At 34.9% G+C, this 57,671-nt stretch carries 49 protein-coding genes, 4 tRNA genes and 1 other RNA gene (1 of these 54 running past the window's edge); 27 read left to right on the forward strand and 27 right to left on the reverse strand.

The window, feature by feature from the left end; genetic code table 11:
* Positions 1-42: 42 nt before the first annotated feature.
* The 13 genes from RU87_RS00005 to RU87_RS00065 form a co-directional block, all read right to left on the reverse strand.
* Positions 43-116, reverse strand: a tRNA-Met gene (locus RU87_RS00005).
* A gap of 36 nt (positions 117-152) precedes the next feature.
* Positions 153-242: transfer RNA gene (locus tag RU87_RS00010), tRNA-Ser, on the reverse strand.
* A gap of 5 nt (positions 243-247) precedes the next feature.
* Positions 248-319, reverse strand: a tRNA-Glu gene (locus RU87_RS00015).
* Positions 320-447: 128 nt separating this feature from the next.
* Positions 448-1,305 (reverse strand): LysM peptidoglycan-binding domain-containing protein, encoded by an 858-nt coding sequence (locus tag RU87_RS00020; protein WP_082782114.1) that lies wholly within the window; start codon positions 1,303-1,305, stop codon positions 448-450.
* A gap of 79 nt (positions 1,306-1,384) precedes the next feature.
* Positions 1,385-3,280: an acyltransferase family protein gene (locus RU87_RS00025; protein WP_068160078.1), complete on the reverse strand. Its 1,896-nt coding sequence runs from the start codon at positions 3,278-3,280 to the stop codon at positions 1,385-1,387.
* Positions 3,270-3,998 carry an MORN repeat-containing protein gene (locus tag RU87_RS00030; RefSeq protein WP_068160076.1) on the reverse strand — a complete coding sequence of 243 codons (729 nt, stop codon included), beginning with the start codon at positions 3,996-3,998 and terminating at the stop codon, positions 3,270-3,272. Before RU87_RS00030 ends, RU87_RS00025 begins: the two co-directional genes overlap by 11 nt.
* Before the next feature lie 117 nt (positions 3,999-4,115).
* Complete coding sequence (ftsH, locus tag RU87_RS00035; RefSeq protein ID WP_068160073.1) at positions 4,116-6,119, reverse strand: ATP-dependent zinc metalloprotease FtsH; 2,004 nt, start codon at positions 6,117-6,119, stop codon at positions 4,116-4,118.
* Between the two features lie 146 nt (positions 6,120-6,265).
* Complete coding sequence (gene hpt / locus RU87_RS00040; protein ID WP_068160070.1) at positions 6,266-6,814, reverse strand: hypoxanthine phosphoribosyltransferase; 549 nt, start codon at positions 6,812-6,814, stop codon at positions 6,266-6,268.
* 7 nt (positions 6,815-6,821) lie between these two features.
* Entirely contained in the window at positions 6,822-8,060 is a 1,239-nt protein-coding gene (gene tilS, locus RU87_RS00045) for a tRNA lysidine(34) synthetase TilS (protein WP_068160069.1), read from the reverse strand.
* On the reverse strand, positions 8,057-9,376 hold the full coding sequence (locus tag RU87_RS00050) for a serine hydrolase (RefSeq protein ID WP_068160066.1): 1,320 nt from the start codon (positions 9,374-9,376) through the stop codon (positions 8,057-8,059). The genes tilS and RU87_RS00050 overlap by 4 nt, the downstream gene beginning before the upstream one ends.
* Positions 9,377-9,400: 24 nt before the next feature.
* Complete coding sequence (locus RU87_RS00055) at positions 9,401-9,742, reverse strand: hypothetical protein (protein ID WP_068160058.1); 342 nt, start codon at positions 9,740-9,742, stop codon at positions 9,401-9,403.
* Positions 9,739-10,146, reverse strand: coding sequence for an FtsB family cell division protein (locus tag RU87_RS00060; RefSeq protein WP_082782113.1), 408 nt, complete (start codon positions 10,144-10,146; stop codon positions 9,739-9,741). Before RU87_RS00060 ends, RU87_RS00055 begins: the two co-directional genes overlap by 4 nt.
* A 31-nt stretch (positions 10,147-10,177) precedes the next feature.
* The gene (locus RU87_RS00065) at positions 10,178-10,438 is read right to left on the reverse strand and encodes an RNA-binding S4 domain-containing protein (RefSeq protein ID WP_068160127.1); all 261 of its coding nucleotides are present in this window, start codon (positions 10,436-10,438) and stop codon (positions 10,178-10,180) included.
* Between the two features lie 321 nt (positions 10,439-10,759).
* On the opposite strand from RU87_RS00065, the gene RU87_RS00070 reads away from it, so the two are divergent.
* The 5 genes from RU87_RS00070 (at position 10,760) to RU87_RS00090 (ending at position 17,728) form a co-directional block, all read left to right on the forward strand.
* The gene (locus RU87_RS00070; protein WP_068160052.1) at positions 10,760-10,954 is read left to right on the forward strand and encodes a DUF951 domain-containing protein; all 195 of its coding nucleotides are present in this window, start codon (positions 10,760-10,762) and stop codon (positions 10,952-10,954) included.
* A 53-nt stretch (positions 10,955-11,007) separates the two neighbouring features.
* Positions 11,008-12,123, forward strand: a complete 1,116-nt coding sequence (gene ychF / locus RU87_RS00075) for a redox-regulated ATPase YchF (RefSeq protein ID WP_068160044.1) — start codon at positions 11,008-11,010, stop codon at positions 12,121-12,123.
* A 91-nt stretch (positions 12,124-12,214) separates the two neighbouring features.
* The gene (gene pth, locus RU87_RS00080; RefSeq protein ID WP_068160034.1) at positions 12,215-12,784 is read left to right on the forward strand and encodes an aminoacyl-tRNA hydrolase; all 570 of its coding nucleotides are present in this window, start codon (positions 12,215-12,217) and stop codon (positions 12,782-12,784) included.
* A complete protein-coding gene (gene mfd / locus RU87_RS00085) occupies positions 12,781-16,281 on the forward strand; it encodes a transcription-repair coupling factor (protein ID WP_068160012.1) in 3,501 nt (1,166 codons plus the stop codon). The genes pth and mfd overlap by 4 nt, the downstream gene beginning before the upstream one ends.
* Positions 16,262-17,728 (forward strand): oligosaccharide flippase family protein, encoded by a 1,467-nt coding sequence (locus RU87_RS00090; protein ID WP_068160002.1) that lies wholly within the window; start codon positions 16,262-16,264, stop codon positions 17,726-17,728. The genes mfd and RU87_RS00090 overlap by 20 nt, the downstream gene beginning before the upstream one ends.
* A gap of 10 nt (positions 17,729-17,738) precedes the next feature.
* On the opposite strand, the gene addA is transcribed toward RU87_RS00090, so the two are convergent.
* From addA to RU87_RS00115, 5 genes are all read right to left on the reverse strand, one after another.
* The gene (gene addA / locus RU87_RS00095) at positions 17,739-21,389 is read right to left on the reverse strand and encodes a helicase-exonuclease AddAB subunit AddA (protein WP_068160001.1); all 3,651 of its coding nucleotides are present in this window, start codon (positions 21,387-21,389) and stop codon (positions 17,739-17,741) included.
* Positions 21,373-24,711 (reverse strand): ATP-dependent nuclease subunit B, encoded by a 3,339-nt coding sequence (gene rexB / locus RU87_RS00100; protein WP_068159999.1) that lies wholly within the window; start codon positions 24,709-24,711, stop codon positions 21,373-21,375. Before rexB ends, addA begins: the two co-directional genes overlap by 17 nt.
* Positions 24,712-24,779: 68 nt before the next feature.
* Positions 24,780-25,922 (reverse strand): DNA polymerase III subunit beta, encoded by a 1,143-nt coding sequence (dnaN, locus tag RU87_RS00105; RefSeq protein WP_068159997.1) that lies wholly within the window; start codon positions 25,920-25,922, stop codon positions 24,780-24,782.
* 170 nt (positions 25,923-26,092) lie between these two features.
* Entirely contained in the window at positions 26,093-27,457 is a 1,365-nt protein-coding gene (gene dnaA, locus RU87_RS00110; protein ID WP_068159994.1) for a chromosomal replication initiator protein DnaA, read from the reverse strand.
* A gap of 382 nt (positions 27,458-27,839) precedes the next feature.
* Entirely contained in the window at positions 27,840-28,598 is a 759-nt protein-coding gene (locus RU87_RS00115; protein ID WP_068159992.1) for a ParB/RepB/Spo0J family partition protein, read from the reverse strand.
* 216 nt (positions 28,599-28,814) lie between these two features.
* Here RU87_RS00115 and RU87_RS00120 point away from each other — a divergent pair, with 216 nt between their 5' ends.
* Complete coding sequence (locus tag RU87_RS00120) at positions 28,815-29,060, forward strand: GlsB/YeaQ/YmgE family stress response membrane protein (RefSeq protein ID WP_068159990.1); 246 nt, start codon at positions 28,815-28,817, stop codon at positions 29,058-29,060.
* A gap of 102 nt (positions 29,061-29,162) precedes the next feature.
* On the opposite strand, the gene trhO is transcribed toward RU87_RS00120, so the two are convergent.
* Entirely contained in the window at positions 29,163-30,122 is a 960-nt protein-coding gene (gene trhO / locus RU87_RS00125) for an oxygen-dependent tRNA uridine(34) hydroxylase TrhO (protein WP_068159987.1), read from the reverse strand.
* A gap of 19 nt (positions 30,123-30,141) precedes the next feature.
* Here trhO and RU87_RS00130 point away from each other — a divergent pair, with 19 nt between their 5' ends.
* Positions 30,142-30,804, forward strand: coding sequence for a DNA-3-methyladenine glycosylase I (locus RU87_RS00130; protein ID WP_425268464.1), 663 nt, complete (start codon positions 30,142-30,144; stop codon positions 30,802-30,804).
* Between the two features lie 56 nt (positions 30,805-30,860).
* Here RU87_RS00130 and RU87_RS00135 read toward each other — a convergent pair whose 3' ends face one another.
* Positions 30,861-31,607 (reverse strand): DUF975 family protein, encoded by a 747-nt coding sequence (locus RU87_RS00135; protein ID WP_068159983.1) that lies wholly within the window; start codon positions 31,605-31,607, stop codon positions 30,861-30,863.
* 185 nt (positions 31,608-31,792) lie between these two features.
* On the opposite strand from RU87_RS00135, the gene yajC reads away from it, so the two are divergent.
* The 9 genes from yajC to RU87_RS00180 all read left to right on the forward strand — a co-directional run bounded on the left by yajC (position 31,793) and on the right by RU87_RS00180 (position 39,270).
* Complete coding sequence (gene yajC, locus RU87_RS00140; RefSeq protein WP_068159981.1) at positions 31,793-32,143, forward strand: preprotein translocase subunit YajC; 351 nt, start codon at positions 31,793-31,795, stop codon at positions 32,141-32,143.
* 129 nt (positions 32,144-32,272) lie between these two features.
* Positions 32,273-33,013 (forward strand): undecaprenyl pyrophosphate synthase, encoded by a 741-nt coding sequence (gene uppS, locus RU87_RS00145; RefSeq protein ID WP_068159976.1) that lies wholly within the window; start codon positions 32,273-32,275, stop codon positions 33,011-33,013.
* Positions 33,010-33,804, forward strand: a complete 795-nt coding sequence (locus RU87_RS00150; protein WP_068159974.1) for a phosphatidate cytidylyltransferase — start codon at positions 33,010-33,012, stop codon at positions 33,802-33,804. Before uppS ends, RU87_RS00150 begins: the two co-directional genes overlap by 4 nt.
* 57 nt (positions 33,805-33,861) lie before the next feature.
* The gene (dxr, locus tag RU87_RS00155) at positions 33,862-35,037 is read left to right on the forward strand and encodes a 1-deoxy-D-xylulose-5-phosphate reductoisomerase (RefSeq protein WP_068159971.1); all 1,176 of its coding nucleotides are present in this window, start codon (positions 33,862-33,864) and stop codon (positions 35,035-35,037) included.
* Position 35,038: 1 nt separating this feature from the next.
* Entirely contained in the window at positions 35,039-36,280 is a 1,242-nt protein-coding gene (gene rseP, locus RU87_RS00160) for an RIP metalloprotease RseP (protein ID WP_068159967.1), read from the forward strand.
* 171 nt (positions 36,281-36,451) lie between these two features.
* Positions 36,452-38,305: a proline--tRNA ligase gene (locus tag RU87_RS00165; protein ID WP_082782110.1), complete on the forward strand. Its 1,854-nt coding sequence runs from the start codon at positions 36,452-36,454 to the stop codon at positions 38,303-38,305.
* A 130-nt stretch (positions 38,306-38,435) separates the two neighbouring features.
* Positions 38,436-38,629: non-coding RNA, 6S RNA (ssrS, locus tag RU87_RS00170), on the forward strand.
* 60 nt (positions 38,630-38,689) lie between these two features.
* Positions 38,690-39,097 (forward strand): hypothetical protein, encoded by a 408-nt coding sequence (locus RU87_RS00175; RefSeq protein WP_231860419.1) that lies wholly within the window; start codon positions 38,690-38,692, stop codon positions 39,095-39,097.
* Between the two features lie 100 nt (positions 39,098-39,197).
* Positions 39,198-39,270 (forward strand) — tRNA-Lys (locus RU87_RS00180).
* A gap of 130 nt (positions 39,271-39,400) precedes the next feature.
* On the opposite strand, the gene RU87_RS00185 is transcribed toward RU87_RS00180, so the two are convergent.
* Positions 39,401-39,778, reverse strand: coding sequence for a MerR family transcriptional regulator (locus RU87_RS00185; protein ID WP_068159957.1), 378 nt, complete (start codon positions 39,776-39,778; stop codon positions 39,401-39,403).
* 95 nt (positions 39,779-39,873) lie between these two features.
* On the opposite strand from RU87_RS00185, the gene RU87_RS00190 reads away from it, so the two are divergent.
* Positions 39,874-40,245 (forward strand): carboxymuconolactone decarboxylase family protein, encoded by a 372-nt coding sequence (locus RU87_RS00190; RefSeq protein WP_068159955.1) that lies wholly within the window; start codon positions 39,874-39,876, stop codon positions 40,243-40,245.
* Positions 40,246-40,373: 128 nt separating this feature from the next.
* Here RU87_RS00190 and RU87_RS00195 read toward each other — a convergent pair whose 3' ends face one another.
* Together RU87_RS00195 and RU87_RS00200 are read right to left on the reverse strand one after the other, a co-directional pair.
* Positions 40,374-41,108, reverse strand: coding sequence for a helix-turn-helix domain-containing protein (locus tag RU87_RS00195; protein ID WP_068159953.1), 735 nt, complete (start codon positions 41,106-41,108; stop codon positions 40,374-40,376).
* A gap of 119 nt (positions 41,109-41,227) precedes the next feature.
* Complete coding sequence (locus RU87_RS00200) at positions 41,228-41,986, reverse strand: MerR family transcriptional regulator (protein ID WP_068159951.1); 759 nt, start codon at positions 41,984-41,986, stop codon at positions 41,228-41,230.
* Positions 41,987-42,078: 92 nt separating this feature from the next.
* On the opposite strand from RU87_RS00200, the gene RU87_RS00205 reads away from it, so the two are divergent.
* The 4 genes from RU87_RS00205 to recO all read left to right on the forward strand — a co-directional run bounded on the left by RU87_RS00205 (position 42,079) and on the right by recO (position 46,152).
* Positions 42,079-42,984 (forward strand): DUF2268 domain-containing putative Zn-dependent protease, encoded by a 906-nt coding sequence (locus RU87_RS00205; protein WP_068159950.1) that lies wholly within the window; start codon positions 42,079-42,081, stop codon positions 42,982-42,984.
* Positions 42,985-43,217: 233 nt separating this feature from the next.
* Positions 43,218-44,396: a pyridoxal phosphate-dependent aminotransferase gene (locus RU87_RS00210; RefSeq protein WP_068159948.1), complete on the forward strand. Its 1,179-nt coding sequence runs from the start codon at positions 43,218-43,220 to the stop codon at positions 44,394-44,396.
* Between the two features lie 337 nt (positions 44,397-44,733).
* Positions 44,734-45,246, forward strand: coding sequence for a GNAT family N-acetyltransferase (locus tag RU87_RS00215; RefSeq protein ID WP_068159946.1), 513 nt, complete (start codon positions 44,734-44,736; stop codon positions 45,244-45,246).
* A 141-nt stretch (positions 45,247-45,387) separates the two neighbouring features.
* Positions 45,388-46,152 carry a DNA repair protein RecO gene (recO, locus tag RU87_RS00220; protein ID WP_068159942.1) on the forward strand — a complete coding sequence of 255 codons (765 nt, stop codon included), beginning with the start codon at positions 45,388-45,390 and terminating at the stop codon, positions 46,150-46,152.
* Positions 46,153-46,206: 54 nt separating this feature from the next.
* On the opposite strand, the gene RU87_RS00225 is transcribed toward recO, so the two are convergent.
* The 3 genes from RU87_RS00225 to trpS are packed head-to-tail and all read right to left on the reverse strand — an operon-like array spanning position 46,207 to position 48,699.
* The gene (locus RU87_RS00225) at positions 46,207-47,055 is read right to left on the reverse strand and encodes a glycerophosphodiester phosphodiesterase (protein ID WP_082782107.1); all 849 of its coding nucleotides are present in this window, start codon (positions 47,053-47,055) and stop codon (positions 46,207-46,209) included.
* Positions 47,039-47,680, reverse strand: a complete 642-nt coding sequence (locus RU87_RS00230) for an HD domain-containing protein (RefSeq protein ID WP_068159939.1) — start codon at positions 47,678-47,680, stop codon at positions 47,039-47,041. The genes RU87_RS00225 and RU87_RS00230 overlap by 17 nt, the downstream gene beginning before the upstream one ends.
* On the reverse strand, positions 47,677-48,699 hold the full coding sequence (trpS, locus tag RU87_RS00235) for a tryptophan--tRNA ligase (protein WP_068159936.1): 1,023 nt from the start codon (positions 48,697-48,699) through the stop codon (positions 47,677-47,679). Before trpS ends, RU87_RS00230 begins: the two co-directional genes overlap by 4 nt.
* A 202-nt stretch (positions 48,700-48,901) precedes the next feature.
* Between trpS and RU87_RS00240 the strand changes: the two genes are divergently transcribed.
* Positions 48,902-50,524: an ABC-F family ATP-binding cassette domain-containing protein gene (locus RU87_RS00240; protein WP_068159934.1), complete on the forward strand. Its 1,623-nt coding sequence runs from the start codon at positions 48,902-48,904 to the stop codon at positions 50,522-50,524.
* A gap of 89 nt (positions 50,525-50,613) precedes the next feature.
* Positions 50,614-51,420 (forward strand): Cof-type HAD-IIB family hydrolase, encoded by an 807-nt coding sequence (locus RU87_RS00245; protein WP_068160105.1) that lies wholly within the window; start codon positions 50,614-50,616, stop codon positions 51,418-51,420.
* Positions 51,421-51,486: 66 nt separating this feature from the next.
* On the opposite strand, the gene RU87_RS00250 is transcribed toward RU87_RS00245, so the two are convergent.
* Positions 51,487-53,058, reverse strand: a complete 1,572-nt coding sequence (locus RU87_RS00250; protein ID WP_068159931.1) for a phage tail tip lysozyme — start codon at positions 53,056-53,058, stop codon at positions 51,487-51,489.
* Positions 53,059-53,412: 354 nt separating this feature from the next.
* On the opposite strand from RU87_RS00250, the gene RU87_RS00255 reads away from it, so the two are divergent.
* The 4 genes from RU87_RS00255 to RU87_RS00270 all read left to right on the forward strand — a co-directional run.
* Complete coding sequence (locus RU87_RS00255) at positions 53,413-55,578, forward strand: coiled-coil domain-containing protein (RefSeq protein WP_068159927.1); 2,166 nt, start codon at positions 53,413-53,415, stop codon at positions 55,576-55,578.
* 117 nt (positions 55,579-55,695) lie between these two features.
* Complete coding sequence (locus RU87_RS00260; RefSeq protein WP_068159925.1) at positions 55,696-56,430, forward strand: type II secretion system protein; 735 nt, start codon at positions 55,696-55,698, stop codon at positions 56,428-56,430.
* A gap of 9 nt (positions 56,431-56,439) precedes the next feature.
* Positions 56,440-57,144: a hypothetical protein gene (locus RU87_RS00265; protein ID WP_068159921.1), complete on the forward strand. Its 705-nt coding sequence runs from the start codon at positions 56,440-56,442 to the stop codon at positions 57,142-57,144.
* A gap of 4 nt (positions 57,145-57,148) precedes the next feature.
* Positions 57,149-57,671, forward strand: the beginning of a protein-coding gene (locus RU87_RS00270; protein ID WP_068159919.1) for a hypothetical protein. It continues 1,529 nt past the right edge of the window; the window shows 523 of its 2,052 coding nt (coding positions 1-523); it begins with the start codon at positions 57,149-57,151; its stop codon lies beyond the right edge, outside the window.

Here is a 57,671-nt window from a genome sequence, read left to right on the forward strand (position 1 = left end):
GACGTGATAACCGCTACACTACGGGACCTTCTGAGAAAAATATTGCGGGAGCAGGATTTGAACCTACGACCTTCGGGTTATGAGCCCGACGAGCTACCGAGCTGCTCCATCCCGCGATAATCATATAAAAAATAATTAGGAATTGTTCCTAAAGGAGGATTAGGGATTCGAACCCTAGCACGCTTTTACACGTCTGACGGTTTTCAAGACCGTTCCCTTCAGCCAGACTTGGGTAATCCTCCATAAATAGTCCGTACGGGATTCGAACCCGTGATACCGCCGTGAAAAGGCGGTGTCTTAACCCCTTGACCAACGGACCAGGGTTTGTTAACTTTTTGAGATACCTCAATCAGCAACAAAAATAATTATATCGTAATTCCACGTCCCCGTCAAGCATTTTTTTAAAAAAATTTTACTTAACTTGGTAAATCCTTTTAAACACTGGATTTATAAGGCCCAATGAGCCATACCACCGTGATTAAATAAATAGATTGCACCTTCGATTTGTTCTGCTACTCCACCATCATATCCACGATATCCTGGTGATAATTGGAATAAACCATAATAACCAAGTGAATTTTTAATGTTCAGCATCCAGCCGCTCTCTCTTGAAATAATATAATCCCATTGACTCGCAGGTACTCCTGTACGTGATTGTAACTGTGTTAAAACATAAGTTCTTTCTTCTTTTGACAACCCTCCCGCAACCACTTTGTTGCCGTTGTCAACCGAAACTGCTGGTAAAGATTGTTCTTGTGGGACAGCATCAGTCTCTACTTTCTCAACTTTGGTAACGACAGGAGGAGTACTTTCTTCTTTAACAACATATGACTTAGAAAAATGAAGCACTTGTCCTGCAACTATATCTTGTGCATTTTCTATGTTATTTTGTTGCATAATAGATGGCATTGTCGTACCAAATTTTTCTGAGATACCTGATAAAGAATCGCCTGATGCTATAGTATAGGTAACTAAATCAGTATCTTCGATAACAGGTTGTACGGCTGGCTCTTTCTGCTCAGGTTGAGATGTTTGTTCAAGCTGCGTAGGTGATTCAGGCACAGGGTTTGTGACTGACATCTGTTTAATCGTTTCCTTTGTCGTAGATTTTTTAGCATCTACAGAAACTACTTCTTTTACTTTAACGGGTGTTGTTTGTGTATCAGCCTCATATTTTGAATCATTTCCAAAAACAAGAAACACAGTGATACCAAATGATAACCCAATCAAACCTATGGCAATAACCATGGGAAACAAAAGATTCTTTAATCTTTGATTTATTTTTTTATTATTTAAATTAAACATATACTAATAGTGTAACATGAAGTGATATCAAAAAAAGCCCTGTAACAGACTCTTCATAAATTGTTATATATTCGTAATGTTAAGGTTTTCCCGATGATTTTGACACCTTATTCAAGCTCTTAGCGACTAAATCTAAATACTGACTTGAAACATCCGGCTTACCGCCAAAATGGATTTTATCTGCCCATAATTCACTTGATTGTGGTGAAATGAAAGTAGCCCAATCAGCCAATTGTACCCATTTATATTTTTTGGAAATATCTAATAACTGCGTGTTAAACTGATTTATTACAGTCATATTATTACCATCAAAAGGCGTAACAAAAACAATGCGTGTCCCCTTAGGACTTTCGTCAATAATTTTTTGCACATCTGAAATCATGTTATCTGTAACATTAGCTCCTGCCGAAATAATGAGATAACGGCCTAGCGTATGATCTTTGAGTTTTTTTGCAAATAAATCATAAATAGTATTATAGTTTCTTCCGACTTCAGCATCAATATCTGCATCTGGTAAAATTGTTGTCAGATATGGCACAACACCAACCATAACAGAATCTCCCAAAACTGTTTGTGTTGAATTTAAAACAGTATCCGATACTGTCGCCACATCTTTCAACACTGCCTGTGTTGATTGTGGATTTGTACTAGTTGAAAATCCTAATGTAGGATTTTCCCAAGTCGTATTTGCAAATATATCATTACCTGTGTCAATTAAGTTTTGTGCCAACATACCTTGTTGATTCAAATCTGTCATTGTTTTACTAATTTGCGCTTCGTTGATACTTTGTTCAATTTTAGATATTTTAGGAGCAGAAATGGCAATAGCCAAGCCCATAAGCCCTATCCCGAAAATACCAACATAAAAAAGTTTACGCCGCATAAACGTCGGCAGTTCTTTTCCATGAAAATACGGCTCTACATAGTAATAAACAAAACTTGCACACGCTAATGAAACGACAAAACTTAACACACCAGCTATAAACACTTGATGGATAAAGTTAGATATAATCAACCAAACCGGCCAATGAAATAGATACACGCTATAAGATGTATCAGCTAACATCGTCAAAACTTTAGGTTCTTCAACAGTTATACGCTCGTTTAGTATGCGAAACTGAATAATCAAGATACCTGCAATCACACTCGCTGCAATAAGATTAGTTCTAATCGTCCAAATGCTTTCAAATTTACCAAATATTGTCAAACCTAACAAGCAGAACAAGGGTATAATTGTCCACAATAACCATTTATTCATTGGATAATTAGCAAATTTTTCACGTTGATGTGTATCAATTTTAATGCCGACAAAAACAGAAATAATAGCACCAATAAAAAACGGAAACATGTGTGTGCCAAAAGAAAAGTAGCTATAACTTAAATATTTCGGATCAAAAGTCACTTGAAGCCTTATAATTGAAAAGATAATCAAGATAGAACTAATCAGAAGCACTAATAATCGTGTATACCCAAGCAAAAGTTTACCATTCTTGTTGAAATATCTCAGCAACATCACAATAGCAAATAATAGCACACCCCAAATCAGATAAAATAAAAATTCAAGTGATAATGTCCAAGTATGAACAAATAATTTCGGCGTCTGTTGTGCTTCATATGATGAGCCAGATAAAATTTCAAACCTGTTCGTTGCAAAACCAATAGCTGCAGCTACTTGCTTAGCTAGATTTGCCCGAAAATCAGAAGGTAGCAGTAATGTGAAAGGTAATATGCTACCAATCATCAAAACAAGTGGTGGAAATATCCTTAAAAAGCGCCGTTTATAATAGTTTAATAAATCAAATCCATCTGATTTTTCAAGCTCAATAAAAAATAATGAGGTAATCAAATAGCCTGAAAATACGAAAAAAATATCAACCCCGATGAAGCCACCAGGAAATTGTTTGACAAAAAAATGATATAGTAATACTAAAACAAGGCCAATAATTCTAACTAATGAAAACCATCTAATTCTCATTTTGAGGTACTCCAGACTTAAATTTACTTGTTATTGTTTGACCTAAGATAGTGGTGTAAGTTCCCTGTCCGTTAGGTAAACCGCGTCCCCAATCTCCTTGATAACTGGCTTTATTAGAAAAGAGCATATTGCCTTGCCATGTTCCTGCAAATCGCCAATTTCCAGTATAAGAAAAATGAGTTGTTTTTGTTACAAATTGATCAGCATTTCTTTTTACAACCGTATGATCTTTCATCTCGACAGTCGTGTTTTTATCAGTTGTTTGCTTAACAGTATACCCATCTTTTTTTTGATAGTTGACAGGACCATTAATTTTTCCTGATTTAAATTTTGCTGTTAATAGGTTACCAGATTTATCGGTTACAACAGCATTACCAGAAAATTGTCCATTCTCTAAGCCACCCTTATAAACAAAAGACTTGTCCAATGATGCCTGGGTTGCTTGACTTGAAAAACTAATCACATCTGTCGAATACAGATAGGCTAAGACAATCACAAAAAGACTAACAATAATTGCTAGTGTTTGACTACTTAGTTTTTTATATTTTATATAAGGATTCTGTTTATTCTTTCTTATAGGTACATCAACCATCTGAGAGTTATGTTCAGATTCAGATGTATCAGAAAAATGATTATCATCTTCTTGTTTATTTTGAGTTAGATCTAAGCGTCTTTTCGCCTCTAACTCTGCTAATTTTTCTTTAAAAGTTTGAGCCATTTTATTTTTCCTTAGCTGTAACGTCAAATTATTATACCATAGAAAAAACAAAAAATCAGACTAAATATCTGATTTTCATTGACTATTTTTTCTTTTAAAATGACTTAATCATTCTGTTTATGCTTCATCGTTTTGCTCGTTTACAGCCTTCAAAGTCTCTTCAAATGTTGATGGTTCAACTTCCTCTGCTTCTGTAACATCAGTATTAGGCATCTTACCAGTTTCAAATAATGACTTAATTTGGCTAGCATCCAGCGTCTCATGTTCTAACAAAGCAAGCGCAATTGCTTTATGTTGCTCACGATGATTTTCAATAATCTCATGTGCTTTTTGATGTGCTTCATTAATAATACTGCGTACTTCTTCATCAATAGCTTGAGCTGTGTATTCACTATATCCTTTAGTCTGACCATAATCACGACCAACAAAAACAGCTTGAGAATTACCTTCCAGTGTTACAGTACCTAATCTTTCAGACATACCATACTGAGTCACCATACTACGAGCAAGCTGTGTAGCCTGTTCAAAGTCATTTGAGGCACCAGTCGTTATGGCATTGAAAATAATTTCTTCAGCAGTACGACCACCAAGAAGACCAGCTAAACGTTCTTGCATATCTTCTTTAGACAGTAGGAATTGATCTTCTTTAGGTAGAGAAATCATATACCCACCAGCGCGACCACGAGGGACGATCGTTACTTTGTGAACGAAGCTTGCATTAGATAGAACAAGACCAACAATTGTATGTCCTGCTTCGTGATAGGCAACCATTTCACGTTCACGTTCAGAGATACGTTTATCTTTCTTAGCAGGACCAGCAATCACACGATCTTCTGCTTCATCGATATCAGACGCATCGATAAGTGTTTTATTGCGTCTAGCTGCAACAAGCGCTGCCTCATTCAAGACGTTTTCTAAATCTGCACCAACAAAACCAGGGGTTTGTTGCGCAACCACTTTTAAGTTTACGTCATCTGCCAACGGTTTATTTTTAGCATGGACACGTAAAACAGCTTCTCGACCCTTAACATCTGGTGCACCAACCAATACTTTACGGTCAAAACGACCTGGACGTAATAAGGCTGGGTCTAACACGTCAGAACGGTTTGTCGCAGCAATAACGATGACAGCTTCATTACTTTCATTGAAACCATCCATCTCAACCAATAATTGGTTAAGTGTTTGTTCACGCTCATCGTTTCCGCCACCCATACCAGCGCCACGTTGTCGACCGACAGCGTCAATTTCATCAATAAAAACAATAGCTGGTGCATTTTTCTTGGCGTTTTCAAATAAATCCCGAACTCGAGATGCACCAACCCCAACAAACATCTCTACGAAATCAGAACCTGAAATAGAGAAGAATGGTACTCCAGCTTCGCCAGCTACCGCTTTAGCAAGTAATGTTTTACCAGTACCTGGAGGTCCCTCAAGTAAAACACCTGCAGGAATTCTCGCGCCTAGGGCATGATATTTTTTAGGATTCTTCAAAAAGTCAACAACTTCAACAAGCTCTTGTTTTTCTTCATCTGATCCCGCAACATCAGAAAAACGAACCTTAATCGTTTCTTTACCTTGCGATTTAGCTTTAGACTTCCCAAAGTTCATTGGGTTGCCGCCACCGTTGGCACCACCACCACGCATGCCGCCCATCATCATGTATAGGAAGCCTATCATTAATAGAAGAGGTAACCAAGAACCCAGAATACTTAGCCAGATTCCGTTTGATGCTTCTGCTTTAACAGATACCTTAACGTTTTCTTTATCAGCTATTTTTTGTAGATCACTGATTGTTGTATCAGTTGGCAAAATCAAGCTAGTAAATTTTGTTACTTTACTTGATTTATTAGGAATTAAAGAAAAGTTTGTATTAGATTTAACTGTTTTAGCTGTTTTATATTCCCCAGATACAGAGATTAACGAAGCAGAAGGTTGATAAGATAATTCTTTTATCTCACCAGCTTTCAAACTTTTAACTAATGCTGTGTAATCCACTTTGTCAACCGAGTCACTATTGGCACCTTTAAAAAAGTATTGGAAACCAACAACCGCAACAATTATCATAATGACCCATAAGAATGAGTTCTTTATAAATCCTGTGTTTTTATTTTTATTATTCATAAATCCCTTGTCTAATTTATTTTATTCAAATATTATGACAAATTTTGATACAAATGTCTATTATTTAAGAGCCGTTTTGACTAATATCAGTCTTTAGACTGATATTCATATTAAGTCATTCAGACAATGAATCTCATAGCGCTAACTTAATCTTTATCTTGATAAATTTCTTCTTTTAAAATACCAATATAAGGCAAATTACGAAAATGTTCATCATAATCAAGACCAAACCCAACTAAAAATTCGTTAGGTAAGCTAAACCCAACATAATCAGCTTCAATCTCAACAACACGTCCTTCTGGTTTATCGACGAGTGTCACAATCTTCACTGAATTTGCTTTACGATGAAGTAGTAGTTGTTTTAAATATAAAAGTGTTCGGCCAGTATCAATGATATCCTCAACGATAATGATATCGCGACCTTCAACAGATGTGTCCAAATCTTTTACCATCTTGACTTCACCTGATGAACTTGTACCACCATGATAACTTGAAACGACCATAAAATCCATCTCAATATGTGTATCAATACGTTTGGTTAGCTCTGCAAAAAAAGGTACTGATCCTTTTAAAATGGCAACCATAAGAGGGTTTTTATCGCTATATTCCTCAGTTAAAATACGACCAATTTCACGTGATTTCTCACAAATTTCATCTTCAGTTACTAAAACTTGTTTAATTGTTTTTTCTAACATGGCTGCACTATCTCTTTTCCCTATAATAAAGTGTTCTTTTTATTTTAGCATGTTTCAGCGATTTACTCAAATCAGTAACAAGAACATCTAACACCCCATAAATTTGATCATTGACAACAACCAAAGGATTCCCACGTTTTTTTAATGCTATCTTGTTATCAATAAAGTATCGACGTATTTTTTTATCAATACCGTTGACTTGTACACGATCACCAGGTTCACGTTTTCTAATAACTATCTGTCCTTGATTTGGTAGGTCTACTTGATTATATTCACCTTCTACAAATGGCGTAAGAGATGTTTCAAATTCAGTCGAATTTGAGCTTTCTTCGATGTAAAAGTAGTAACGGTCTTTTACAAAATTATAATGAGCTGAGATGGCATTGAAGTATTGTCCTTCACGATTAATGATATGTAATAGTTCATCAAACTTAGCTTTGGAAACTTCTAACAAAGGAAATTGACTGATATACTCTTGTAAAATAAAGTACTGCATCTCAGATAATTCACGACCAAATTCGATCAAATCAATTTTTTCAGCACCTGAAAAAGCTCTAGCACTATAACTCACCACAGTCATCGCCTTATTGATTTCTGCTATCAGACTTGCTAAATGATCCGAAAACTTTGGGTTTTCTTTTTCAAACGCAGGTAAGTACAAGTTTCGCACACGATTTCTCAAATACGTGTTCTCAGCATTAGATGCGTCTTCAAAATAGTCTGTCGTTTCAAACTCTGACTTTTCAAAAGATAAAAGAGGTCTAATCAGTTCCAAATGTGCAATTGAGGGGCCAAAAGATTGAACGGATTTCATACTTGTCATATGACGTAAACGAGAGCCACGTATCTGTCTTATCAAAAAATTTTCTATCAGATCATTTTTGTGATGTGCAGTCACTAATGCTGAAATAGTATGTTCTGTCATAATCGTCTCAAAAAAATGATACCTAAACTCTCTTGCTTTTTCCTCAGAGAAAGCACCTACATATTCAGCAGAGTAAAAAGGTATCTTTAAACGTTTCATTTTTTCGCTTAATTGGCTTTCTTCAATATCTGATTCTGGTCTTTGCTTATGATTAACATGCGCAACACTTAAGCTAATTCCTAGTGCATCTTTAGCTTCATATAACCAATCAAACAAAGTCATTGAATCAATGCCACCAGAAACTGCAATCAACACATGATTGTGTTGATCAAAGTGACCTGCCTCACCAACGAGAGTTAAAAATTTTTGATATGCTGTCACTTCATCACCTCATAAACATCTTTTGATATGTCTGCTAATACGTCATTACCTGTGCTGTTACTCGTTTCTATTACTAAAATATATGGCGTATCAGTAAATATAACAGCGGCATCATGGTTGAATTCATCTGCGGTTCCAATTTTATGCGCGACTTTTACTGTTTTAGGTAAATTAGCCGGAATTCTTTGTGCATCAAAATCTGTCCCTACCAAAGCATCAAAACTTACGCCACCTTCATGATATAGTGCCTCTAATACACGTCCGACCATTTCTGAGGAAGCTTCCCTCTCGACTGGATTCCAACTCTGACCTGAAATTGTTGTGATTTCAGATTGGAAATCGTTTGAAAATTGGTTCGTTTCATAATAAGCAAGCATATTACTCGCCACATTATCTGAATTTTTTGCAGTGCGATTGATCAAATCTAACAGACTATAAGACTGATTATCGGCAGTTTTTGGTAGAAAACCTGTCCCTTCAGTTTGAAAGGCACCCGTAAACGAATTGACTAGCACGTTGTAACTTAATTGATCAGACAGACTTATCTTGCCCTCAATAATCTTTTTTTGTGTCCAGTAAAGAATTGGTAACTTACTCAAACTTGCTGAATACATCATTTTAGAAGAGTTGACACCAGATGTAAATCCACTGTCAAGATCTTTTACATATATTGACAAGTTATCTCGGTTGTACTTTTGATTGAGCATTGTCTGTACAGCATCTAATTTAGGGTTCTTAGTTGTTACTTGATCAGCACTAATCCAACCTTCTTTACCATCATCAAGCGATACGCCATAATAAGTTCCCCAATTTGTTATGGCTATCTTACTTGCTTTAAAACGATCACCTTTTGTCGTCTTTTTGTAACTTTCATTGTCAAAAGTTGTAAATGGCTTTTTCAGTATCTCTGTATCTGATATCAAATATACTGTTTGATTAGAATCTTTCATTGAAGTTACGACATCAGAAATAATATCTGTTTGCGTATTTGCAACAAAACTACCATCTGCTAAGCTTAGGGCCTTAGGCGATATACCGATGATTTTTAAATGCGTCTTAGCAGGAATTTTGGGTCCCTTAATAGTCATACCCAAATCAGTATACGATTGTATCTCTTTGACATTCACTGCAGATTTTGGGATGGTAGACCAAGTTTTATCACTTAAACTTTGGGTTGCCGCTTTTGTATTACCCAAATTTGTCATACTCTCCACGGTGAGCATTTTAGGAAATGGGAGCACTGCTGGTAAAATCATCATGCCAAAAACAAGCCAACGCGTTAAATAGTTTATCTTATTTTTTATCTTGTCTTGCATTATCTAAAACCTTATCTATCATCTTCATAAATCTCTGACTTTTTGATTTTTAATTTGTAATACTTTCAATGTTTCCAAAGTAGTAGCTATTTTATGTTCAAATTTTTCTAAAAAATCTTCTGAAATTAGAGATAGTTCTATTTTTTTATCTTCTCGTATCAGTTTAATTTTAAGATTATGAAGTGTTTCATTTTTGTAAAATTTTTCACCAGATGGTATTTCTGACCATCTTAACAATCCTGTTAACCTATCTTGTTTTTCAACGTAAAGATGACCTAAACTTAATAGGTCATCTTCTGATATTTCTGATGTAGCTATTGTGATAAACACACCAAAACGGGAAATATTTTTCACATAACCAATCATTTTTTATCTGTAACCCCACCATCAGATAACTCAGAGATAGGAAATACCTTCTCGCCATCTTTTGAGTACAAATATTTTGCCCTTGCATATTTTTCAATAAAAGTAGGATCTTGCAATTTGTCAACATTTGCTTTTTTAATAGCAAGTTGACGATCTAGTTGAGCAGACTGTTTTTCAGATTTTATTTTTAAAGTACGACGACTTTGCAAAACTTGATATGATTTTATTAAATTAATCGTAGGTAACATCATAACTAAGATAATCACAATCAAAATCATCGCTAAATAACGTCGTTTAGGATTCTTATGGGTCACTTCTTGCATCTGATTTAATTGCTGAGTTGTATACTCATTATTTAATCTGACTATTTTTTTATTAGCGATGACTACTCTCCTTTTCATCATATTAATTTGAAAATAACTGCTATAAATAAGATTATGACTCTACACGAGTCTCTGATAAAATTTCATACATTTTATCAGCATCTTCTTTTTTTGTAGAGTCTTTCATATCCAATACGCGAACTTCCAAGATTTTATTACCAAAAGCAATCGTTACGACATCATTGTATTTAACATCTGATGAACTTTTAGCTAACAGTCCATTCAGTTTGATACGTCCTTTATCAGCGACCTCTTTAGCAACCGTTCTTCTTTTTATTATTCTAGAAACTTTTAAATATTTGTCTAATCTCATAGCATACATTATAGCATATCTTGACCTAAATTGTACAATCAGATATTTTAAAAAACCTTTGTTTATAAGACCTATTAACAGTTATCAGGTACTGACGTATCTGTATATCCTGTTGATTTAAGTATCGCCAAACCTCACCTACACAAATTAAGAACAGATGAGTTAACCTACTTTGTCTTCTGCATCATTTTTTTACTCACATCGTATAAGACTAATCCTTAAAACGACTAGCAATAAGATTACCAAGCTTGGCACGAGTTGTCTTTTCACCAGTATTTTGTTAAAATATAATGAAAATGTTTCGGGCTTACGGAGGGACTAATGTACAATTTAGGTGATTTTGTTGAAATGAAAAAACCTCATGCTTGTCTAGTTAAAGCAACTGGAAAAAAAGCTAATCATTGGGAAATTCTACGTTTAGGTGCAGATATCAAAATACGTTGCACTAACTGTGATCACCTTGTCATGATGCCAAGAAATGAGTTTAACAAAAAATTGAAAAAAGTTTTGAATTAAGAAAGGAGTTTATATCTATTTGTTTGTTTTAAAATAGATATAACAACTATACTATGGCTTTAACAGCAGGAATTGTCGGACTACCTAACGTAGGTAAATCTACACTATTTAACGCAATCACACAAGCAGGGGCAGAAGCAGCTAATTACCCATTTGCCACAATTGATCCAAATGTTGGTACAGTTGAAGTACCTGATAAACGTTTAGATAAAATTACAGAATTGATCAAACCCAAAAAGACTATCCCAACTACTTTTGAATTTACAGATATTGCAGGGATTGTTAAAGGTGCATCAAAAGGTGAAGGACTTGGTAATAAATTTCTAGCCAATATTCGCGAAGTAGATGCGATTATCCACGTGGTCCGTGCGTTTGATGATGAAAACGTGATGCGAGAGCAAGGTCGTGAAAGTGATTTCGTCGATCCACTAGCAGATATCGACACCATTAATTTAGAATTAATTTTAGCAGATTTAGATTCTATTAACAAACGCTATGCGCGTGTTGAAAAAATTGCCCGTACACAAAAAGATAAAGACGCTGTTTTAGAGTTTAAAGTCTTAGAAAAAATCAAACCTGTACTCGAAGCAGGTAAATCTGCTAGAACAGTTGCCTTTGAAGATGATGAGTTAAAAGTTGTAAAATCACTCTTTCTACTCACCACTAAACCTGTTTTATACGTTGCAAACGTATCAGAAGATGCTGTCGGAGATCCTGAAAACATTGCTTATGTCAAACAAATTCGTGATTTTGCAACAACAGAAAATGCTGATACAGTCGTGATTTCTGCGCGTGTTGAAGAAGAAATTGCAGAACTAGATCAAGATGAAAAATTAGAATTTCTGGAAGCTATCGGACTTACTGAATCCGGTATTGACAAGTTGACACAAGTGGCTTATCATTTACTCGGACTTGGCACTTACTTTACAGCAGGAGAAAAAGAAGTTCGTGCTTGGACTTTCAAGCGTGGTATCAAAGCACCAGGTGCTGCTGGTATCATTCATAGTGATTTCGAAAAAGGATTTATCCGTGCTGTCACCATGTCTTATGATGATTTAGTTAAGTACGGCTCTGAAAAAGCTGTCAAAGAAGCTGGTCGTCTTCGAGAAGAAGGTAAAGAATATATCGTCCAAGATGGTGATATCTTGGAATTTCGTTTTAATGTCTAAGCGTCGAAAAAGCTGAAATTTTTATTTCAGTCTTTTTTGACGTTTACATAATTTACAGATAAGTAAAGTTGATGTAAAGGAGAATGTAAACTTGACAAAACTAATTGTAGGACTCGGTAATCCTGGTGATAAATATACACATACAAAACACAATATTGGATTTGATGTTTTAGATACGATCGCAGCTCAATTAAATGTTGCCTTTAAAAGAGATAAGACATTCATGTCAGATGTCGCTAGCACTTTTGTTGATGGTGAGAAAATCATTCTAGTAAAACCGGTTACGTTTATGAATGATTCAGGAAAAGCTGTTAAACCCATTTTAGCTTATAATGGATTAGTAGCTGAAGATATGACTGTAGTCTATGACGATCTAGATATGCCCGTAGGCAAATTAAGATTACGTCAAAAAGGTTCTGCAGGTGGGCATAATGGTATCAAATCGATCTCACAACATCTCAATACCCAGCAGTTTAATCGCATAAAAATTGGTATTGGTAGACCTAAAAACGGGATGACTGTTGTTAATCATGTACTGAGTAGATTTGATAAAGAAGATAATGACACGGCTGAACTAGGTATCATGCGGGCAACAGATGCATTACAAGCATTTATTAAAACCAATGATTTTAATCAGACAGGAAACCAATTTAACGGATGAAACTTACAGATTTGTTTGATACCAACCAAGTACTAACGAATTGGTATCGTAACCTTAACAAAACATCGCGTACGCTTTTCACGGGTATACAAGGTACAATAAAATCATTTATCATGGCTAGCGCCTTTAACAATAACCCTGATAAAATAATTGTCATCACAGATAACCAATACCATGCAAGTGAATTATATAATGACTTATCAGAATTCATAGGTGAAGAAAATGTATTCCAATATTTTTCTGATGATAATATTTTTGCAGAGTATGCAATCGCTAGTAAAGAAAGAATTGCCTATAGACTAGATGCACTTGGTTTTCTACAAGATAACTCCGCAACTGGTTTTTTAATTATACCAATTTTTGCATTACGTAACCTATTACCGGATCCTAATTACTTTAATTCATGCAACATCACCTTTACTATTGGTCAAGAATGTGACATTACTGAAATTTCCACTCAGTTATCAACGCTATCTTTTGAAGCAGTACAACGTGTCATGAGTCCTGGTGAGTTCTCTAAAAGAGGAGATATTTTAGATATCTATCCTTTAAATGCGGAGAATCCTATCCGAATTGAATTCTTTGGTGATGAGATTGATGGTATCCGTTTTTTTGATATTGACTCACAACGCTCATTACAAGAAATCAACACGATAACAATTACCCCTGCTTCTGACTTTATCTTGAGCCAAACAGATTTTGAAAGAGGAACCAACAAATTATCAAGTATCACCTATGAAAATGATAAACAAAAGTCATACTTTGAAGAATTAATCGCAGCTGCAAAACATCACTATTATCATCCCGATTTAAGAAAATTTAGTGAGTTCTTTTATGAGAAACAATGGACTTTACTAGATTATATTCCGAATCATACACAACTATTTATTGATGATTTTCAAAAAATTACTGAAATGAATCATAAAACAGCGCAAGAAACTGCTGAATTCGGCCTATCAGAAAAAATATTAAATCGTTCCATTGACGGTATGACATACCAATTCGATGTCATCCACCAGTTAAGACAATACAAACCTGCCACTTTCTTTTCTAATTTTCAAAAAGGTCTTGGTAATTTGAAGTTTGACCAGTTGCATAATTTTAATCAACATACGATGCAATCTTTTTTTGGTCAGCTATCTTTGTTAAAAATTGAATTAGAACATCTCACAAAGCTCAACTATACGGTTATTTTGACAATTTCTAGCGATAAACAACGTAAATTGACAGATGGTTTACTAGAAATTGACACTCCGTTTACATTAGCTAGTGAATCAAATATCCAAAAATCCAAAGTTAACATTGTCAACATGAACTTGACAAATGGGTTTAATCTGTTGGATGAAAAAATTGTATTTATCACAGAAAAAGAGATTTTTGGTAAAAACAAAAAAAGACGTACTAAAAGACTAAATATTACCAACGCAGAGAGACTCAAAGATTACAATGAGCTTGAAGTTGGTGATTTTGTCGTCCATCAAACACATGGTATCGGTAAATATCTTGGATTAGAGACGATTGAAATTGCAAATATGCATAGAGATTACCTAACGATCCAATATCAAAACAATGATACGATCTCTATACCGGTAGAGCAGGTCGATTTACTTACAAAATACTCAGCAGGTGAAGGCAAAGCACCTAAAATTAATAAACTTAATGATGGCCGATGGAAACGCACTGTCAAAACTGTCAGTAAGCAAATTGAAGATATATCTGAGGACTTGATTAAACTATATGCGATGAGAGAAAGTCAAAAAGGGTATGCATTTTTACCTGATGATCAAAGTCAACAAGAGTTTGATGAAGCGTTTGCCTATACTGAAACAGACGATCAACTACGCTCCGTTAATGAGATTAAAAAGGATATGGAAAGCGTAAGACCGATGGATCGATTATTGGTCGGAGATGTTGGTTTTGGGAAAACAGAAGTAGCGATGCGTGCTGCTTTTAAAGCAATCAATAATCATAAACAAGTTGCTATCTTAGTACCCACTACAGTTTTAGCAGAACAACATTATAATAATTTTAAAGAACGGTTTAATGAATTTGGTGTTAACGTTGCTGTTATGTCTAGATTTCAAACCAAAAAAGAACAAACGGATATTCTGGAAAAACTCAAAAAAGATAGAATTGATTTAATCATTGGGACACACCGTTTATTATCCAAAGATGTCGTCTTTTTTGATTTAGGGTTAATGATAATTGATGAAGAACAGCGATTTGGTGTCAAGCATAAAGAAAGACTTAAAGAGCTCAAAACTCAGGTTGATGTATTGACACTAACAGCAACACCAATCCCTAGAACGCTACATATGTCAATGATGGGAATCAGAGATTTATCAGTTATAGAAACACCACCAACTAATCGTTATCCAGTCCAAACTTATGTGATGGAGACAAACCCAAGTGTGCTTAGAGATGCTGTCCTAAGAGAAATTTCTCGTGGTGGACAAGTCTTTTACATTTACAACCGTGTTGACACAATAGAACAAAAAGTGTCGCAAATTTCTGAGCTGATCCCAGAAGCAAGAGTTAGTTATATACACGGACAAATGAGTGAAATACAACTAGAAAATACCTTGCTTGATTTTATAAATGGTGAGTATGATTTACTTGTTGCCACAACGATTATCGAAACTGGTGTTGATATTCCAAATGCTAACACACTATTTGTAGAGGATGCTGATAAGATGGGCCTTTCTCAACTTTATCAATTGCGTGGACGTGTCGGACGCTCTAACAGAGTAGCATATGCTTATTTCATGTATCAACCTGATAAGGCATTATCTGATGTTTCTGAAAAAAGACTAGAAGCAATTAAAGGCTTTACAGAATTAGGGTCAGGGTTTAAAATTGCCATGAGGGATTTGTCAATTCGTGGCTCAGGTAATATCCTGGGTGCTGAACAATCCGGTTTTATTGATTCAATTGGGTTTGATTTATATACACAACTTTTAGAAGAAGCCGTAAATAAACGTTTAGGTAAAACTGGAAAAGCCAAAAAATCGAACACAGAAATTAACCTAGCTATTGATGCTTTCTTGCCTTCAACCTATATTAGTGATCAACGGCAAAAAATTGAAATTTACAAACGTATCAGAGAGATTGAAAGTCGTGCATACTATCAAGATTTACAAGATGAATTAATTGATAGATTTGGAGAGTACCCTGATACTGTCGCCTATTTATTAGAAATTGGTTTATTGAAATACTTTGCTGATCATTCACTAGTTGACAAGATAGAGCTTAAACTTAACACTATCGTGTATAGTATGAGTAAACAGGCTAACAACTATTTTATGCCACAAGATTACTTTGATGCGTTATCCAAAACAAATTTAAAAGCTAAAATTGGTGAAGAGAGGGGACAGATGATGTTAAGATTTGATGTTAGAAATATATCACAAGCTGTATACTTATCTCAACTCATGTCCTTTACAGAACGTTTAAGTCATATAAGAGATGAGAAATCAAATGAAAAGACTGCTAGCTAATACGTTTAAAGGTGCAGGTATCCTTGCTATAGCAGGATTCATATCCAAGATTTTAGCTGCACTATACCGTTTTCCTTATCAAAATCTAGTTGGAGATCAAGGCTTCTATGCTTTCCAACAAGTTTACCCTTTCTATTCAATCATAACCACACTGTCATTAGTTGCTTTACCCAATTTTTTATCTAGTTTAATACACAGATCAGATGAACCAGAGCTAGATACACAACAATTTTTCCAGCTCTCTTTACTCTTATCTTTTGCTAGTTTTGTCATCTTGACAATTTTTAGTCAGCCCATTGCTAAATTAATGGGACAAGAAAAACTAGCCTCACCTTTGGTCATGGCCATATCACCTTTGTTACTAGTCCCTTTTTTATCTTTATACAGAGGTCTTTTACAGGGTCGTCATCAAATGGGAAAAACTGCTATCTCTCAAATTATAGAGCAAGTGTTTAGAGTGGTTTTGATTATCTTGGCAGCTGCATCTTTTCTTAAATTCTCCCCTAATATTTACACAGTTTCTTTCCTAGCGATGTTAGGATCCTTTGTAGGTGGACTATGTTCATTAGTTTACTTGATCGTTACAACTCCTTTACAATTAAAACAGTTGTTTACTAACTTCTTTTTATTAGCAGCTAAACTCAATATTATAAAAAAATTTGGGATATCTTCACTAATTTTCACTTTTTTCATGGTTTACATGCTGTTGTTGCAAATGATCGATGTCTTTTTTGTCAAGCATGCGCTGATGAATATATCACAGCCTATGAGCTCAAATGCAGCTGAAAAACTAAAAGGCGTTTATGATAGAGGTCAACCTTTTTTACAATTAGGACTTGTGATTACAACCTCTATTTTGACTGATGCCTTACCAAGGCTTTCAAAAAAAGGCCATATCCCTAGAAAAATTTGGCATGTTGTTATCCTGTTATCGGTTACGATCACAACAGGCTTATTTATTCTATTACCAACAATGAATGATATCTTATTTAAAAGTCATAGTCATGCGTTAAGCTTACAAATTTTTATCCTTCAAATTCCGCTTATTTCTATGATCCAACTATATCATCATGCTTTATTTTTAAAACATAAAAATAAAGCATCGGGTTATATATTACTGGTTGGCTTATGTCTTAAATTATTAACCGTTTATCCTCTAACTGTTGCTTATGGCATTCTTGGTGCGTCATTATCTAGTCTGTTTAGCTTGTTAGTCGTTGCCTTGCTTTATATGTGCTACAGTAAAATACACCCGCTTACTTTATTAACTAAACGATTTTATGTCGCACTCTTAGCAATGAGCCTAATTTTACTAATTGGTGACAATAGCTTAATTGTTGAAAATCGATTATTACAGCTACTAAAAGTCATGTTGCTTAGCATAATAGCTGCAGCCGTATTTCTAAAAATAAGTAAGTTTGAACTTAAGCAAATAAAAAAGAGCTGATGCTCTTTTTTTATATTGCTTCAATAAATACTTTTTCTGGTCCACCTAATAAAATGAGGTATTTTTCAACACGGTCTACCTTAAAAGCTGCACAAAGACTTTCTGCATAAAGTGACATTTGCATATGATATTGGGAGCTGATTTCCTTCATTTTATCTAATGTTGTAAAGTGATCCGTTTTGTAATCAAAAAGAACAATCTTATCATCACATTTAATAAATCCATCTATAATGCCTCGAATCACATACTGTTCACCAGAAGCTTCGTCTGTTTTTAACATCGAAAATGGTGCTTCTCGTGTCATCTTATCAGCATTCGCTACCATGAATTCCCCAAATGATGTCGTAAATAAAGTTAAAATTTTATCTATATCAATCTTTTGTTTGACTGCTTCTTTCACTGATAACCTTGAAATTGTCTGCTTTAATGTTTCACGTGAAACATTTGTAAAATCAATAGATTGCATCAACTCATGTACAGCAGTACCTAACTCTGTAGCTGATACTTTATTATCAGTTTGAAAAAACTCAAATTTTGAATACTTATGATGTGTATTGATCACAACATCACTTTCAGGTAGTAACTGTTCATAGCGTTTCTTAATCTGACTAGGTGTCTGAACTGTTGGTAATTGTATACCTGCTTGATATTTTTGATTTAGCTGATCAGTTGACTCTAAAATATTTTTAGCTTTCTTAACGTCTTCGATTGTGTCCATTACATGATCAAAACTTTGAGATGCTGTTAATAACGTCTCAAAAGAAGTCATAGGTGCCTCATCCACGATAGACATATCCTGTAACGCTTCATCACTTACCAAGCGTACTTTAAGGCCTAATGATGTTTTTACTGTCATCGCCTGATAGATACCTAAAATCCAATGCAAATAACCTTGACTCGATTTCCTAATACTTGTTTCCAGTAAACCTGCTTGATCAAATGACACAGTTTGATAAGGGATAAATTGACCAGCATCATCTATTTTAGCTGCGTCGATTTTAGCAATCATGTAAATTTTATTGACTGCCCTTGTAAATGCGACATAAAGCATCCGCATTTCCTCGGCTAGAGATTGATACTCTTTTTCTAGACTATTTGCAAGATGAGGTAGGGTAGTCATTTTTACGCGTGCATAAGGAAATTCTGTATCAATTTCGTCCTTAAAATCCGCTGTAAATTGAATACCAGCACCATTTTTTCGAGATAGAATCAAATCCCCTGATAACTCTTTAGTATTAAACTTTTTATTGAAATTCAAAATAAAGACATATGGAAACTCTAACCCCTTAGACTTATGGATTGTCATGACACGAACAGAGTCAGTTGGCAGGGCGATATTAACAGAAGTCAAATCATTGTTACTCGTAATAAAATTATCAATCATATTGATAAATTGAAATAACCCTTTATATCCTGACGTCTCATAATCAGCAGCTCGATCTGCTAAAGCAGTCAGATTAGCTTGTCTTAGCTGTCCATTAATCATCCCACCAACATAATCATAATAATGTGTATCACGATAAATATGCCAAATTAGACTATATAAACTATCTTGTCGTGATAACTTAGTCCAGCGATCAAACCTGGTCATGAAAGCTGTTAATTTCAAAAATAGTTGTTGGGGTATTAACTCTTGTTTAAGCCCGGTCTTTGCAATAGACAACTGCAATTTTTCATAAAAACTAACGTCATTTGAAGCCTGTAAACTAATAATTGACAAGTCATTCTCATCAAAGTTGACCAATGGAGACTTCAAAAGTGACACAAATGAAATATCAAATAATGGATTATCAATCGCTCTTAAAACATCTAACATAACCAATACTTCCATTGCTTGTAAATAAGTCATCTTGCCTTCATCAAGCACAACGGGAATATTATAGGACTGTAAAACACGTTCAATCTCACTATTATTTGTTTTACTTCTGACAAGAATAACAATATCTTTGTAGTTGACACCACTCTTTACAAGTTTTAAAATCTCTTGTGCTGTGACGACAAGTTCATCTGATGTCAAACTATTCTCATCATCTGGTTTAGCTTTTTGATCCTGATAAATCAGTAATTCTGCTGTTAAACTATCTGATGTATCTGTTTGATATGCTGTATTCCCAACTACTAGTGATTCTGCTTCCCCATATACCATTTCACCAATATTTTTATCCATCAATCTTTTAAAAATTTCATTGGTAAATTGAATCACTTCAGGTCTTGAGCGAAAATTCTCTTTTAGTCTAATTAATACACCATCACTATCTTCACGCTGGTAGGACTCATATTTGGCCATAAATAATGCAGGATCTGCTAATCGAAACCCATAAATGGATTGCTTAACATCTCCAACCATAAATTTATTATGACCATTAGATAACAGATTTAACATGCCTTCTTGCAGGTGATTAGTATCTTGATATTCATCTACCATCACCTCAAAATATTGCGTTTGATAAACTGTTCTTAACGTATCATTTTCCTGTAAAATTTCTATCGTCAAGTGTGTAATATCCGCATAGTCAAGCATACCATGTTCAAGTTTATAGTTGTGGTATGCTTGATAAAACACTAAAGCAATCTCTTGTAAATCACTTGTCAATTCTTTAGCTAAATCATGATAGTTTTCTATAATTTCTTGGTGCTTGATAGACTCAACAAAAGCATCTAACCGTTCTTTATTAGTCGTAATTAACGCTTTGATTTCTTTCTTTTGAAGTTCTACTCCCTCATCTCTATTGTCTTTATTGTTGGCATTCGGTACAAACTGAAATTTTAACTCTCGATATAAAGTCAAAAAATCTTTGAATTTTTTTTCTTTTAGACAGCTACTAAGATAGTCATAATTCCCTAGAAATTCTTGCGTATTAGCTATTTTTGCTTTACCTGTAATTAATCCAGAAGCTAAATTTGCTTCAAGTATCCTGTAAATATCTGATAAACTTTCTTGTAACCCGTCTGTAAATCTATCTGGTAACTCTGTATATTTTTGATATTTAGAAAACCCTGTCATAAACGTGTCTTGAAGCCAATTCAAAGGATTCTCTAAACTGTCAGCAAACGTATTAATCTTATCTAGTACAGTATAGAAAGGCGTTATTTTTCTATCAGTCGAGAAATTCTCCATGACTCTAATAAAACGCTCTCTACTGATGACACCTTTTCCAGCTAATGACTCTTCTACTAATTTATCAAATAGCTCTTGTTTAATGACATCTTGCTCTGTTTTATCAACTAATAGTCTAAAGCTAGGATCTATATTTTTGAGATAAAAATGTTCTTTAAGAAATTTTAACGTAAAACTATCCATTGTGCCGATGTCAGCATATTGTAACTCTTGTAAAGCCGTTGTCAACAGATGTCTTTTTTTACGATCATCTACGTTATTCCTTGTTTCTCTAATCTTTTTATCTAACCGTGTTTTTAACTCTGTAGCTGCTTTATTTGTAAAGGTTGATACAAATAAATTTTTAACTGATATACCATTTAAAATAAGATTAATAATACGCTCAGTCATGACAAATGTTTTTCCTGACCCTGCAGATGCTGAGACTAAGATATTTGTTCCTGTACGATAGATAGCTTCAATTTGTTCTGGGGTTTTCGGCAAGGACTTTTGAGACTCATTATCTTGTAGTGCTTTTATTTCTAGATCAGTGAGATGACGCATGATCTTTACCTCCCATTAATAACGTTTCTCTAATTTCTTCTTTTGATTTTTGGTGAATTGGTCTACCAGATGCTAGATGAATATCTGGTTCAAACCCACAAATACTCTTAAATTGGCAAAATTGACACCCTTTAGCATGATGTTTGACAACAGTAGGATTGATGTTAATTTTTCCTGATAAAATTTTCTCTCCTGCCGCTTTATAAAGTGTTTCATTATGCGTAATCATCGATGATATTTCTTGCTCTGAAAAGAAGTTAGCATTACTTTTATAAGGTTGATTGTCTTTAGTGAATTGACCTAAATTAAACAGCTCATCAAAATTATTTTTCAAATCACCTGCAAGCGACGCATTGAAAAAACCTGTATACTTCATCAATTTTTTTAATTCATCAGGAATATCTTTGATATCGTTAATAGATTTTAGTGGTATCGTTGGATTCTGTAGATGTAAATATAAAGCACCCCAGATCGTTGGACTAGTACTAAATTTACTAGCATTTTGACGTAAAATATCTAAGTAGGTCAAAAACTGCAAGTTAGTTCCATCGTAAACATCTTGTAAATCAAATTTTTTATCACCTGATTTATAGTCAACTGCACCTAAAGCGTTAAAGATATGATCAACGCGATCTATTAGTCCTCGTAAATTCAACTGTTTATCTTGTTGCAATGCGACTTGATAAGTTTCAAGATTAGATTTTTCAAACCCAAATGCTTGTTCAAAAGCCAATGAATGAACACCAGAATTAGCTATCGTTTTTTTGATAATCGTTGCTGTTTGCTTGATAATTTCTTTAAGTTTTTTTTGCGTATACTCACTACTTGCATCACGTGTAAAGTATGTCGCATATTTATCATCAACTTCATGTAGCGTTTGTGTCAATATCTTGTCAAAATTTTGTGTACCACCTTGACTATCTCTCATTACTTTTTCAAACACTTCATGAAAATATGCCCCAGATAATCTTGAATCTAAGTCTATCTTTTCAAATTCCCTTATGTGTAGTGTTTGCTTAATAAAGTATTGATATTCACAATTATAAAAACTTTCAAAACTTGAGACTGATGCATTCAAATCAGTTGGATATAATTCTGATATAACTGGTAATTGAATGTGTCTTTGTGCTAAGTGATCTGTCTTAGCAGCTGATAACAAGAATTGATAATCTGGATGCTTTGTCATCACTCTAAATAAACTAAGCCAAAATGACGTCGTCTTTTTCTCTAAAGTCTGTTCAGCATGAACAAGTAATTGTCTTTGAATTTCACCTAGATTAGCCAGCAACCCGTCATAATTACCGATATGTGCCACCGTCTCATTTAGATTGATACCGTGTTTGAGTTTTGGTTCAAGGCCACGACTGATCAAAAAATTAAGTAATTGTGATGTTTCACTTTGCTCATTACTATAGAGTTGTGGTGTTGAAAGTACTAATTTTTTATTAGCTGTATTAAAAAGTTGTAAAGCTGTAAAATTATTCTTTTTTGTATTGATAAACACAGGCTCATCAATATATTTAATGTGACCATGCTCCCGTATATTTTGATTGATTGTTGCACGTTCTTCATCAGATAATAGAGACACATTTTGTTTTTGTTTTGGAAAATTTGCATGTGTCAAGCCAATAGCAAAAACATAATCTGCTGTATGAGGTTCTATTAGGTCATAGGCTTTGACCTGCACAACATCTACATTTGCAGGTACTAACCTGTAACTAGCATTTTTAATCCCTGATTCAATGATCTCTAAAAATTCTTGTACGGTAAGTGACTCTAAACCGAAGACAGCTGTAAATTCTTCCAAAACAGTCATTAACAATTTCCAGACTTCCAAATGTTCTGATGACTTATCAAAATTTGCAGCTGTTTCTGCATCAACGTAAAGCTGCTCGACTGATGCTTGAATCAATCCTGTTTCTAGAAATGCTTGAAATTTTTTTACCCATGTTAACCCTTTACTTTTCCTAGATGACAATAAAAGCTGTAAAGGTGACTGCTCACCAACTAATGATGCTCTAATTTTTTCTGCCTCGACATGATCAAATGTTTTTTTAAACTTACTTTCACCTTTGACATTTCGTTGTAAACTATAGTATTCAAACTTGTAAATATCGTTTACAGATATATTATCAGCTGTGTAAAGATTTGTCTTTAATAAGCTCAAAACATCTTGTAGGCGATAATTACTTTTTTTAATTTTTACAAGCGCTTCTATGAGTACGATGAGGGGATGATCTTTCATTGACTTTTCTTGCGCATAGAAAAAAGGAATCTCATAGGTTTTAAAAATTTCGGGTAGTAAAATGGCATCAGCATTTATATCACCTAGTAAGACTAAAATATCTTTATATTGTACACCTGTAAATAAAAGTTGACGAATTTGTTTGGCAACATGTTCAATCTCTTCTTTATGGTTGACAACCTGCCAAATTTCTACTGTACCATCATCATGTAAAACATCACTATCAGAAATACTAAAATCAGATTCTTTTTCCATCAATAAGGATATATTTGTTGCTAAACTTTTATCTTTGTTGACACTTTTATCAATGAGCGTCAACTCATATTTTTGTGATAAACTGCGAATTAATTCAATAGATTGTTGATAGATATTTCCTTCAATAAAACTTGAATTAAGTGCTCGTTTAGAGGTATAGATACCAAAAACAATATCTGATACTCTTGTTGATAGCGTATCAATTAAGATCATCTCTTCTGCTGAAAATCTAGAGTATCCCTCAATAATTAACACATAATCCTGTAAATCACTTGTCACTTTATCAGTGAGTAATAACTCAATAAAATGCTGCAATTTATTTTCATTTGAAAAGTGGCCTAACTGATACTCAAACTCATCTAGTATGACTTTGAGTTCCATATTCTTTTGATTATGTTTAGTTAATAATAAATCATCAGAAGTGAGATTAGCTGTTATCAATTCTTGATATAAGTCAACTAATTGATCAATAAACCCTTGCTTTTCTTTAATAAAGCGATAGGTTGGAATTTTATTATCAGGTAATAGCTTTAGTGTTCTCCGCATTAACATGGCAAGTCCAACAGACGACAGTGTTTGGTTATCTGTTTCCTGATTTTTATCAAAATACCAAGGTAACTGTTTTAATCTTGTCACGGTTAAATCAAATAAAGCACCATCTTGTCCCTTATTATAACGCATCAAAATTTCCTTCTCTTTTTCAAAAGAAAGTGAAGATGGCACAATATAAAAAATTTTTTTGCCGCTCTTAATTTGCTCACGCGCTTCATCGATTAAGAAATTAGGTAGATCGCCGTAAATATCTGTGTGGATAACTTTCATAACAAAAAAGACCTCTCGGTCTATTATATCATGTTTGGCTGCTCAACATAGACAGCATCTAGATTAACTTAATTTGTACGAACTGGTGTGACTAATTGTATAAAATCAAGCGTATCGCTTTTTGGTACTAATGTAAAAGGTCTAACAGCAGAGATAAATCTAATTCTCACTTCTGGCTCTTTGATTACTTTTAAGGCATCTATCAGGTATTGAGGATTAAATGAAATCGTTAAATCATCTCCAGATTTAGCTAAAGGTGTTATTTCTTCATGAACAGAACCAACCTCTGGTGAATTTACGGTAGCAGTAATTGCATCTCCAGAAATTGTCAATTTCACTGTGCCGTTTGTCGTTGCATTAGAGAGTAGTTTAGCACGATCCATCGTATGACGTAGATTTGCAACATCAAGTGTTAAATCGAGTGTATAATCTGCTTCTGAGGGAATTAAGCGGTTAGTATCTGGATAATTTCCCTCAACAAGGCGCGTGTAAAACGAAATTGTTTCGTTTCGAATCAGAATTTGATTGCTTGAAAAGAAAATATCAAGTTCTGCATCATCATCAGAAAACACTGATTTGAAGCTATTTATAGATTTATTAGGTAAAACAAGATCAAAATCTTCGCTCAATTTATCTAATGTAATAATTCTTTGACTCATTCTATGTGAATCAGTCGCAACCGATTTTAATAATTTATGATCTGTTAAGGTTAAATGAACCCCAGTAAGAATTGGTCGTGATTCTTGAGTTGATACTGCAAATGCAGTTTCAGTAAAGATGTCTTTTAAAACACCAGCTTTAATATGCAAAGGATTTTCAGTAGCCATTTCTTGAATTCTTGGATACATCTCTACATCTAACCCTTTAAGCGTGATTTCAGACTGGCCAGAAGTTAAGACAACTTGATTTTGAGTGATTTCTTGAAACTCAAAAGTAATTTCAGGCAGATTATTCACAACACTTTCGAAAAAGCTTGCTTCTAATAAGATACTACCTACTTGTGAAATCAATATACCTGCATTTTCATCATCTTTTGGTATAAAATTTTCAATTGAAATTTGTCCGTTAGATCCTGTTAAAGTAATCCCATCTGTGGTTACATCAATTTTAATCTTTGATAACGTAGGAATTGCTACTTTACTAGAAATAGCTTGTTTGGTAATTCTCAAATTATTGAGAAAAGCAGTTTTATTGATGGAAAAATTAATCATCTAGAGAACTCTTTCTTTTATTAATTAAATAAATATAGTTAGTAATAGTAATAGGGCCTGTTGAGTATGTGGATAAGTCTCGAAACGGTTGATTTAGAGGTAAGTTTGACCTGTGGATAAAAAAAGATAAGGTGTGTATAACTGTGACTATTTTCCACAAAAGGCTAAACCTATTTTAATTGCGTTTTGATTGTATCGATATCTTTTTGAAGTGCAGTATCTGTTTTCATTTTATCAGAAATCTGTTTATGCGCATAAATGACAGTGGTATGATCACGTCCACCGAATTCTTTGCCAATAGCCGGTAAACTTTTACCTGTAATTTCTCGAATCAAGTACATGGCAACTTGTCTAGGATAGGCAATTTCTTTTGGTCGTTTTTTACTGATCATATCAGCAACAGATATTTTATAGAAACTCGCGACAGCTTCTTGAATTTGTTTAGAAGTAACATCTTTATCTGGTGTGATTTTAGTAGACTCTAACGTATTAAGGGCTTTAGAAGCAGTCTCGATATCAATGATATCAATATGATAGGTGTTGGCATAAAATTTTAAATTCTTTAGTGCACCTTCTAAATCTCTGACATTGGAATCAATTCGTCCAGCGATATAAGAAAGCGTCTCTGACGGCACTTTAAAAGACATCTCATCTACTTTATTAAGTAAAATAGCCATCCGATCTTCATAGTTTGGTGCCGTAATATCAGTTGTTAATCCCCAACCAAAGCGAGATTTTAGTCGCTCTTCAAATTCATTTAATTCATTAGGTGGGCGATCACTTGAGATAACAATTTGTGCGCCTTTATCGTGTAGCGTATTGAAGGTCTGGAAAAATTCGTTAATCGTTCCTTCTTTTTTGGCAAAAAATTGAATATCATCTAATAGTAATAAATCTAATGTTCGATATTGATCAGTGAAGTCTTGCATCTGATTTTTTCTGGAACTTTGAACATAATCACTGACAAAGTTTTCAGATGATACATATTTAATGCGAGATGAAGGATTGTTACTCAATATCTCATTACCAATAGCATTCATAAGGTGAGTCTTGCCAAGGCCAGGACCACCATATATAAATAATGGGTTATACATACCACCTGGATCATTAGCTACGGCTATTGCTGCACCAAGTGTCATCCGATTGCCCTCACCTTGTACAAAATTTTCAAATGTGTATTTATTGTTTAACCCAGTTTTTAACTCTGGACTAGTCACAACAGGTGTAGTTTCAGGGGTATCAGCTGCTTTGTCTGTATTCTCATAATCAGAAATATTGATTTCATCTGCTGAATAGAGTGAAAAATGAATTTCTGTACCATATATTTCGAATCCTGCTGTTTTAATCAGATCTTCTTGTTTTCGCCAAAAATCTTGGTGCATATTACTTTCAAGATAGATTTTAGCATTATTATCTGACACTTCTAGTAGTTTAGCTGGTTCTATGAAAAAGTCATAAGGTGCTTGGCCTAGATTATTTTGTGCAAGTTCTTTTACACGTTGCCAAAATTTTTGGTCATTTGGAGTTAAAGACATCTGACTCCTTTCTCTGTAGTAGTTAATAGCAATTTTTTGTGAATAATAGATAGATAATACATTTTCTATCATAAAATAATGGCTTAAAAAAATTTGTGGATAAGAAAATTATATCATGTTGAAACAATGTTTTCCACAATTTCGAGGAAATAAGGATAAAAATTGACAAGTGAAGTAAAAATTATACACAGACCTGTGGAAAATGTGGATAAAAATCAGAAAAATAATGTTAATCACAGCTATTTTTTATAAAAAGTGTTTAAAATAGTGACTTTTTCCATAGTTAACCACAGGTGTGTATAACTTATGCACAAATGGGTAAATCAAAAAAAGATGTGGAAAAATGTGTTTAAAAAAAGTAATCCACAAGTTGACCTGTGGATTACTGGTTAATTAAAATGAGGATAAGTCTATTTAATTCCTCTAAATTGTCATAAGAAATTTCAATTTTTTTTGACTGAATTGAAACGGATGTGCCTAAAGATTGGCTTAAATTTTCTTCTGCTTCTTTGAGAAAGATATTTTTTGATTTGATAGTTGGTAAATTTGGCGTTTTATTAAGTAATAAACTAAGTGCTTTAACGGATAATTTTTCTTTATCAATTCGTTTCGCCCAAGCAATTTGTTCTTCAGGTGTATCGAGACTTAGGAGCAATCTAGCGTGTCCTTGGGAAATTTTCTTGTCCTCTATAAGTTGCAAGACACGTTCAGGCAAGCTTAAAATTCTAATTGCATTACTGATATATGGCCTTGACTTACCTAATTTATCAGCGATTGTTGCATGCGTCATACCTTGTTTAGTAACTAAATTTTGCAGGCTTCGTGCTTCATCTAAAACAGTTAGATCATCACGCTGTAGATTTTCTAAGATGGCAAGTGTCATCATTTCATCATCTGTGACCTGACGTACAATGGCAGGAATCTCTGTTAAACCAGCTAATTGAGAAGCTCTGAAACGTCTTTCACCAGCTAAAATTTCATAGCCAATAATGCCAGATTTTCTGACGATAATCGGCTGCAACACACCATTTTCTTTGATCGAATTGCTGAGTTCTTGTAATTTCACCTCATCAAATAAGGTACGAGGTTGATAGGGATTTTTTGAAATACTTGATATTGCCAATAATTGAATAGTTTCCATATGCCTATTTTACCATGTATGTTACGTCTTGTGCCTAGTTTACTGCGTTAAACCTTTTTATGAGGCAAGGTATCTGAGTCTAGGTATATGTTTACATATGGTTATAGTTTAAAGAAATATACTTTTTATGACATATTATTAGCATAAAGCGAATGATTAGTATAGAATGAAAGAGTAATAAGTATTTATAGATTTATATTATAAGGAGGTATTATTATGGGTTGGATATGGTCACTTATTGTTGGTGCGATTATTGGAGCTATTGCAGGTGCAATCACTAAAAAAGGTGATTCTATGGGATGGATTGCAAATATCATCGCTGGATTAGTTGGGTCTATGATTGGGCAATCTATTTTAGGCCACTGGGGTCCAAGTTTAGCTGGTATGGCTTTAATTCCATCAATTATTGGAGCTGTTATACTAGTTGCTGTTGTATCTTTCTTCGTAGGCAGAAAGAATTAATCAGCTGTAATAACGATAAGCGTTGTTACATAACTTGATAAAAAAACTTATCAATTCATCAGAACTGATAAGTTTTTTTTATTTTATTAATAGTAATTTAATTTATTGTGTTACGACTTCATTAATAGCAGCCAAGCGTGTTAAAACATCTTCTTGTGTAAGGTTATGGCTGATCACGTAACGGTTGCGCGGATGAACACGGCAATCATGTTCACACCCACCAAGATATTTAGCTTCATTTTCTTCAGAGGCTAAAATTTGACGGTTACATTCTGGATTACCACAGTTAATATAGCGTTCGCATGGTGTACCATCAAACCAATCTTTCCCGACAACAACAGTTTCAACTTGGTTAATTGGCACAGCGATTCTATTGTCAAAGACATACATTTGACCATCCCATAAGTCGCCTCTAACTTCTGGATCTTTACCGTAGGTTGCGATACCACCGTGGAGTTGACCAACATCTTTAAAGCCTTCTCTAACTAACCAACCTGAAAATTTTTCACAACGAATGCCACCCGTACAATAGGTAACCACACGTTTTTCAAGAAACTCTTCTTTATGGTCTCTTATCCATTGTGGTAAGTCACGGAAATTTCTAATATCAGGACGAACTGCTCCTCTGAAATGACCTAAATCATATTCATAATCATTACGAGCATCGATGACAACTGTATTATCATCAAGAATTGCTTCTCTAAATTCTTTTGGATTTAAATAAGCGCCGGTTATTTCTAACGGATTAATATCATCTTCTAGACTTAGATTCACTAGTTCTCTTTTATAACGGACATGCATTTTTTTAAAACTGTTGTGATCTGCAAGATCAATTTTAAAAATCATTGTTTTAAATCTAGCATCTTCATGCATCATCGTCATATAAGCTTCGGTTTGATCAAAAGTACCACATACAGTACCATTAATTCCTTCATCAGCAACTAAAATTCTACCAGTAATACCGATTTCTTTACAAGCAGCTAGATGTTCTTTGGCAAATTGATCGCCGTTTTCAATTGGTACATATTGGTAATACAATAGTACACGATAGTCTTGGGGCATGTTATTCTCCTTGTTATATATGCATTACTACTATTTTACCCATGTTTTTGCTGAAAAAGCAACAATCTTGCTTGTGCTCTTTTACACAAAAAACTATGTTATAATGACGTTAATCATGCAGGAGAGTAGGTGTATAATGATTAGATGTGATTGGGTCAAATCAGCAATAGATGAACGCTATCATGATGAAGAGTGGGGAAAACCTAAATATGATGATGATATACTTTTTGAGATGCTCATTCTTGAGGGGATGCAGGCAGGGCTTAGTTGGACAACTATTTTAAATAAGAGAGAGAATTATCGTGAAGCGCTAGATAATTTTTCTGTTCAAAAAATAAAAGCGTATAAGCAGGAAAAACTAGATGAGTTATTACAAAATACTGGATTAATACGTAATAAATTAAAAATAAAGTCGCTAATAAAGAATGCTAATGCTTTTATTGCTGTACAAGAAGAGTTTGGTAGTTTTGCTACCTATATATGGCAGTACGTTGATGGCAAGCCAATTGATCATCAGTTTAAAACGATTAATGATATACCCGCAAGTGATGCAATATCTGAAAAAATGAGTAAGGATTTGAAAAAAAGAGGCTTTTCTTTTATAGGTCCAACGATTTGTTATGCTTATATGCAGGCAGTGGGTTTGGTAAACGACCATATAGAAAACTGTGAGTTTAGATAAATAAAAAACGCTTGCGCGTTTTTTTTATACTATTGATTATTTTTTATTAAATCATTTTATAAACGATCTTGAATACGTGCTTCATAGAAAGAAACCATAGACATTGTATTAAAAGGCATCGTCCAGATTCTAGATATACCTAAAGTAATGGCATCTAAAAAGTACCACCCAATAAATGTTAAGTTAAATAGGAAATATCTGAATTTATAGCCGACCATGAGTTGTTTTGATGTATTCAATACATCCCAGATGCCTTGGTATTCATTATTTTTAAGTTTGTCATATAAAACATAAGTTGCTTGAGACCAGCTTAAGCCAAGATAAACCATTAGTACCCAGCCAATAACTGGAATGAAGAAAAGAATCAGCATAATGATTGAAATGATAACAGATAACCCGGCAATTTTCCAAAAATAGCCTTCTTTAAATGCTCTAAAAATATCTTTGGATAAATTAATCTCTTCTTTTTCGCCACGAAAAATGTCGAGATAGTTAAACATACCTGCTGTTTGGAAAACTGCGATAATAATTGAGATAGCAAAAATTATGAGCATCATGATGGCCATAACTGGAATGACCGTATATAGAATCAATCCCCAGTCGACTGCTGCTGCGGAATCGGTTGCATTTGACATACCATCTGTAGCTGTCTTAATGTCATCATTGATATTACCTGAATAAGACTGGCTTACACGGTTACTAGTAAAAGATAGAAGCAACGGAATAATTAATAAGAGTAGTTTTTGTAAAAAATTTTCTTTGAGCGCATGGCGTGCCGCAGTTTTTAGTTCTGAACTTGTCATGTTTTTGAATCTCCTCATTCATATAATTTAAATAGTTAAGCTAAAAAGTTCTTATTCAATCATAACATGTACTATGAAATTTTCCTAGGGAAATAATGATGTTTATTTAAGTTTAATATGTCTATCCTTTTTTTATTGCTGATAATTTGCTATAATGAAACATATAAAAAAAATGAGGTAAAAAAATGAATTTTATAATTTTAATCGTTCTATTTGGCGCTATGATGTGGTTTATGCAGCGTAACCAAAAGAAAGCGGCTAATAAACGTCAAGAACAATTGAATAGTATGCAACCAGGTTCTGAAATCGTAACGATTGGTGGCCTACATGGTATTTTATCAAGTATTGATACAGATAAAGGAACGATTGAATTAGATGCTGAAGGCGTTATTTTGACTTTTGATCGTTCGGCAGTCAAAACAGTTAAACCAGCAGCAACCTCTGATGCTTTAGATGATGTTATTTCTGATGCAAAAGCTGTGACAACTCCTGAATCTACTGATGACTCAAAAACACCAGATTCACCATTTGAATAAATAGATAAGAAATAAGCTCCAGGGCTTATTTTTTAGTGTTATTTTTAAAAATATGATAAAATTAATAAAAGCTTTTGTTAATGATAAAGCATATGTTTAAACAGTTAGTAATTAGAGGTATAAATTAAGATGGTAACAACAGGAATTGAAGATAAAAAAGTTCCCGGGCATTTGGCGATTATCATGGATGGTAATGGTCGTTGGGCGCAAGCTCAAGGCAAACCACGTGTTTTTGGCCATAAGGCTGGTATGGATAACTTACAAAAAATTGCGATTCATGCACAAAATTCAGGAGTTAAAGTATTAACAGTTTATGCTTTTTCAACAGAAAATTGGACACGACCAGCAGCAGAAGTCAAGTTTATTATGAGTTTACCTATTGATTTTTATGGTAAATTTGTGCCAACACTTCATCGAGAAAATATCCGTATTATGATGATTGGTACAAGAGAAGGTGTCCCAAAGTCAACATTAAAATCAATTGATCAAGCTGTTGCAGATACTGCAGCTAATACTGGGATGATTTTAACGATTGCTCTAAATTATGGTGGGCAAAATGAAATTTTAGATGCGGTTAAATCTTTAGCACAAGAGGTTAAATCTGGTTTACTCACAACTGATGACATCACACAGGAGGCGTTTGAGCATAGGCTAACAACAGCAATTTTGCCTCAAGTCTATAGAAATCCAGATTTAGTCATTCGTACCTCGGGTGAAAATAGATTAAGTAACTTTTTGATGTGGCAAACAGCCTATAGTGAATTATATTTTACAGACACGTTGTGGCCTGATTTTGATGAACATGCATTATCTTTAGCATTTGATGCATTTTCAAAAAGAGACCGCAGATATGGAGGAGTTAAAGCATGATGCAACGAATTATAACAGGTGTCGTAGCAGGAGCCGTATTCTTAGGATTGGCTATAGTGGGAGGGACACCTTTTCAAATTTTAGTTGGTTTACTGACGATTATTGCGATGAGTGAACTGTTTAAGATGCGAAAAATCGAAATCTTATCTTTTGAGGGAATTCTAGCTATCTTTGCGGCCCTTTCATTAGCAATGCCAACGACACAGTACTTTCCAAAATTAGGAATGGATAGTCACTTTACTTTATTTACCTTGTGTTTATTTATCATGATGGGTATTATGGTGTTTACAAAAGGAAAATATTCGTTTGAAGATTTAGGATTTCCTTTCTTATCAGCATTCTATGTTGGTATGGGGTTCCAAAATTTATTAGCAGCACAACAAAGTAGCTTATTTATCTTGTTTTTAGCCTTGTTTATTGTTTGGGCGACTGATTCGGGTGCTTATTTTATCGGTAAAAAAATTGGTAAAACAAAACTTATCCCAAGTGTTTCCCCTAATAAGACAGTAGAAGGCTCGCTTGGTGGTATTGTATCAGCAATCGTTGTGGCAGTATTAATGGTATTTTTATATCCTAATAAAGCACCAGATATCAATATTTTTAAACTCATTGTCTTAGTTGCCGTATTTTCTGTTGTTGGTCAACTAGGTGATCTTGTTGAGTCTAGTTTAAAACGACATTTTGGTGTTAAAGATTCAGGTAATATTCTCCCTGGACATGGTGGCATATTAGATCGGTTTGATAGTTTGATTTTTGTATTTCCGATTATGCATCTTTTAGGTTTATTTTAAAAAGTTACTCGGATTCATAACGGGTATCAAGAGGATTGAACGGAGACGTATAAGATAATGGCAAAGAAAAAAATTATTTTATTAGGTGCGACAGGTAGTGTTGGCGTTCAGGCATTAGATGTTATCGCCGCGCATCCCGATTTATTTGAGTTAGTTGGATTTTCATTTGGGAAAAATATAGAGAAAGCGCGTGATATTATTCAAACATTTTCTCCTAATCTAGTAGTCGCTGCACATGAGAATCTAAAAACGCAACTGTTAGATGAGTTTCCAAGTATTGCGTGTTACTCTGGCCAAACTGGCTTGACACAACTTGCACAAACTCAAGACTATGATGTTTTACTAAATGCCATCGTTGGTGCTATCGGTGTGTTACCGACACTTGAGGCTATAAAATTAGGGCGTGATATTGCCTTAGCCAATAAGGAGACACTGGTTGTTGCTGGCGACACGATTATGAGTGAAGCAGCTAGAACAGGTAGTAAAATTTTACCTGTTGATAGTGAGCATGCGGCTATATTTCAAGTGCTACAAGGTGTATTACCAAGTGATGTGCGCAGTTTAACGATTACAGCATCTGGTGGGTCATTTCGTGATAAAACAAGAGATGAGCTAGTGGATGTGACATTGGCAGACGCACTAACGCATCCTAACTGGAGTATGGGTGCTAAAATTACCATAGATTCTGCTACCATGGTGAACAAAGGATTAGAGGTTATCGAGGCACATCACTTGTTTGGTATGTCTTATGAAGATATTCATGTTGTTTTGCATCGTGAATCTGTTGTTCATTCTATGATTACACTGAACGATGGTGCGGTTTTAGCACAGTTAGGGCCATCGGATATGCGTGAGCCAATTCAATATGCGCTATCATATCCAAAACATATCACCTTGCATCATGAAAAACCGTTTGATTTAACGCAAATTGGTTGTCTTCATTTTGAAAAAATGGATTTAGTGCGTTTTCCTATGTTAGATTTGGCTTACCGTGTCGGTAAGTTAGGTGGTGGGTATCCTGCTGTTTACAATGCAGCAAATGAAGTTGCTAATCTTGCTTTTCAAGAGGATAAAATAACTTTTTTACAGATTGAACAATTGGTGACACGTGCTGTATTTGAACATATAGAATTTGTTGGCCAAAGTCTCCAACAAATCTTAAAATCAGACGGTGTGACACGTGAAAAAGTTAATCAGTGGATAGTTGAGTTAGCTGAGGAAAAAGGAAGTTAATATGATTCAAAGTCTTATTACATTTATCATCATATTTGGTATTATTGTGTGTGTACATGAATATGGTCATCTATACTTTGCAAAAAAATCAGGTATCTTAGTCCGTGAATTTTCTATCGGTATGGGACCTAAAATCTATGCGCACCAAGCTAAGGATGGTACTGTATATACGATTCGTATCTTACCACTAGGCGGTTATGTTCGCATGGCTGGCTGGGGAGAAGATGAAACTGACATACAAACAGGAGCACCTGTAAGTTTAACGCTAGATCCTGAAAGTATGCGTGTGACTCGGATTAGTCTGAGTGAGAAAGTGCAGTTTGAACACGCGCTACCGATGTTAGTGACCAGTTATGACTTTGAACGTGAGTTGACCATTACAGGTGAGGTTAACGGTGAAAGTCAGACCTATCAGGTAGATCATGATGCGACAGTTGTCGAAAGTGATGGGACTGAACTGCGTATCGCACCACTAGATGTTCAGTATCAGAGTGCTAGTCTAGCTGGTCGTATGATGACAAATTTTGCTGGGCCGCTTAATAATTTTATATTAGGTATCGTAGCTTTTATCCTAGTCATGTTTATGCAAGGTGGGGTTCAAGATTTAAATAGTAATCAGATTACAGTCACAGATAAAAATTTACCAGCCTATCAAGCAGGTTTGCGGACAGGCGATACAGTGAGCTCGATTAACGGCAATAAAGTATCGGATTGGGATAGTTTAACCAAACAAATTATCAGCTCAAAAGGTCAGCAGATAAAGATTAAGACACTTAAACGCACTGTCGTAGTTACCCCTAAAAAACAAGATCAAGCATACATTATCGGTATCACACCTAATATGAAGACTGGATTTTTTGATAAAATTACAGGAGGGGTAGAAAAAGCAATAACATCAGCATTTACAATCGTCAATGCGTTGAAAAACTTACTTCTTCATCCAAGCCTTAATAAATTAGGTGGACCTGTCGCTATGTATCAGATGACTGGTCAAGCCGCGCGTGAAGGATTGACAACAGTTATCGCATTTATGGCGATGTTATCTATCAATCTAGGAATTTTCAATCTAATTCCAATCCCTGCACTTGATGGTGGTAAGATTTTGATGAATATCATCGAAGGTATCCGCCGTAAACCAATGAAACAAGAGTATGAAAATATCGTCACCCTTGTTGGTGTTGGGATTATGGTGTTGTTGATGATTGCTGTTACTTGGAATGATATCTTACGTTTATTTAGATAACTATCTCGTTACTTAATCTTGCCAATGCTTGATATAAAAGTATGTCAACTGAGGGATCTCATGAAAAGTGCTGATTTTATGCACTTTTTTTGATATAATGAAACCACTATATGAAAGGAAAGGATAATCTCCAAGCATAGGGCTTGATAGGGTTATCCAACTATCACTCAAATGAAACAATCAAAAATGCTTATTCCAACTTTACGCGAGATGCCTTCTGATGCACAAGTTATCAGTCATGCTCTCTTAGTGCGTGCTGGTTATGTACGCCAAGTATCATCTGGAATTTATGCTTATCTACCACTTGCAAATCGTGTGCTTGAAAAATTTAAATCAATTATGCGTGAAGAGTTTGAAAGTATTGGTGCTGTTGAATTATTAGCACCTGCACTTTTAACTGCTGATTTATGGAAAGAAAGTGGCCGTTATGATACCTACGGTGCTGATCTTTACAAACTAAAAAACCGAGATGCATCTGATTTCATCTTAGGGCCAACACATGAAGAGACGATGACGGCTTTGGTTAGAAATGAAATTACATCTTACAAGAAACTACCATTAAACATCTATCAAATCCAACCTAAATATAGAGATGAAAAGCGTCCACGTTATGGCTTACTTCGTGGCCGAGAGTTTATCATGAAAGATGGCTATAGTTTCCACGCTAATTATGAGTCACTTGATGAAACCTATGAAGATTACAAAAAAGCTTATGAAAATATTTTCACACGCGCTGGACTTGACTTCAAAGGGATCATTGGTGATGGTGGCGCAATGGGTGGTAAGGATTCACAAGAATTCATGGCCATCACATCTGATCGGACTGATCTAGCAAAATGGTTGATTTTAGATAAATCAATTACTGATATTTCTGAGATTCCAGAACATGTGATTAAGGATATTAAAGCAGAGCTAGCAAAATGGTTAGTAGCTGGTGAGGATACGATTGCTTACTCTGATAGTTCTGACTATGCAGCTAATTTAGAAATGGCTGCAACAGCTTTCACTAAACCAACGTCTTATACAGAACAAGGTGAATTAGTTAAAGTCGCAACGCCTGATGCTAAAACGATTGATGAAGTGTCTGAATTGCTTTCTATCTCTACTGAACAGACTTTGAAGACACTTGTTTATAAAGCTGATGATGAGATTGTGGTTGTGTTGCTTAGAGGAGATGATGAGCTAAATGAAGTTAAATTAACTAATCATTTAGGTGCTGATTTCCTTGAACCTGCCTCAGAAGCAGATACGATTGAGATTTTTGGTGCAACATTTGGGTCATTAGGACCAGTTGGCCTGTCAAGCTCAGTAAAAATTATTGCAGATCGTGTTGTTGAAACAGTGGTCAACGCCACTGTAGGTGCTAATGAAGATGGCTACCACTATCAAAACGTTAATCTTGAACGAGATTTCACAGTCAGTGAATTTGTTGACCTTCGTACAGCAAAAGAGGGCGAACCTGCTCCTGATGGACAAGGTAAGTTAAAATTTGCGCGTGGTATTGAAATTGGGCATATCTTTAAATTAGGGACACGTTACTCTGAAAGTATGGGTGCTAATGTTCTAGATGAAAATGGTAAGGCTAAACCAATTATCATGGGCTCTTATGGTATCGGTGTCAGCCGTATTTTATCTGCAATCTTGGAGCAATTTGCACGGATTAATGTTGAAAAAACATTTAAAGGGGATTATAAATTTGCTTGGTCTATGAATTTCCCTAAAGAACTGGCACCGTTTGACGTGCATGTCGTGCCCGTAAATGTTAAAGATGACACTACAGTCGCTTTATCTACAGAAATCGTAAACATGTTAACCAACAAAGGGATGCAAGTGCTAGAAGATGATCGTGCAGAACGAGTTGGTGTTAAATTTGCTGATAGTGATTTAATCGGTCTACCAGTACGTGTGACAGTTGGTAAAAAAGCTGCTGATCGAATCGTCGAAGTTAAAATTCGAGCAACAGGTGATATGTTAGAAGTTAATGTAGATGATTTAGCAGATACGTTAGCAATTTTGAACCAGTAAGTTACATTATCATATAAAAAAGAAATCTAATTGTTAGGTTTCTTTTTTATTTACTTTTCATCAAAAAGTAAACGTTTTCAAGTTTTTGGATTGCAAAAAATGTAGAAGCGTGATATGATATATCTATAGAGAAGCACTGGAATGTGCGAACTTACTCACATTTTTGACCGACTAAATCGTATTACCTAGGGAGTCTTTGAGACATCTTACCGTGTGCAAGCCATTTTAGATGGAAGCCGCTTAGTAAGAGCGGGACACCCACCTGTTTAACAGTTACAGCGGGTTCAATACACGAGTAAGCAACGGCATTCAATCAGTGCTTTTTGTGTGCGTCAAATCCATTATGTTTGACACTTCATCTAAAATAGTAAGAGAGGAATAATTGTGAGTAAAGAAATACTACAGCATATGACTTTTCATCATATTGGAAAGCCAGTGCCACTTGATGTAATTAAAGATGATATATCCACAAGATATAGTCCTTTATTTGATATGTATACTTTAGATCGATTAAATGAGTTATCTTTACCTATACAGTTACATGCGTTTGGAGAGGCTTCAGAGTTACATGAGATAATCAAGCAGCAGTCCCATGTTGCCTTTAAAGTGTCGAATATTAGAGAGGCTTTAAAAGGTCAAGAAATTATCATGCCTTTATATGAACCTTTTTCTGGTTATCAATGTGCAATGATACTTGTCAATCGTCAACCAATAGAACTCATTGAAACAAGTCTGTCAGAACGTGAAATATGGGGAGATGGTCTCTTTAAAGATAGTAAGCTATATCCTTAATGATTAGTCATCTAGTTTACCGATACTTAGTTTATTCTTGCAATTTTAAGTCTATTTGATATAATAACTGGTGGGACTAAGCTTTACGTTTAGAAGAAATGCCTTCTTAGCTCAGTTGGTAGAGCAGTGGACTCTTAATCCATGGGTCGCAGGTTCAAGCCCTGCAGGGGGCATAAACGGAGTGCTAGAGCACTCTAGGTAAATCTAAAAAAACTCGTATCTAAAAATAGATGCGAGTTTTTTTGTATGCAAAATATAAATCGCAAGACTATATAGTTAAAAATAATGTAGAGGTATAGCAAATTATCTCGTTTTGTGATTCTCTAAAAATTGGGTATAAAATTGTTTTTTATTTTGTAAGAAGTTGATATGTGCTTGGATTTTTTCTAGTTCTATTTGTAAAATCATTTCTTGCTCTGCTAAGATGTTAATCCTCTCAAGCACAGTGCTATCGCCTTTTTCTCTTAATTTAGAGTAGTCAACAATTTTTGATAAGGTCATACCTGTTGCCTTAGCGCGTTTAATGAAGGCAATCCAACGGAGATCATCATCAGTAAAGATACGATAATTATTGCTATCTCGATCAGGATGTAAAAGCCCAAGTGCTTCATAATATCGAAGCGTGGGAATAGATAAGTCAGTGAGTGTCGCAATCTCAGCAATTTTATATGTTTTTGACATGGCGTAATTTCCTCTTAATCAAGTAATATTTATCCTTGCTATCAAGTATACTTGATAGTTTATACTGATTATATCACATAAAAGGAGGCAGTATTTTGGATAAATACGAAAATGGATTAAAAATTCGTCAAGCAGTGATCGGAAAAGAAGCAAGCCAGATGGTATCTGATAGTCTAGCTGATATAGCACCTATCTTGGATCAAAAGACATTATTAGCGTTTGATGAGGCACAGGCACGGCCAATATTAGACATGAAGCAAAGAGAGATGATTACGATTACTTCTTTGTTGACACAAGGAGATACATCAAGTCAACTTCGTATTCATATTCAAGGGGCTTTAAATGTCGGATTAAGTCGTGATGAAATCATCGAGACTTTTATTCATTGTTTAGCTTATATGGGATTTCCACGCGTTTTAAATGCGATTTCAGTTGCTAAAGAGGTCTTTAGTAATCCGACAAAATGATGACGATATAATCGTCCAAAGTATTCATTAACTACAAAATAGCTTTACACATATGTGTAAAGCTATTTCTAATTTTGTAAACATAAAGTAAATCATAAACCTGTTAACTCAGTCGCAGAAAAGGCTAATTATTTACCTGTATTAATCATATTCCATACTTTTTGTGTAGCTGAAATATCATTTTCTAATTCAGTTTTGTAAACTTGTAATAGTTGTTTAGCTTGATCAGATCTTTCTTTACTTTGTAATATGTTTTTAATTGAGCGATCTATGTTATGACGATCTAGTTCGTAGCTAACAGCTACGTCCTTGGCAACTGATGGATTACTTCTCTGCAAACCACCATATAAATTAGCATAGACTTTATTTCCGTCAATGGTAATATCAAAGGTTGACCCTCTATAAGTACTGATTGGAATATTACCGTTATGTAATGGTTCAAGAATTTTTTGCTCATGTGCCTGGAAAGTATAGCCATTTTGTTTTAAGTAATTATTGCTCGCTGTATGTTCCCAAGTTGACAATCTTTGGTTTTTTGGGTAGACAGTTATAAACCAAAATGCGGTATAACTGATAAATAGACCAATTATTACGTATAAAAGTAATTTTGTCAGTTTGTAATGCTTTAATTTTTTTCTGTCTTTTTTGACGTTCTCCATGATGCTAGGCTCCTCTTTTAATAATTTGTCTAGGGAAATGTCATAAAGGTCAGAAAGATAGATAATTTTTTCTATATCAGGAAATGTTCTATTTGTTTCCCAACTAGAAATAGTGGCTCTAGAGACATAAATTTTCTCTGCAACCTGTTCTTGTGTTAAGCCATTATGCTTTCTGTATTTTTTTAATCTTTCTCCAATATCCATTATTTCTCCTATATTATTAGTATAATTGACTGGTAAAAATTAGCTAGCTACATGTTGTTGCATGAAGTAAAGTCTACAAACTAGCACAAATACACATTCAGTAAAGCGCCTACTATAGACTATACTGACTGATTAGAGTTGCTATGTTGTATGTTGACAAAGTTGTCAATCGCTTCAGAAATATATGCTGCTGTGCCATCACCAAATAAATCTATATTGTTTTTAAACTCGAGGTTTTGGACATAGCTGGAACCAATTTTTTGAAAGATTTTAAGAGAGCAGTTAAAACCATTTTGATTTATGGTTAGGTATAGTTTTTCACACAACAAAATAGTTTTGGTGTGTGACGTAGGCTCATGTTGTTGATGTTGATTAGCAAACTCACGAAAAATACGATTAAATAAACGCGCTATGTTTGTTTCATTTCCCACTTGTTTTTCTTTTGATGCAATCATGATATCTTTACCGAATTTAGTAATGGCCTCTCCTTGATAGCTGATGTGGTCTATCACAGAAAATCCTTCAAATTGTTCAGTGTTTTTATCATCTTGATTAAATGTTTTTGCGGAGATTGTTTGCTTAATACTTTGTATCAAAGTTTCTATAGTTTCCTTCTCTTTTTCCAACAGGTGAATCTGAGAACGAAGAATAGCGAGTGTATCAGTATCATTTTGCTCAAGTATCTGTTTGATTTTAGTTAAAGAAAACCCTAAGTATTTATAGTAGCGAATAATTTGTATCTTTTCGATGTCTTCAAGTTGATAATAGCGATAGCCATTTGCTGCTTTAAAGGGTTTGACAAGCCCTATGTTATCATAATGATGAAGTGTTCTAATCGAGACACCAGTTAATTTTGAAGTATCTTTTATTAAGTACATCATGACCTCCTAATCACATATTGTAACATAAACTATTGACATTGACGTAACGTCATAGTTTATGCTTGGTATGTATTAAGAAAGGAGCTAAGATGAATTTAGCATTAATTAAGTCCGATACAGTGTATCGAGAACTATTACAAACACCTATGGAGAAACGCGATAGTCTGTTTAAAGAGAGACTACTGGCACCTTTTAAAGAAAAGTTTGATCGGCAGCACATTACTTTTGATGAACATGTACCATTCAATGTTATGACAGTGATCGGGATGATGCATAAACTGCCTCAATCTCTTAAGTCGTCTGATATTACGCTGATTGATCAGCTTGATCAGAAGTTTTGGAAAGATATTCAAGATGCGTTTGATAAAGCTATTGAGACATTTGAAGCAGCAAATATTACACCCAAAGTGAGCACTTATACACTGACTGCTTTACTCGGAGATGAACAACTACCGATGATGCAGATAAATGAAAATTATAGTGGAGATGGTGGTATTCCTGGGTATATTTTACTTAGTATTGTGCCGAATGCTTATACATTGAATCGAATATCATCAGCAGTAGCTCATGAATGCAACCATAATATTCGATATCAATTTATTGAGTGGGGTAAAGGGCCGCTTAAAGAGATGATTGTTTCAGAGGGATTAGCAGAAAACTTTGCTGAAAAACTTTATGGTACAGCTAATCTTGGGCCTTGGGTAACCAAGCATGATATGTCCATATTAAATGATCTAATTAAACCTAAACTTAAGGCACATCTCGATATTGATAACATGTTTGAAGCAATGCCTTACTTATATGGAGATGAAATTACAGAGATGCAGCAAGGTAAACCAGTAGGGCTACCTTATGCGGCTGGTTATATGTGTGGTTATTACTTGGTCAAATACTATTTGAAAAAAACAGGGATATCGATTGAAGCCGCAACGTTAAAAACAGCAGATGAGATTTTAGCTGCAGCTTCCGATTTTTGGCAGGAAATAACTAGATAACAACAGTTAGAATAGCAGGTTAAGCAATAAGATAGCTAGAACCTTTACAGATGCTGTAAACGTATTGTCAATATTGACTTGCATGGAAAGTAGGTTTGATGACTTTTATCCACTTTAAACTTTTATTTGATTACCTGAATATTGTGAATACTCCTTAAAAAGAGTATAATTGAATAAAAGTATGATGGCATATAATCGTATATGCTTTTTTTTATATAAGCGAGGTAAGAGTAATGAACGTTTCTAATCTTTTTAACCCTAATCTGGATAAAATCCAAATTTCAGCTATTCGTCGGTTTGATCAAGAAGTATCAAAAATTCCAGGTATTCTAAAATTGACATTGGGAGAACCCGATTTTAATCCACCTCAGCACGTCGAAGATGCTGCGGTGGCTGCAGTACGTGCCCACGAGAGTCATTATACTGGTATGTCAGGATTACTCGAATTGCGACAAGTTGCTAGTGAGTTTGTGGCTGAAAAGTACAGCCTTAATTTTGATCCAGAATCAGAAATTTTAGTTACCGTAGGGGCGACAGAGGCGATTTCAGCAAGTCTAATGTCTATATTAGTAGCTGGAGATAAAGTATTGACACCAGCTCCATTATATCCTGGGTATGAACCATTAATTCAACTTGCAGGAGCTGAGATGATCGAGATTGATACGACAAAAAATGGCTTTGTTTTGACGCCAGAAATGCTTGAATCAGCCTTAGTTGCAAACCCAGAAACAAAAGTTGTCATTTTGAATTATCCATCAAATCCGACAGGTGTAACCTATAATCGTGCAGAGATTAAAGCATTAGCAGACGTCATCAAAAAATATCCTGTTGTTGTCATTTCAGATGAAATCTATTCAGAATTAAATTATACAGGTGAAAAGCATGTGTCAATCGCTGAATTCGCGCGTGATCAGACGATTGTATTAAATGGCTTATCTAAATCGCATGCTATGACAGGTTATCGGATTGGCTTTATATTTGCAGATGCAAGCTTGACACAGCTCATCATCAAAACACACCAATATTTTGTGACTGCTGCGACAACTGTTTCTCAGTTTGCTGCCATAGAAGCGCTGAAAAATGGTAAAGATGATGCTGCGATTATGGCAAAAGAATATATTGTGAGACGAGATTATATCATATCACAGATGGCACCTCTTGGATTTGACATCGCTAAACCAGACGGCGCATTTTACATTTTTGCTAAAATTCCAGCAGATTTGAACCAAAATGATTTTGATTTCTTGCTTGATTTTGCGACTGAAAAACAAGTTGCCTTTATACCAGGCTCATCTTTTGGACAGTATGGTAAAGGCTATGTCCGCTTAAGTTATGCAGCAAGTATGGCAGTTATTAAAGAAGCAATGGTTAGGTTGACAGCATATGTCAACGATAAACGTGGTCAAGCTTGATGACATGCTTACTATTAACCTAACTGATTTTAAACTATTTTTTATGCGATGTACTTAAGCATACCAAGTGATAAGATCAAGTTAGTGTAACTTGGTCTTTTTAATGATTAACTGCCCGACAAAAAAGTTTAGCATGACCGATTTTTTGTTTATGATAACTATTGTTTGTAAGCAATTTTATGGTGAGAAAATTAACTAAACATGCATAAGAAATGATAGACAATTTTGAAGGCTTTCATTTTAGCAGGATATACTATTTGAAATTTTTATACTTTTTATCTCATATCAGTCTTTGGTATTATAAAAATTAAAATTTGCAATGAAAGAAAGAGGTGCTATGAAAACTGAACTCAGACTGGCAAAAGATACAGACTTAGATACTGTGATTAGCATTATTGAAGATGCTCGACATTTTTTAGCAATTTCTGGGAGTGATCAGTGGCAACATAGTCCATATCCTGCGCGTTCAGATTTAGCACAGGATATCTTTCTGGGTTTTGGACATTTGTTTATTGTTGATCATCAAATTGCTGGATATGTTGCATTAATTTCAGGAGAGAATCCCTATTATGATAAACTCAGCCACGGAAAATGGCTTGAAAGTGAAACAGGAGAAATTATCGAAATAGGTAGGATGGCTTTATTAAGCGACTATCGAGGTCGGGGATTATCCAAAGCATTTTATCAAAGCATTTTCACACTTGCATTTAGGAAAAACTATAAGGATTTAAGACTTTGGACACATCCTAAAAATAGTGTCCAACAACATCTGTTTTTACGTGAAGGATTCAAGAAAGTTGGGATACTTGATTTTGAGGGAGAGCGATGGGCATATCAAAAATTATTGTAACTGTTAACCATGATGAAGAAAAGATTTTTGATATCATTAAATGATAACCAACATATAAAACGACTATCCTGACAAGTCAAATAAACTCCTGTTTTGTGCGTTATTTTTGGTATAATAAAGGGACGAGAGGGGCTAGCGAATATGAAAAATGCTGAAACACGTGGTCTAGTCTTATTTAGCAGAAATTATCGTGAGCAAGATAAGCTTGTCAAAATATTTACGGAATCATTTGGAAAACGGATGTTTTTTGTCAAAAATGCCAGTAAGTCAAAATTTTCAAGCAGCCTACAAAATTTTACACAACTTGACTTGTTAGGGACAATCAACGATGATGGGCTAAGTTTTATTGCTGACATTAGTGAAACAACTATCTATAAACATATTAATACAGATATTTTTGCCCAAGCCTATGCTAGTTATTTGATTGGCTTAGTAGATGTCGCGATCGCTGATAACCAATATGATCGGTCGCTTTATGGATTTTTAATCAAAGCACTAGAATTGATTGATAAAGAAGTTGACATGGCAATCATTACGAATATTTTTGAATTACAAGTCATGTCACGTTTTGGCATCCAAATAGATTTTGGACAGTGCGCATTTTGTCATCGAACAGATCTACCGATGGATTTCTCATATCAGTACAACGGGTGCTTATGCAGAGATCATTTTGACAAAGACTTGACAAGAGTACACGTTGATCCCAACATCATTTTCTTATGTCATACGTTTATGGCTATAGAACTAAGTCAGTTACCAAGTTTGAAGTTATCAGATGAGTTGAAACTAAAATTAAGACAGTTTATTGATGGGCTTTATGAGCATTATATAGGCGTGCAAATCAAAGCTAAAAAATTTATTGATGGTATGGATAGTTGGGCTGATATTATGAAAGATAATCGTTGACTTCTCAGGGATTTGAAATAATTTATGATGAAATGAAAAAATAAGCAAGATAGCTTATTTTTTTTCCTTATATTGTTCTTTTAACTGTAAGGCTAACTCAGGATAGTCAGTGATAATGCCGGATAGTTGATGATTGAAAGCGAGATACATATCGAGATCATTATTGACTGTCCAAACACGTATTGGTTTTTTGATTTTCTTAATCTGGTTAGTATTTTTTTTAATCCATTTAATACTTGGATGTAAGCTGGTGATATACTCAAGAGTTAATCCTTTTTGTATTTTTTTATCAGATGTTGACATTAAATAGCATAACTCACTTTCTGGCTCAAGTTCATATAAGCATGTAAGAGACTGCAGGTTAAATGAACAATAGATATGTGAGAAAGGTAGGTCTTGAGAGGTTAGTAGATCACTTGTTTTTTGCTCTAAACCGATGTATTGGTAATTATCAGTCTTGATTTCTATATTTAAAACACCTGTGAAATTCATTTCTTTAAGTAAGTCAAGTACTTCAGAAAGTAGGGGTACTTTTTCAAACTTATACTGTGTATCAAACCAACTACCCGCAGAATACTGTCTAATTTCTTCAAAAGTCATGTCTCTGATGAAGCCAATGCCGTTTGTTGTCCGATCAATAGACTCGTCATGAATGACAACAATCTGATTATCTTTAGTCAGATGGACATCTAACTCAATCCCATCCGCACCAACACGTACAGCTTCAGTAAAAGCAGCCAGTGTATTTTCAGGTCGATTAGATTTGCTACCGCGATGAGCAAAAATCTGCGTTTCAACTAAATCATGGTGTAATAGGTGTTTTAGTGCTGATTTTACTGATTTACGTTTTGATGTATGGTGGTCATGCAATGTTCGATACCATTTTTTAATTCCCGTAAACATCGTTATACTCACTTTCTATTGCATTGACAAAGTCACGCATTAGTTTATCTCGTGGGATTGCCATTTTTTTAGCTGTATCTGTATGCAATGTGTCACTAAGCTTAAATAATTTTTCATAAAAATGATTGAGTGTTGTGCTGTCACAAGCATGATATGTCGACTTTGTTTGATAAGTTTTGGGTTGTATAGCTGGATCATAAAGCTTTCGCTGTCGTGCAAATCCGTACTGTAAGGTGCGTGTAATCCCAAAAGCGCCTATAGCATCAAGACGGTCGGCATCTTGTACAATGTTACCTTCTAGTGTCAAAACAGGTTTACCCCCCTCAATTTCTGAGGAAAAATAAAGATGATCGATAATCTCAAATACAGCATCTTGGTTAGTAAACCCAATTGTTGTTAGAAAATCAGCTACTTTGGTTTTAGCTGCTAGCACATCGTTAACTAGCTTATCATCGTAGGTATCATGTAACAATGCTGCTGTTAAGACAATTTGTTCATCAGCAGTAGGATAGTCTTGTAAAATAAGCTTGGCTAATTTGTAAACACGAAAGACATGGTCAAAACCATGTCCATCTCGGTTATTTTGATGCCAGTCTTTAGCAAAAGAGATGATTTTGTCTATCATTTAAAATAATTAATCCCCATAGCAGATTTAACTTCATCTAAAGTTTGTGCAGCTACTGCCTGTGCTTTTTGAGAACCTGCTTTCAGCATATCGTAGACTTGGCCCATGTCTTTAGCAAATTCCAGACGACGTGCACGGATAGGTGCAAATTCTCTATCTAAGACTTCAAGTAAGTAGCGTTTAGTTTTCACATCCCCAAGGCCACCTGCTTGGTATTGAGCTTTCATGTCAGCAATTGTGGCAGCATCTTCTGGTTTACCAAAAACATCTAGGTAGTGAAAAACCATATTTCCTTCAATTTTACCTGGATCTTCTACGCGAATATGATCAGGATCGGTATACATACTCATCACTTTTTTCTGAACAGTATCTGCATCGTCGGAGATGTAAATACCATTGTTCAAAGATTTAGACATCTTGGCATTGCCATCGAGACCAGCTAGTCGACCAGCTTTTTCATCTTTAGGGTAAAAGCCTTCAGGTTCTATCAGGACATCTGTTTGATAAGCATGATTAAAGCTGCGAACGATTTCGCGTGTTTGCTCAATCATTGGTTTTTGATCGGTACCAACAGGGACCAGGTTTGCCTTAAATGCTGTAATATCCGCTGCTTGAGAAACTGGATAAACGAGAAATCCAGCAGGGATAGATTCGCCAAAGCCTTTTTGAGCAATCTCAGATTTGACAGTCGGATTACGCTCTAGTCGTGCTAAAGAGACTAGATTCATGTAATACATCGATAATTCTGCTATTTCAGGAATCTGTGATTGGATAAAGATGGTTGACTTGTTAGGATCTAGGCCAACAGCTAGATAATCTAGTGCCACTTCTCCTACAGATTGGATAATTTTTTCAGGCTCTTTTGCGTGGTCAGTGAGTGCTTGTTGGTCTGCCAGAAATACAAATAGGTTATATTTATCTTCATTTTGCAGTAAGACACGATTTTTTAAAGAGCCGATATAATGACCGATATGGAGTTTACCAGTAGGACGATCACCTGTTAAAATAGTTGGTTTCATGAGTCTCTCCGTTAATTTGTTCTTAAGCACATTATATCATGTTATCACTAGAAAATTAGGGATAAAATTTATAGAATGCAATTTAAAATAGGTTCAATTATCATGATATTGTTGTGACGACCCCGATGGGAGGGCTTTTTATTTCCTTACAAAAATGATAAAATAAAAATAGCACGTAAATTGAAGATAATAGAGGAAAAACATGTTACAAGTAAGTGATATTAGTTTACAGTTTTCAGATCGTAAACTGTTTGATGAAGTAAATATAAAATTTTTGCCAGGTAATTGTTATGGTTTGATTGGTGCTAACGGCGCTGGGAAATCTACTTTTTTGAGAATACTCGCAGGAGATATTGAGCCGTCAACTGGTCATATCGCGATGGGAACAGATGAGCGTTTATCTGTTTTACGTCAAAATCATTTTGACTATGAAGATCAAACACCATTAGATGTTGTCATGTCAGGAAATGAAGTCCTTGCTAAAATTGCACAAGAAAAAGATGCAATCTATATGAATCCAGATTCGACTGATGATGATTTCATGAGAGCAGCAGAACTAGAGGCTCATTTTGGAGAACTAGGTGGCTATGAAGCAGATTCTGAGGCAGCTTCATTACTACAAAATCTAGGGATTACAGTAGAACAACAAACTAACGTGATGGCTAATTTAACTGCAGGAGAACACGTTAAAGTCTTGCTAGCTAAAGCATTGTTTGGTAAACCCGATGTACTATTGTTAGATGAGCCGACCAATGGATTAGATATTCAAGCCATTAACTGGTTAGAAGAATTTTTGATTAACTTTGAAAATACAGTTATTGTTGTATCCCATGACCGTCATTTCTTAAACAAAGTTTGTACACACATGGCTGATTTAGATTTCGGAAAGATCAAATTATTTGTAGGGAACTATGATTTCTGGAAAGAGTCATCAGAACTTGCCTTGAAACTCCAAGGGGATGCCAACCGTAAATCTGAAGAAAAAATCAAGGAATTACAAGATTTCATCGCACGTTTTTCTGCCAATGCCTCGAAATCTAAACAAGCAACATCTCGTAAGAAGATGCTTGATAAAATCGAGTTGGATGAAATTGTTCCATCTTCACGTAAATATCCATTTATTAATTTTAAACCTGATCGTGAAATTGGGAATGATTTACTTAAAGTTGATAATTTATCAGTCAAAATCGATGGTGAAGTGATTTTGGATAAGATTAGTTTCATTCTTAATCCTGGAGATAAAACGGCCTTTATCGGACAAAATGATATCCAAACAACAGCACTTATCCGTGCACTCATGGGAGATATCGAGTATACTGGTGATGTGAAGTGGGGGGTTACGACGAGTCAAGCGTACCTACCTAAGGATAATTCACGTGATTTTGCTGGTGGTGAAACAATTCTAGACTGGTTGCGTCAGTTTGCTAGTAAAGAAGAAGATGATAATACTTTCCTTCGTGGTTTCCTAGGTCGTATGTTATTTTCTGGTGAAGAAGTGAATAAGTCTGTTAATGTCCTATCTGGTGGTGAAAAAGTTCGTGTGATGCTAAGTAAATTGATGCTTTTAAAATCAAATGTCTTAGTATTGGATGATCCAACAAACCATTTGGATTTGGAGTCAATCTCATCTCTAAATGAGGGACTTACCAACTATAAAGGTAGTCTATTATTTGCCAGTCATGACCATGAATTCATCCAAACAATCGCCAATCATATTATTGTTTTATCTAAAAATGGTGTCATTGATCGAATTGATGAAACGTATGACGAGTTTCTTGATAATGCTGAAGTGCAAGCAAAAGTTAAAGCACTTTGGGAAAATTAACCAAGCTTATTGTACGACATAATAAAGTAAGTCATCGAAAGATGGCTTTTTATGATTATCATAAAATTGTTTTTTGTTATAATGATAATATGACGATTAAATTAATTGCAACTGATATGGATGGCACTTTTCTTGATATAGATGGCGCCTATGATAAACAACGTTTTGATACTGTTTTAAGCAAATTAGCTGCTAAAGACATCTATTTTGTGGCAGCATCTGGTCGCCAGCTCTTGGCTTTGGAAAGTTTGTTTGCTGAGTTTAAAGATAGAGTGATTTTTATAGCAGAAAATGGTGGTATTGTTAAGTTTAGAGATACTATTTTATTTGAAGAAAAGATGGCTTTTGATAAGGTATTAAAAATTGCTGATCTGCTTAGACAGTCTGATTATGTCATGCATGATGCAGTACTACTAAGTGGTGCTAAAGGGTCTTATATCTTAGAGACAACTAATGCGTATTACAAGGAAAAGGCGAAACATTATTATGAAAATGTTCAGGTTGTTTCTGATTTTGCCTTAGTAGATGATGATATTTTGAAACTAACCGTTAATTTTAGTGCTGAAACAGTGCTTGAGGGAGAGGCGTGGTTTAATCGTCAGGTACAGAGTGTTAGAGCTGTTACGACAGGTTTTGAATCTGTGGATATTATTCCTAGAGGGATTAGTAAAGAGACAGGTCTCGTGCATCTAGCTGATAAATTTAATATTCAACCATCTCAGGTATTAGCATTTGGAGATAATCTAAATGATTTAGAGATGTTAAGGTATGCAGGAACGTCTGTTGCGATGAGCAATGCGCGTGACGAAGTCAAACAATTAGCAGATCACGTGATTGGGCATCATGGTGATCAAGCTGTGTTAGCTTATTTAGAATCATTGGTTACTGATTTTTAAGGAAGAGGTAAAACTAAATATAAAAAGCACAAATCGTATCAGATTTGTGCTTTTTGTATTTTGAGTTTAATAATTCATATGGATATAAGCTGCGGCTGATTTAGGGACAACTCTTGTATTTGTTTTACCAAGACCTGCGGGACCATTCATCTCTTTAATCGTGACGGTATCTCTTGACACGCCGATGACGACAGCAACGTGACCATATGTAGGATCTGCACCTGCACTACCTGGTGCGAAAACAGCAATCGTTTGGTTAGCGATTGGGTTACCATCTACTGTCAAACCTTCTCTTTGTGCAGATTGTGACCAGTCTTTGGCATTTCCCCAGTAATCGCCCATACGTGCTTTGAAGATGTCTTTAACATACCAAGTACACTGACCTGACGCATACGTGTTGCCGTTACTGCTATAAGGCCCTTGCGTCACATCCATTGGGACAGCAACACCATCTGTTGTACTATTAGTGACATGATCTTTTAGCAAGTCATACCATTTTTCTGCATTATCAAGGAGAGTCTTAGCCTGTGTTTGTGGGTCACTAAGTGCAACACCTTCATAATGAACAGTCCAATCTAGACTTGCTTGTTTGGCATCAGTAGCATTTGCGACTAAGTCTTTGACGTGTTTAAAGTTACTGTTAAGTTCAGTAGACACTAGTTCGAGCTGTACAGGCATAGACAAAGTTTTTTCGCTAGCACGTCCCCAACGGTTACCGTTAATGTTATTTGACCAACCAGACCATTGGAAAATACCAGCAACACCACCTGATGTGTTAATAGCCTCAGGATTAAATCCAGACTCACGTTCAGCGACTGCTAGCGCACCAGCAGCACCTTGTACTGTAAATCCTTCTTGTCCCATCAGATAGTTAGCGATATCAATTGCATTTTGTGCAGCCTGCTCAGAAATACCAGCTTCTCTGGCTAAGTCTGATGCAGTAATTGATAAGTTACCCCCACTATAAATCGTCATTGCAGGTTTGATAATCAATTTTTGACCTGGATAGATAAGATTAGCATTTTCGATATGTGAATATTTGGCAATATCAGCAATAGATACTTTTTTGCTAATTGCAATTTGCCAAAGCGACTCACCTGCCTGAACAGTATGTGTAACCGCAGGTATCTCACGAGATATCGGCTTTGCTTTTGCTTTAACCTCAGGTTTTATCGTTAGTTTTTGACCAACATAGATGAGATTGGCATTTGTAAGGGCTGAGTTTTTGATAATTTCTGAAACAGCTACACCCTGCTGGCTAGCAATCAAACTTAAGGTATCACCCGCTTTGACGGTATAGATGACTGCTGGAGTCGCAGTGGTAGTATCAGTCTGTGGTGTGTTAGGTTGTTGTGGATGAGGAGTATTAGTTTTTGTCTGTTGAGCAGTTTGTATGGTTTGGTTGACGCGAATATAGTTAACATCTTGGATGTGATTTAGTTCAACAAGTGCTGGTATAGTCGTATTATACTTTGAAGCAATACCATATAGTGTATCTCCTGGTTTTACAATATAGGTTTCAGCTGAAGCAGTAAATGTTGTTAAGACGAGTGCTCCGGCAATTGTACTCGTTCCTAGAGCTATTTTGAGAGCTTTTTTTTGTTTAGTTGTGAGTGATTGTTTATCGTGTGCGCCCATGGTAATCCTTTTCTTAAGTTGAAAAATAATGATATTTACTCAATTTTATCATAAAGTAAATCATAAAACAACAAAAAATGTTAATAAGTCTGAAAAATATAGATTTTGATAACGTGAAAAAAATTAGCAGACATAAAATAAAAAAAGTAAAAAATATTTTTGCTAATTTATTTTGTGTTTTTTTAGTTGATAAATAGGAAATAACTTTAACAATTCGGTCACTACTTATGAATTTAGAAAACTGAAAACGTAATTTTTTGAAATTATTATTGTTTTTAATTAAAAAAACTGTATAATGTAATCAACAAGTTTTTTAAAATTGGCAAACAACATAATGATTATAAGGAGATTCAAATGGCCGTTTTCAAACGTGATAAATTGATAGATATTTCTAAGCGTAATGATAGTGATGCTTTAGTCAAACGACTGGAAACGGAAATTAAAGAGCTAGATAGAGAAGTATCAGTCTTAGAGTCAGAGTTGGGTCAACAAGTCATAGAAAATGATAAGCTCAAACAGCAACTTGTTGACACAAGAAAAGATTTAAAAACAGATACCGGATTTAGTGAAGAACTAGCAGAGAATCAACGTGAGCTTGAACGCTTATCATCACTAATTGATCAATATGAGTTACAAATCGACTATTTACAAGCTGAACAAACAAGTCATGTAGCGTCACCATCATCCCAATCTGATGGTGATTTAGGACAGCTACAAGAAGAAAATCAACAGTTAAGAAAAGAGATTGACCTAATTCTCACCCAAACTGTGGATCAACAAGAAAAACAAATCGCTATTTTACAAGAAAAGTTGGCAAGTATATCGACAGATGAAGTTGTTGATATAGGACAAGTAGATCAGTTAACCCTTCAAATAACAGAACAAGAAACTCAGCTACAAGAGACACAAGAGCTACTTCATGCTAGAGAAACAAGGTTAATAGAGCTAGAACAAGAAACACACCAGCTATTAAAAGTTAAACAAGATTTAGAACAAACTGCCCAAGAGGATCTTATCCAGATAGATAATTTAAAACAAGAATTGCATAGGCTACAAGAAAGAGAAACTGAGTTAGCAGACATGTTGCGTGAGCGAGATGAACAAAATCTCAGTTATGATGCACTACAAATTGATTATGAGGGATTGAAAACTCAAATTATCGCGGTAAATCAAACTTTAGAAAGTCAGGGTGTTGCATTGTCTGAAGCAATGGCAACTATAGAGAATCAGGATGCACAACTATCACAAGCTAATGACGCATATACACGGGAATTGGCGTCTTTACAAGCGTTACTTGATACGAAATTAGCTGAAAATGAAACGATACAATTAAAATATCAAAAAGAAATACAAGAAAAAAATGGTCAACTTTCAGAGATTAAAGAAAGATATGCACAACTTTCTAGACAAAAAGATGACCTAGTAACTACCTCCGAAGAGCTAGAGTCTGCTTTAGCTAATAAAAGTGAGTTAATTAGTGAATTAACTCAAAAGTTGACCTATGTAACTGAGAGTTATACAGATAAAAATATGGATTTGAACGCTCAGATCGTTAACCTAGAGCAGGCATTAAGTGAGGCAAATACAAAATCTGATGCACAACGAGAAGAAATTCAACGGCTCAGCTCAGAACATGCTCAAAAAGAAACAGAGTTGGTGGCAATACAGTCAGATATGTTGATGCATCAGGAAACGCTAACTTTGCGTATCTCGGAATTAGAAACGATACAGACTGACTTATCTGAGCAAAATACCTCTTTATCGATGAGGTTGACAGCTATTAACCAACAACTACATGAAGAACAATCACAAACAATACAATTACAATCAGAACTCTCAGAGTTAAGGGTACAGCATCAATCAGAAATAGTTGAGAAACAAACATTATTATCTGAAAAAGAACAGGCACTAGCTATAGAAAAAAGTAAATTAATTGCTTTGAATCAGGAATTAACTACTTTGCAATTAACTTACCAAAATTTACAGGATGCAAGTCAATTAGCAAAAACAAAAATAGAAGATGAAAAAGCAATGGCTGATCAAAAGATTAACCGATTGATAATAGAATTGTCAGAAGTTAATGATGCAAGACAGCATCAGGTTTCTCTTTTACAATCTATTATTTCAGAAAATAAAATTTTATTAAACCAGTTAGATCAACAAGTCGATGAACTTAAACTGGAAAACCAGAAACTATCTGAAGAAAAAAATCAGAAAATACAAGAATTCCAAGCACTCCAGCATAAATTAACGGCAGCTAACGAAAAGAATAGGTCATTAGAAGCTGAGTTACTTGTTAAAGAAGAACATAATCAACAAGAACTATCAGATATGATGTTGATGGTTAGTAGATTGAAGCATGATGTCATAGCAGAAGCGAATTTGGAAATTGAACGGCGACGTGAAGAAATGAGAGAAGAAGAACGTGTCTTTAAAAGTGAATTACACAAAGAGGCTTCAAAATTATTGACTGAAGTGGCGGATTTTAAGGCTAAATTTATCGAACCAGTTGATGACTAATTTTTTATTAGTGCATTGTAAGTGATACAAAGGCAGCATTAAAAGATGCATCATTATATCTATTATGCTTGACTGTGTATAAACTTAACACGAATATGAAGTGGAGAGGCTTAAATCATGCGAAACAAAATGATTATACTTACCGAATTAAAGAATGAAGAGGGGTTCACGCTAGTTGAACTTCTTAGTGCTATCACTATACTCGGTATTGTATTGCCTTTATTTATAGGATTTATCGTGTCAAACTCGAAAATGATTGAATTAAATACGATTCAAACAGAAGCTATTAGTGTTAGAGAAGAGATTCGTGAATGGATGAGCTATAAAGCACAATCACAAGATATAGCCGATTTAAATCCCTATGTGTTGGCAACTACAGGTCATCAACCAGATCCGATTACACTTACCGATCAAGAAGAAAAACTACGCGCTAGTCATTTGATTTTAGATAAGAGTGGTATCCAAAAAGATACGCTTGGAAAGGCTAAATACGGTGAGCAAGTCCCTGCTGATAAGTTAGTTGACGATGATGGAAATATCATCACAAGTTCGCCTACTAGACAGCAAACTCGGCAAGTAGTCTATCTGAGTAGTGGCTTTGCTTTACCTAAACTGAACTTGTCAGCAGAAAAAAAAAGATATGTGGGGATGTATGTTGGTGAAGGTGCATTAAGATTTAAAGTTGACTATGCTGTTCTAGTTGAGGCAGCACCAAAGGCAATCAAAAAAGGTGCTACTGCTACAGTTGCTGACAACCAAGATAGTGGTATTTTAGTAACCTTAAGGATTTATAATAGCAAAACAGGTAAAGAGTTAACAAATACTCAGTTTCATTGGGGAGCTGATGATTAGAGGAACATGATGAAAGACTTGAAAGATGAAACGGGGATTACTTTAACAGAACTCTTAGCAGTTATTATACTTGTAGCCATGGTCACAACTTTAGTCGCAACGATGGCAAGTCATGTCTTCACAATTAGAAATATTCAAGAGTATAAAGTAAAAACACAAACTATTGCCAATAGTCTTTATAATGTGCTGAATACTTATTCTAATGAATTGTTAATCAACCAAAAACAAGCAGGTGGTATAACGGATACACAGTCTTTAGGAGAATCAGGAAAGTATCGAAGAAATGACTGGGAAGATAAGCAGATCGTGCAGTTACTTGATGGATCTAATGATCGGCCTTTAACTTTTGATAGTGATGGTGTTGAAAAACTAAAACTAGTGACGCATGAAGGGACTCGTGTGCTAAGTACTTATCAGACACCATCTCCAAAGATCAAGATGAAAGTACATTTTGTGAAAAATAAACATGAGAAACAAGTTTTAAAGCAAGGTGAAACGAATTATCGCGATAGTTTTAGTGTTGATACAACAGTCTATATCGTTTTTTATAAAGGAACGATAAATTGGACAGCTTATATCCCTGGTAAAAATAAACCTATGGAGATGGATGATGTAAAAAAAGATAAAGACACTATCTATACACGTGTGTTTGATATCACCTATCGAGATGATGCTAAATCAGCTGGAGAAGTGGCTGGAAATGGTAGGTGGTAGGTCGATGAAAAAAATAAACAAATACATACGACACTGCTATGATGCTGAGGATGGGAGTGCGTTACTAGTTGTCCTTGGTGTTATCATATTATTATTTGTTATAGTTATTGGTATTTTTTTCTTTGCATTAGATACGCAAAAGAAAATCGCCCTAGCTGACAGATATACGACATTAAAAGATGCTAAGTCTTATGCGCTTGAAGAATCAAAGACACGTGTATCTAATTATTTCGATAAAGAAATACGAAAAATCATCAATGAAGTGGGAAATCCATCTGATAATAATTTAGTCATCGCTAAAGTAAATGAAAAGATTAAGACACTGTGCATAATTGCTACGAGTGGTGAGATTGATAGATCATTTTTTAGTAGTGAACAATTTGGTGCAAATAAGCAGTATCAGTTTAAAGTCGGTGTTGCGCCTAATGCTCTTGTTGAGGCGGGTCAAGTATATAGTAATGCAGAAACAGGTGGTTGGTCTGCCTCGCCAAGTGCTAATAGCCTTCAATTTGCCAAACGCATTACTA

The organism is Pseudolactococcus plantarum, from assembly GCF_002441715.1.
Classification (GTDB): domain Bacteria; phylum Bacillota; class Bacilli; order Lactobacillales; family Streptococcaceae; genus Pseudolactococcus; species Pseudolactococcus plantarum.

Coding starts and splice junctions, on each gene's coding strand:
- RU87_RS00120 (WP_068159990.1), top strand. CDS start 28,815: ATGGGTTGGATATGGTCACTTATTGTTGGTGCGATTATTGGAGCTATT.
- RU87_RS00265 (WP_068159921.1), top strand. CDS start 56,440: ATGAAAGACTTGAAAGATGAAACGGGGATTACTTTAACAGAACTCTTA.
- RU87_RS00200 (WP_068159951.1), bottom strand. CDS start 41,986: ATGTACTTAATAAAAGATACTTCAAAATTAACTGGTGTCTCGATTAGA.
- yajC (WP_068159981.1), top strand. CDS start 31,793: ATGAATTTTATAATTTTAATCGTTCTATTTGGCGCTATGATGTGGTTT.
- dnaN (WP_068159997.1), bottom strand. CDS start 25,922: ATGATTAATTTTTCCATCAATAAAACTGCTTTTCTCAATAATTTGAGA.
- trpS (WP_068159936.1), bottom strand. CDS start 48,699: ATGAAACCAACTATTTTAACAGGTGATCGTCCTACTGGTAAACTCCAT.
- RU87_RS00250 (WP_068159931.1), bottom strand. CDS start 53,058: ATGGGCGCACACGATAAACAATCACTCACAACTAAACAAAAAAAAGCT.
- RU87_RS00065 (WP_068160127.1), bottom strand. CDS start 10,438: ATGAGATTAGACAAATATTTAAAAGTTTCTAGAATAATAAAAAGAAGA.
- RU87_RS00135 (WP_068159983.1), bottom strand. CDS start 31,607: ATGACAAGTTCAGAACTAAAAACTGCGGCACGCCATGCGCTCAAAGAA.
- ychF (WP_068160044.1), top strand. CDS start 11,008: ATGGCTTTAACAGCAGGAATTGTCGGACTACCTAACGTAGGTAAATCT.
- dnaA (WP_068159994.1), bottom strand. CDS start 27,457: ATGTCTTTAACTCCAAATGACCAAAAATTTTGGCAACGTGTAAAAGAA.
- RU87_RS00240 (WP_068159934.1), top strand. CDS start 48,902: ATGTTACAAGTAAGTGATATTAGTTTACAGTTTTCAGATCGTAAACTG.
- uppS (WP_068159976.1), top strand. CDS start 32,273: ATGGTAACAACAGGAATTGAAGATAAAAAAGTTCCCGGGCATTTGGCG.
- RU87_RS00055 (WP_068160058.1), bottom strand. CDS start 9,742: ATGATTGGTTATGTGAAAAATATTTCCCGTTTTGGTGTGTTTATCACA.
- RU87_RS00020 (WP_082782114.1), bottom strand. CDS start 1,305: ATGTTTAATTTAAATAATAAAAAAATAAATCAAAGATTAAAGAATCTT.
- RU87_RS00225 (WP_082782107.1), bottom strand. CDS start 47,055: ATGTTTACGGGAATTAAAAAATGGTATCGAACATTGCATGACCACCAT.
- RU87_RS00165 (WP_082782110.1), top strand. CDS start 36,452: ATGAAACAATCAAAAATGCTTATTCCAACTTTACGCGAGATGCCTTCT.
- recO (WP_068159942.1), top strand. CDS start 45,388: ATGAAAAATGCTGAAACACGTGGTCTAGTCTTATTTAGCAGAAATTAT.
- addA (WP_068160001.1), bottom strand. CDS start 21,389: ATGCGTCATCTCACTGATCTAGAAATAAAAGCACTACAAGATAATGAG.
- RU87_RS00030 (WP_068160076.1), bottom strand. CDS start 3,998: ATGGCTCAAACTTTTAAAGAAAAATTAGCAGAGTTAGAGGCGAAAAGA.
- RU87_RS00230 (WP_068159939.1), bottom strand. CDS start 47,680: ATGATAGACAAAATCATCTCTTTTGCTAAAGACTGGCATCAAAATAAC.
- RU87_RS00090 (WP_068160002.1), top strand. CDS start 16,262: ATGAAAAGACTGCTAGCTAATACGTTTAAAGGTGCAGGTATCCTTGCT.
- RU87_RS00185 (WP_068159957.1), bottom strand. CDS start 39,778: ATGTCAAAAACATATAAAATTGCTGAGATTGCGACACTCACTGACTTA.
- RU87_RS00245 (WP_068160105.1), top strand. CDS start 50,614: ATGACGATTAAATTAATTGCAACTGATATGGATGGCACTTTTCTTGAT.
- RU87_RS00025 (WP_068160078.1), bottom strand. CDS start 3,280: ATGAGAATTAGATGGTTTTCATTAGTTAGAATTATTGGCCTTGTTTTA.
- RU87_RS00115 (WP_068159992.1), bottom strand. CDS start 28,598: ATGGAAACTATTCAATTATTGGCAATATCAAGTATTTCAAAAAATCCC.
- mfd (WP_068160012.1), top strand. CDS start 12,781: ATGAAACTTACAGATTTGTTTGATACCAACCAAGTACTAACGAATTGG.
- ftsH (WP_068160073.1), bottom strand. CDS start 6,119: ATGAATAATAAAAATAAAAACACAGGATTTATAAAGAACTCATTCTTA.
- rexB (WP_068159999.1), bottom strand. CDS start 24,711: ATGAAAGTTATCCACACAGATATTTACGGCGATCTACCTAATTTCTTA.
- RU87_RS00215 (WP_068159946.1), top strand. CDS start 44,734: ATGAAAACTGAACTCAGACTGGCAAAAGATACAGACTTAGATACTGTG.
- trhO (WP_068159987.1), bottom strand. CDS start 30,122: ATGCCCCAAGACTATCGTGTACTATTGTATTACCAATATGTACCAATT.
- RU87_RS00195 (WP_068159953.1), bottom strand. CDS start 41,108: ATGGATATTGGAGAAAGATTAAAAAAATACAGAAAGCATAATGGCTTA.
- RU87_RS00205 (WP_068159950.1), top strand. CDS start 42,079: ATGAATTTAGCATTAATTAAGTCCGATACAGTGTATCGAGAACTATTA.
- RU87_RS00070 (WP_068160052.1), top strand. CDS start 10,760: ATGTACAATTTAGGTGATTTTGTTGAAATGAAAAAACCTCATGCTTGT.
- rseP (WP_068159967.1), top strand. CDS start 35,039: ATGATTCAAAGTCTTATTACATTTATCATCATATTTGGTATTATTGTG.
- RU87_RS00050 (WP_068160066.1), bottom strand. CDS start 9,376: ATGCAAGACAAGATAAAAAATAAGATAAACTATTTAACGCGTTGGCTT.
- hpt (WP_068160070.1), bottom strand. CDS start 6,814: ATGTTAGAAAAAACAATTAAACAAGTTTTAGTAACTGAAGATGAAATT.
- RU87_RS00130 (WP_425268464.1), top strand. CDS start 30,142: ATGCATTACTACTATTTTACCCATGTTTTTGCTGAAAAAGCAACAATC.
- RU87_RS00255 (WP_068159927.1), top strand. CDS start 53,413: ATGGCCGTTTTCAAACGTGATAAATTGATAGATATTTCTAAGCGTAAT.
- RU87_RS00210 (WP_068159948.1), top strand. CDS start 43,218: ATGAACGTTTCTAATCTTTTTAACCCTAATCTGGATAAAATCCAAATT.
- RU87_RS00150 (WP_068159974.1), top strand. CDS start 33,010: ATGATGCAACGAATTATAACAGGTGTCGTAGCAGGAGCCGTATTCTTA.
- RU87_RS00060 (WP_082782113.1), bottom strand. CDS start 10,146: ATGATGAAAAGGAGAGTAGTCATCGCTAATAAAAAAATAGTCAGATTA.
- RU87_RS00260 (WP_068159925.1), top strand. CDS start 55,696: ATGCGAAACAAAATGATTATACTTACCGAATTAAAGAATGAAGAGGGG.
- dxr (WP_068159971.1), top strand. CDS start 33,862: ATGGCAAAGAAAAAAATTATTTTATTAGGTGCGACAGGTAGTGTTGGC.